This window comes from Winogradskyella psychrotolerans, assembly GCF_018860545.1.
Taxonomy (GTDB): domain Bacteria; phylum Bacteroidota; class Bacteroidia; order Flavobacteriales; family Flavobacteriaceae; genus Winogradskyella; species Winogradskyella psychrotolerans_A.
Genome location: NZ_JAHKPN010000035.1, coordinates 57,672 through 107,970 on the forward strand (window position 1 = coordinate 57,672; position 50,299 = coordinate 107,970).

The 50,299-nt window shown below is 33.9% G+C and carries 26 protein-coding genes (1 of these 26 running past the window's edge); 23 read left to right on the forward strand and 3 right to left on the reverse strand.

The annotated features are described in order from the left end of the window. The 4 genes from KO515_RS12095 to KO515_RS12110 form a co-directional block, all read left to right on the forward strand. On the forward strand, nucleotides 1-149 hold the end of the coding sequence (locus tag KO515_RS12095; protein WP_215936606.1) for a 2,3,4,5-tetrahydropyridine-2,6-dicarboxylate N-succinyltransferase. 667 nt of this gene lie to the left of the window's left edge; only the last 149 of its 816 coding nucleotides appear in the window; the start codon falls outside the window, past its left edge; the stop codon is at nucleotides 147-149. Between the two features lie 213 nt (nucleotides 150-362). Beyond that, a complete protein-coding gene (locus KO515_RS12100; RefSeq protein ID WP_252723859.1) occupies nucleotides 363-1,274 on the forward strand; it encodes an ATP-grasp fold amidoligase family protein in 912 nt (303 codons plus the stop codon). A 46-nt stretch (nucleotides 1,275-1,320) separates the two neighbouring features. Next, nucleotides 1,321-2,262 (forward strand): Stealth CR1 domain-containing protein, encoded by a 942-nt coding sequence (locus tag KO515_RS12105; RefSeq protein WP_215936607.1) that lies wholly within the window; start codon nucleotides 1,321-1,323, stop codon nucleotides 2,260-2,262. 13 nt (nucleotides 2,263-2,275) lie between these two features. Continuing rightward, nucleotides 2,276-3,355 carry a CDP-glycerol glycerophosphotransferase family protein gene (locus KO515_RS12110; RefSeq protein WP_215936608.1) on the forward strand — a complete coding sequence of 360 codons (1,080 nt, stop codon included), beginning with the start codon at nucleotides 2,276-2,278 and terminating at the stop codon, nucleotides 3,353-3,355. Nucleotide 3,356: 1 nt separating this feature from the next. Here the strand turns inward: KO515_RS12110 and KO515_RS12115 are convergent, their stop codons facing one another. Then, complete coding sequence (locus KO515_RS12115; protein ID WP_215936609.1) at nucleotides 3,357-4,181, reverse strand: glycosyltransferase family 2 protein; 825 nt, start codon at nucleotides 4,179-4,181, stop codon at nucleotides 3,357-3,359. A gap of 40 nt (nucleotides 4,182-4,221) precedes the next feature. Between KO515_RS12115 and KO515_RS12120 the strand changes: the two genes are divergently transcribed. Beyond that, nucleotides 4,222-4,986: a glycosyltransferase family 2 protein gene (locus KO515_RS12120; RefSeq protein WP_215936610.1), complete on the forward strand. Its 765-nt coding sequence runs from the start codon at nucleotides 4,222-4,224 to the stop codon at nucleotides 4,984-4,986. Here the strand turns inward: KO515_RS12120 and KO515_RS12125 are convergent, their stop codons facing one another. Continuing rightward, on the reverse strand, nucleotides 4,987-5,748 hold the full coding sequence (locus KO515_RS12125; RefSeq protein WP_215936611.1) for a lipopolysaccharide kinase InaA family protein: 762 nt from the start codon (nucleotides 5,746-5,748) through the stop codon (nucleotides 4,987-4,989). It lies immediately after the preceding gene. 170 nt (nucleotides 5,749-5,918) lie between these two features. On the opposite strand from KO515_RS12125, the gene KO515_RS12130 reads away from it, so the two are divergent. From KO515_RS12130 to KO515_RS12155, 6 genes are all read left to right on the forward strand, one after another. Continuing rightward, nucleotides 5,919-7,133, forward strand: a complete 1,215-nt coding sequence (locus tag KO515_RS12130) for a UDP-N-acetylglucosamine 4,6-dehydratase (RefSeq protein ID WP_215936612.1) — start codon at nucleotides 5,919-5,921, stop codon at nucleotides 7,131-7,133. A 3-nt stretch (nucleotides 7,134-7,136) separates the two neighbouring features. After that, nucleotides 7,137-7,841, forward strand: a complete 705-nt coding sequence (locus KO515_RS12135) for a sugar phosphate nucleotidyltransferase (RefSeq protein WP_215936613.1) — start codon at nucleotides 7,137-7,139, stop codon at nucleotides 7,839-7,841. Between the two features lie 151 nt (nucleotides 7,842-7,992). Beyond that, entirely contained in the window at nucleotides 7,993-9,429 is a 1,437-nt protein-coding gene (locus KO515_RS12140; protein WP_215936614.1) for a CCA tRNA nucleotidyltransferase, read from the forward strand. Nucleotides 9,430-9,434: 5 nt separating this feature from the next. Beyond that, nucleotides 9,435-9,797, forward strand: coding sequence for a four helix bundle protein (locus KO515_RS12145; RefSeq protein WP_215936615.1), 363 nt, complete (start codon nucleotides 9,435-9,437; stop codon nucleotides 9,795-9,797). A 35-nt stretch (nucleotides 9,798-9,832) separates the two neighbouring features. After that, nucleotides 9,833-10,855 (forward strand): COX15/CtaA family protein, encoded by a 1,023-nt coding sequence (locus KO515_RS12150; protein ID WP_215936616.1) that lies wholly within the window; start codon nucleotides 9,833-9,835, stop codon nucleotides 10,853-10,855. A 25-nt stretch (nucleotides 10,856-10,880) separates the two neighbouring features. Beyond that, the gene (locus tag KO515_RS12155; protein ID WP_215936617.1) at nucleotides 10,881-11,399 is read left to right on the forward strand and encodes a plasmid pRiA4b ORF-3 family protein; all 519 of its coding nucleotides are present in this window, start codon (nucleotides 10,881-10,883) and stop codon (nucleotides 11,397-11,399) included. Between the two features lie 89 nt (nucleotides 11,400-11,488). On the opposite strand, the gene KO515_RS12160 is transcribed toward KO515_RS12155, so the two are convergent. Continuing rightward, nucleotides 11,489-12,553: a hypothetical protein gene (locus tag KO515_RS12160; RefSeq protein WP_215936618.1), complete on the reverse strand. Its 1,065-nt coding sequence runs from the start codon at nucleotides 12,551-12,553 to the stop codon at nucleotides 11,489-11,491. A 203-nt stretch (nucleotides 12,554-12,756) separates the two neighbouring features. Here KO515_RS12160 and KO515_RS12165 point away from each other — a divergent pair, with 203 nt between their 5' ends. The 12 genes from KO515_RS12165 to KO515_RS12220 form a co-directional block, all read left to right on the forward strand. After that, complete coding sequence (locus KO515_RS12165) at nucleotides 12,757-13,653, forward strand: ABC transporter ATP-binding protein (protein ID WP_215936619.1); 897 nt, start codon at nucleotides 12,757-12,759, stop codon at nucleotides 13,651-13,653. Nucleotides 13,654-13,708: 55 nt separating this feature from the next. Further along, entirely contained in the window at nucleotides 13,709-14,542 is an 834-nt protein-coding gene (locus KO515_RS12170) for an ABC transporter permease (protein WP_215936620.1), read from the forward strand. A gap of 108 nt (nucleotides 14,543-14,650) precedes the next feature. After that, nucleotides 14,651-18,079, forward strand: a complete 3,429-nt coding sequence (locus tag KO515_RS12175) for a T9SS type B sorting domain-containing protein (RefSeq protein WP_215936621.1) — start codon at nucleotides 14,651-14,653, stop codon at nucleotides 18,077-18,079. Further along, a complete protein-coding gene (locus KO515_RS12180; RefSeq protein WP_215936622.1) occupies nucleotides 18,076-20,538 on the forward strand; it encodes a T9SS type B sorting domain-containing protein in 2,463 nt (820 codons plus the stop codon). The genes KO515_RS12175 and KO515_RS12180 overlap by 4 nt, the downstream gene beginning before the upstream one ends. Nucleotides 20,539-20,576: 38 nt before the next feature. Further along, nucleotides 20,577-22,358, forward strand: coding sequence for a gliding motility-associated C-terminal domain-containing protein (locus KO515_RS12185; RefSeq protein ID WP_252723860.1), 1,782 nt, complete (start codon nucleotides 20,577-20,579; stop codon nucleotides 22,356-22,358). A 454-nt stretch (nucleotides 22,359-22,812) separates the two neighbouring features. Then, complete coding sequence (locus tag KO515_RS12190; protein WP_215936623.1) at nucleotides 22,813-27,654, forward strand: T9SS type B sorting domain-containing protein; 4,842 nt, start codon at nucleotides 22,813-22,815, stop codon at nucleotides 27,652-27,654. A 282-nt stretch (nucleotides 27,655-27,936) separates the two neighbouring features. Beyond that, a complete protein-coding gene (locus tag KO515_RS12195; protein WP_215936624.1) occupies nucleotides 27,937-32,784 on the forward strand; it encodes a T9SS type B sorting domain-containing protein in 4,848 nt (1,615 codons plus the stop codon). A gap of 122 nt (nucleotides 32,785-32,906) precedes the next feature. Continuing rightward, complete coding sequence (locus tag KO515_RS12200; RefSeq protein ID WP_215936625.1) at nucleotides 32,907-37,727, forward strand: T9SS type B sorting domain-containing protein; 4,821 nt, start codon at nucleotides 32,907-32,909, stop codon at nucleotides 37,725-37,727. Between the two features lie 171 nt (nucleotides 37,728-37,898). After that, the gene (locus KO515_RS18935; protein WP_215936626.1) at nucleotides 37,899-43,562 is read left to right on the forward strand and encodes a T9SS type B sorting domain-containing protein; all 5,664 of its coding nucleotides are present in this window, start codon (nucleotides 37,899-37,901) and stop codon (nucleotides 43,560-43,562) included. 83 nt (nucleotides 43,563-43,645) lie between these two features. Continuing rightward, a complete protein-coding gene (locus KO515_RS12210; protein ID WP_215936627.1) occupies nucleotides 43,646-45,997 on the forward strand; it encodes a choice-of-anchor L domain-containing protein in 2,352 nt (783 codons plus the stop codon). A gap of 314 nt (nucleotides 45,998-46,311) precedes the next feature. After that, nucleotides 46,312-48,615: a gliding motility-associated C-terminal domain-containing protein gene (locus tag KO515_RS12215; RefSeq protein ID WP_215936628.1), complete on the forward strand. Its 2,304-nt coding sequence runs from the start codon at nucleotides 46,312-46,314 to the stop codon at nucleotides 48,613-48,615. A 34-nt stretch (nucleotides 48,616-48,649) separates the two neighbouring features. Continuing rightward, on the forward strand, nucleotides 48,650-50,299 hold a 1,650-nt coding region (locus KO515_RS12220; protein ID WP_215936629.1), incomplete at its 3' end, for an IPT/TIG domain-containing protein.

Consider the following 50,299-nt stretch of genomic DNA (forward strand, 5'->3'; position numbering starts at 1 on the left):
CTGTAGTTATTCCTGGTAGCTACACTAAAAAGTTTGCAGCTGGAGAATTTCAAGTACCTTGTGCATTAATCATAGGAAAGCGAAAGGAAAGTACGAACAAAAAAACATCGCTGAATGATGCTTTACGTGAGTATGATGTAGCCGTTTAATATGTAGGAAATATAATTGTTTTATAAACTGTTGGTTGGATTCTACACTTAGAATGATTTCATGCTATAACCGTGAATTAATTCAGTAACCTCCTTTATGTTTTAATAGAGGCAGACCGTTTTGGTTTTCGGTTAGTATATTGAATCTCATTTTAATTTAAATGAGAATTCACAACCTATTTTTATTTTATATTTACATAAACCACTTGAATAATGCCTAACAAAATACGTCGCAGCTTATTAAGACAGTTACGAAAAATGCGTTTTTTACCTTCAAAATTATATGTACAGTATCATTACGAATATTTTTCTGGCAAGAAGTTGAACATAAAAGACCCTAGAGAATTCAACGCAAAAATAGAATGGTATAAAGTATTTTATAGACCAAAGATTTTAAACACTTTAGTCGATAAATATGAAGTTAGGCATATTATAGAAAAGACCATCGGCAAAAAATATCTTAATGAAATTTATGGAGTTTACGACAATGTCGAGGCTATTCCATTTAACGATTTACCCAATCAATTTGTTATAAAAGCAACACACTCTAGTGGACACAATGTAATTGTCAAGGATAAATCTCAACTAGATACTAAAAAAGTTACGCAAAAATTAAAAAAGTGGCTTAAGGTCAATCAATATTACAGAATGGGTCAAGAATGGGCTTATAAAGATGTAAAGCCAAGATTCATCATTGAAAAGTTTTTAAAACAATCTGACAAAAGCACGCTAATTGATTATAAATTTTATTGCTTTAATGGCGAACCTAAATTTATTGATGTTCATATAGACAGAGAAGAAGACCATAAACAAGGCTGCTTTGATTTAGATTTTAACTTATTGCCCTTTGGAAAAAGTAAAACCTATAAAAGTATTTCATCTGAGATTCCGAAACCTACCAACCTAAAGGAAATGGTAGATTTGGCTACTATTTTATCTAAAAAACTACCTTTTGTTAGAGTTGATTTTTATTCTGTTGACGGTAAAACTATATTCGGAGAAATGACTTTTTACCCATCTGATGCCAGAAAAGCATTCTATCCAGAGGAATACAATACAATTATTGGAGATTATTTTAAATTGCCTAAACTTAAAGATGGACAAAAGGTAATTACCGAATTTTAATAAAACGACAACGAAACAATTTTTATTTAATTAAGTATTAGATACTATGACGAAGGACATTATTGAGGACTATCCAATAGACGCCGTAATTCTGTGGGTAGACGGAAATGACGAAAAGCATAAGGCAAAAATGCTACCTTTTATAGAAGATAAAACTAGAGTTAATGCTGAAAAATTTAGAACCCGTTATGACCATGTCAATGAAATTCAATATACTATTGATTCTATTTTAAAATATGCACCTTACGTTAGAAATATTCACATTATAACGGATAATCAAATACCCGATTTTTTAAAAAACAGTAAAGACGGCACGTATAAAAAAGTTTCAATTGTAGATCACAAAGTTGTGTTTAAAGATTATGAAGATTATCTACCTACGTTTAACTGTAGACCTATTGAAACTTGTTTATTCAGAATTCCTGGCTTAGCTGAACATTTCATTTATTTTAACGATGATTTCTTTTTAATAAATGACACCAAACCCAGTGACTTCTTTAAAAATGGCCTTCCGATTTTGAGAGGAAAATGGTTAAAGTTTGATAAAGACATTTTCTATAAAAAATTTAAAAAACCAAGAGTAGGACATAAATCTATTCAGCAAAATGCAGCTCGGCTAGCCGGATTTAATAAATATTACAATTTTAAGCACACACCACATCCGCTTAGAAAATCGACATTTGAAACCTATTTTGAAGCTAACGAAGATGTGCTTATAGAAAATATAAAACATCGCTTCAGAAAAACGAGTCAATTTACACCTCAAGGCTTAGCGAATCATTTAGAAATAAAAAACAAAACATGTTATTTTAAGGACGATCTTCAACTGATGTATTTTAGATCTTATAAAAAACCATTATATTGGTATAAATTCAAATTAAATCTAAAAACTAAAGGAAAATTGTTTTTAGGACTTCAAAGCTTAGATCGCAGTCCTCCACATATTTTAGAGTATATTTTAGAGTGGTTAGAAAAACGAACATCATAAATTAATCACAAGTATGTCTTATAAATTTTTAATATACATTTCTTACAGCTATGCTTTACCCATAGGAAATCCTTTAGAGCAAGAAATTTTAAGCAGAGGTCATACTATAATGTGGTTTAGCGATCTAAAGGATGGAAAAGATGCATTGCAAGGAAAGCGCAATGTTTTAGACACGATACAAGATGTAATCAACTATGAACCGCATATTGTTTTAGCGGCTACAAATGACATTCCTGATTTTATTACGGGACTTAAAGTTCAAATTTTCCATGGTTTTTTAGCACAAAAAAGACCCTCAAAAAAGCATATTTTTAGTGAATTCAGAATACGCGGATTCTTTGATTTATATTGTACACAAGGTCCAAGTACGACTTCTGTTTTCAAAACTTTAGAAAAAAAGCATAATCATTTTAAGGTTATTGAAACAGGATGGAGTAAGGTTGATCCTCTTTTTCCAATTAGGAATCAGCAATCAAATACTAAACCAAATATCTTAATAGCGTCTACGTTTACCGAAAGACTGAGTCTTGCTTTTGACGATACCGTATTCAATGAAATTAAGAAATTATCTGAAACAGGGCAGTATACATTAGATATGGTTTTACACCCCAAAATACCCAATGACATAAAAAATAAATGGAAGACTTTGGAAAATGACCATTTTACATATCACAATACCACCGATCTTATTCCATTATTTCAACATTCTGATATTTTATTTGCCGATACCACATCTGCGATTCAAGAATTTTTACTGCAGAAAAAACCTGTAGTTAGTTTTAAGCACACTTTTAATCATGATTATTTAATTCATGTAGATAAAGCATCTAAACTTGAAGACATATTTAATTATGCACTAAGCTACCCTGACGATATACTCCAAAAAATAGAACCCTTTATTAAGGATTTGCACCCATATCAAGATGGAAAATCGAGTAAACGTGTTATTGATACATGTATATCATTTCTACATGAAGATAAGAGCTACCTAAAACAAAAACCCCTCAATTTAATCCGAAAATACAAAATTAGAAAACGCTTAGGCTACTTTACTCTAAAGAGCTATTCAAAAGCATACACTATGAAAAAATAGCTTACATTTTTTGAATTCCGTGTTTCGTGTACGTCCGCTTTTCACGCTTAGTTGCCTTTCTAATTTGCTTATTTAACCTCGTGGTGTCTTCATTTTCATAAGGTCTATCATGATGTAAATGAACACAGATGGCACTGTAGCGTATCTGTAAAAATCGGATCCCATTATTCATCATACGCTCACCTACTTCCCTATCCTCTCCTCCATATTTCATGCGTTCGTCAAAACCATTCACTGCTAGAATATCACTTTTCCAACACGATACATTCATACCGTCAAAAGTGGCTTTTGTTGGAGTTATAACATTTAAAAACTTCGATTTTATCTTAGATTTTGTCAACTTATTCATTTTAAAAGTGGCAGGCTGCCCTTCAGCTATTAGCCAATCTTTTTCATAACATTTTTGATCGCTAATTACTTGAGTGTTTATTTTTTTAGAAACGTCATCAGTTAGTTTAAAATAACCACCTGAAAGCGCATATTTTAATTTCCTAAGATCTAAATGTGTTTGAACAAAATCTTTACGAGCGATACAGTCACCATCTGTAAAAATCAAATAGTCAGTGTTTGATGCAAGCATGGCTTTATTCAAAATTTTAGTTTTCTGAAAACCATCATCTTCTTGCCAAACGTGGATTACTTTTAAATCACTATGCTCAGAAAATTGATCTATTACAGCTTTTGTTTTCTCATCAGAACCATCATCTGCAACGATAATTTCAAACTTTTTAGTCGTTTGAATATCAAAACTAAACAATACCAGTTTAAGCCATTCTGGTTTATTGAAGGTACTTATAATTATAGTTGCTTGTAGATTAGATTGCATTTAGCAAAAATACTATTTTTACAGCATTGAAATCAACAACATGCTAAAACTGTCTGGAGTCATTATCACTTTTAATGAAGAACTCAACATTGAACACTGTTTGCAATCTTTAGCTAATGTGGTAGATGAAATTGTTGTTGTAGATTCGTTTTCTACAGATCGTACTAAAGCAATTTGCGAACAGTTTAACGTCAAATTTATTGAACAAAAATTCTTAGGTTATATAGAACAAAAGAATTTTGCATTGTCACAAGCTAGCTACGATCATATTGTATCTTTAGATGGTGACGAGGCCTTATCTAAAACACTCCAGAAATCAATTATTGACCTAAAATCGAATTGGAAACTTGACGGCTACTACGCTAATCGTTTCAATAACTTTTGCGGACAATGGATTAAGCATTCCGATTGGTATCCTAATAAAAAGTTACGTGTTTTTGACCGACGTTGTGCCGAATGGAAAGGGATTAATCCACATGACAATGTACAACTACATGATTCCAACTCCAAATCAGGACATTTAAAAGGTGACATTCTACATAAAACCTATCAAACTTATTCGGAGTTTAATCAGAAGACAGAATATTTTTCGACTATTGCAGCACAAGCCTATTTCGATTCTGGGAAAAAAGCTTCTGTACTAAACGTTATATGGAATCCTAGTTGGGCTTTTTTTAAATCCTATGTATTAAAACTCGGATTTTTAGATGGATTTAATGGCTTTGTTATTGGTGTCCAAACGGCCAATATTACCTTTTTAAAATACGCTAAGTTAAGAGAGCTACAGCAAATAAATAGAAAATAATTATTTTCTCCAAAATCTCAATTTCTTCTTTATGCGCTGTTTTTTATGATGTTTTGCCTGAAAAGCTTCAGTAGCATCCCACATTATATTTACAATTTTATCATAATCTTCGCCTGAAACTTTCGCATACTCATCACTCATCACTTCAACCATCGATTTATGAATCGTTAATCGGTCGAAGTTTTTTATACGGTCCTCAAAGTTCATGGGTTTAAATTCCATACGATTTAAATCCACTAAAAAGAACTGATAACCGTCATCTACCTTTTTAATTAAGGTGTTTCCTGGAGAATGATCTAGGAATTTAATACCCTTTTCATGCAATTGATAGGTGAACCGTGTAAATGCTCTTAAAATAGCATCGTAATCTGGGTAATTAAAATCGTGAGTAAGTTCTCTATAAGTTAAATCGCAATCTACTTGTTCAGACAAATAATAGCTTTTTTTAAATAGAAAAAGCGTTTTAAATTCATAGTAAGCAATCGGTTCTGGAGTGCCTACACCTCGTTTTTTGAGCTCTAAGCCATATTCATATGAGCGCTGCGCTTTACTTTTTCTAAAAAACTTATAGGCGATTTGATTAACGATATTAGGAATTTTAAAGGACTTGATATTAACCTGAAAATCTTTTAACTCAAAGAGTCTCAAAGAATTCCGCTTTTGATTACCAAAAGGTATGCCTTCAGTTTCAAAATTTTGAATAAAATGATCCAATTTCTCTTTGGAATCCTTGTATTCAGTTCTTATCCTAATCGTTTTCATTTAGCAATATTACAATTTTTAATAATTTTTGCAGTGCATATTTCTCATAATAAAAGTAAAGAAATAAATAGAACCATTTTAAAACACAATTGGTAAACCCTATATTTACAATACTAAGAATCGCGTTTATTTATTTTGAATTACAGAACAGTAGCAGCGCTAATTACATTATGAATCACAACAACATATCCAAACAACATATTTTAAATCTCATTGATAGAGAAACCGAATTGTTTGAACGTGATTTAGCAACGTACAATTCAGAACTTAACGCTACCGTTGCATCTTCAAAATTTCTAGTTCTCGGTGCGGCAGGAACTATTGGCCAAGCGGTGACTAAAGAAATCTTTAAACGACAACCAAAAAAGCTTCACATTGTAGATATTAGTGAAAATAATTTAGCTGAATTAGTGCGAGATTTACGAAGTTCTTTTGGTTACATCTACGGAGATTTTAAAACGTTTGCTTTAGATATTGGATCCGTAGAATATGATGCCTTTATTGCTTCAGATGGTAATTATGACTATGTTCTAAATCTATCCGCATTAAAACATGTACGCAGTGAAGAAGACGCGTTCACACTAATGCGAATGATTGATGTCAATATTTTTAATACCGAAAAAACCATTCAACAATCTATTGAAAATGGAGTTAAAAAATATTTTTGCGTGTCTACAGATAAAGCCACAAATCCTGTGAGTATGATGGGAGCTTCAAAACGTATCATGGAGCTATTCTTAATGCAAAACAGTAAAGACATTTCTATTTCTACAGCACGCTTTGCTAATGTAGCCTTTTCTGATGGCTCTTTATTATATAGCTTTGAACAACGCATTAAAAAACAGCAACCTATTGTAGCTCCCAACGACATTAAAAGATATTTTATGACGCCAAAAGAATCGGGCGAACTCTGTTTACTTTCTTGTATTTTAGGTGAGAATAATGACATATTTTTTCCGCAATTAAAGGAAAATTTAAACCTTACGAGTTTTGCTGATATCGCTATCAACTATTTATCTGCATTTGGTTACGAACCTTATTTATGTGATACTGAAAATGAAGCAAGACAATTAGTTAAAACCTTACCTCAAACAGGACAATGGCCATATCTAATCACTAAAAGTGATACCACAGGCGAAAAAGAATCTGAATCCTTCTTTACGAAACAAGACACGTTAGATCTTAAACGTTTTGATGGACTTGGTATCATTAAAAACCAATTAGAGATTAATACCGAAAATAAACTCAACCATTTTTCAAATGCCATAAAAGATCTTAAAGCGAACAAATCTTGGACAAAGGAAAATATTATCGACTTATTTCATAAAATATTGCCGAACTTTAACCACCAAGAAACTGGTAAATATTTAGATCATAAAATGTAATTGATGCATAATAAAATAGATGTAGTAATTATGGCTGGTGGAAAAGGTGAACGCTTAATGCCATTAACCAAAAACACTCCAAAACCCCTTTTAAAAATTGGAAACAAGCCAGTGATTGAGCATATTACCAATCATTTGGCATCTTATGGTATTTCAAACATAACTATTACAGTCAATTACCTTAGTGATCAAATTATCGCGTATTTTGAAGACCATAACACACATCAAATTACATTTAATTATATTAAAGAATCAAAATCTTTAGGAACTATTGGTGGATTAAAACTGATAGATAGCTTAAAAAAAGATTACATCTTAGTAATGAATGCCGATTTACTGACTAACGTTAATTTCGAATCTCTTTTTAAAGATTTTGAGGCAACAGAAAGTGATGCTTTAATAACAACTGTGCCTTACAATGTGGTTATCCCACATGATGTGGTCGAAACAAAAAATGGATGCGTTACGGCATTAAAAGAAAAACATACGTCCTTATATAATTTGAATGCAGGCATATATCTATTTAAAAAAGAGTGTTTAACATATATCCCTGAGAACCTCTATTTTGACGCTACAGATTTAATCAATATTTTAATAACAAAAGGTAAAAAAATTACTAATTATCCTATTGTAGATTATTGGTTAGATATCGGAAAACCCGCAGATTTTGAAAAAGCTCAAACTGATATAAAGCACATTAAATTTTAGTCTGTAAATTTGATTTATTAGTAATACTTGTTCATATAAAAAAGGGGCATATTCATTTTAAAAGATTAGCGACGTGTCGTATCTTTGCACAGCTAAAAAATACAGCCATTTTTCTATTAAAATGAAGAACGTCTGTAGTTTCCTTTATAATATGAATCACAAACAAGCGTTAAAACACTCCATTTTTAAATACATCACCCAATCTGCTGAAGAATTACAAGTAGAAAGCTACGTTATCGGAGGCTTTGTACGCGACTATCTTTTAGAACGTGGAGATGCTAAAGATATTGATGTGGTTGCCGTTGGAAGTGGCATTGAATTAGCAAAACAAGTCGCAAAGAACTTACCGACCCAACCCAAAGTTCAAGTGTTTAAAACATACGGAACGGCTATGTTACGTTTTGATGATATTGAAATTGAATTTGTTGGTGCCAGAAAAGAAAGTTATAACGAAGACAGTAGAAATCCAATTGTTGAAAATGGTACTTTAGAAGACGATCAAAACCGACGCGACTTTACCATCAATGCTTTAGCTTTAAGTTTGAATGCCCATAACTTTGGCGAACTATTAGATCCATTTAATGGTCTTAACGATTTAGACAAAGGGATTATTCGTACTCCTTTAGACGCTAATATCACCTATAGTGACGATCCATTACGCATGATGCGAGCCATTCGCTTTGCCACACAACTTAATTTTAAAATTGAAGACGCTTCTCTCAAAGCCATCGCTGACAATAAAGAACGCATTAAAATAATCACTAAAGAACGCATTGTTGTAGAGCTTCATAAAATCTTAGAAAGTAAAACTCCTTCTATTGGTTTTATGCATTTGGAAAAAACAGGACTATTAGATTATATTCTTCCTGAATTAACGGCCTTAAAAGGCATCGATGAAATTGAAGGTCAACGTCATAAAGATAATTTTTACCACACTTTAGAAGTTGTCGATAATATTGCCAGAACCACAGATAATCTATGGTTGCGTTGGGCAGCATTGTTACACGATATTGGTAAAGCACCAACAAAAAAGTTTCACAAAAAAATTGGCTGGACGTTCCATGCGCATGAATTTGTAGGCTCTAAAATGGTTTATAAACTCTTTAAAAGACTGAAAATGCCACTGAATGACAAAATGAAATTTGTTCAGAAAATGGTATTCATGAGTTCGCGTCCAATTGTTTTAGCTTCAGACGTAACTGATTCTGCTGTAAGACGTTTAGTATTTGATGCTGGAGATTATGTAGAAGATTTAATGACCCTTTGTGAAGCAGACATCACCACAAAGAATCCAAAGAAATTTAAGAAATATCACAATAATTTTCAAAAAGTAAGAGATAAAATTGTTGAAGTTGAAGAACGCGATCAAGTTCGTAATTTTCAACCGCCTGTATCTGGTGAAGAGATTATGGAAACCTTCAATTTAAAACCGTCCAGAGAGATTGGACTGATTAAAGAAGCGATAAAAGAAGCTATTTTAGAAGGAGAGATTCCTAATGAACATGAAGCTGCTTTTGAGCTGATGTTGGAAACGGGGAAAAAGTTAGGACTTTCTATTGAGTCTCCAAGTAGCAAAGACTCAAAGTAACAAAGATGGAAAAGGATCACACATATCGTAAACTTTTAGTGTGGCAAAAATCAATGTCATTAGTAACAGAAATTTATAAAGAAGTTCAAGTATTTCCAAAGGATGAATTATATGCTTTGACCTCTCAGATTAAAAGGTCTGCTACTTCAATTCCCAGTAATATAGCAGAAGGTTATGGTAGAGATGGAAAAAAAGATTATTTAAGATTTTTAAATATAGCTTTGAGTTCATTATTTGAATTACAAACGCAATTAGAAATCTCATATAACTTAGAGTTTTTAAACGCGTTAAGTTTTAATAAACTTTATAAAGACACAAGAGAAATTGAAAGAATGTTAACCAGTTTCATTAGAAAAATCAAAGGCTAAACTTTGAAACTTTGAAACATTAAAACTTTGAAGCTTTGAAAGTAAAAAAAGAAAATAAAGCCGTTATCTATTGGCTACTTACAGGTTGTATTTTAATCTTCATCATGGTTGTCGTTGGCGGTATCACAAGGCTAACACATTCAGGTTTATCAATTTCAAACTATAAACTAATTTCGGGTACTATTCCACCAATGAATGAGGTGGAGTGGAATGAAGCCTTTGAACTATACAAACAATACCCAGAATATCAAAAACTACATAATCACATTAATTTAGAAGAGTTTAAAGATATTTATTTCTGGGAATGGATCCACCGTGTTATTGGTCGATTTATTGGTTTGGTGTTTATCCTACCTTTTATTTATTTCTTAATTAAAAAACGCCTTTCAAAATCAACCATTAAAAAAACTGTAGTGCTACTTTTTTTAGGTGGTTTTCAAGGATTTTTAGGTTGGTATATGGTCAAATCTGGATTAGTAGATGAGCCCAATGTGAGTCATTTTAGACTAGCTGCACATTTAACTACAGCTTTTCTAACCTTTGCGTATACGTTTTGGGTCGCATTGGATTTAATGTTTCCTGATAAAAAAGTCATTGATAAAAAATTGCGGAATTTCATACGAATTGGTCTAGCAGTTCTTATTCTTCAAATTATTTATGGTGCCTTTGTTGCAGGACTAGATGCTGGTTGGATCCATAACCATTGGCCATTAATGAGTGAAGGCAAATGGATCCATGAAACTGTATTTATAGAACAAAGTCCTACGTACCTTAACTTTTTAGAAGGTAAAAGTGGCGTTCAGTTTGTACATAGAACATTGGCGTATGTTGTTGTTATTTTTATTCTCGCTATTTGGTACAAAGCCAAACGAACACCATTAACATCATGGCAAACTAAAGGTATCAACTTACTTTTAATAATGGTAGGCGTACAATTTTTATTAGGTGTTTTAACACTAGTTCTTGCTGTTCCGGTTTGGCTAGGAGTTCTTCACCAAGTTGGTGCATTTATTTTATTGAGTGCTATGACATTTACTTTACATCGATTCAGTAAATAATTAAAAAATGATTTAACTTTGCAGCATGATTTACAGATTTAGAGTTATACTAGATAACGACACCGAAGATGATGTGTTTCGCGATATTGAAATCCGTGAAAGCGACACCATGGAAGATTTACACAATACCATTACGCAATCTTTTGGGTTTGATGGTATGGAAATGGCATCATTTTATATAAGTGATGACCAATGGAACCAGGGTGAAGAAATCTCAATGATGGACATGAGTGAAGCTGGTAATGAAGTAAAAATGATGAACGAAACGATTATCAACTCTATCGTTCACGAAGCATCAACACGCTTAATCTACCTTTACGATTTTATGAATATGTGGACGTTCTACGTGGAGTTAGGAGAAATTGTTGAAGAAGCTGAAGGTACAGACTACCCTAATCTTATGTTCGTTCATGGTCAGATTCCTGATGAAGCTCCAGAAAAAACTTTTGAAGCTGAAGAAGACGATGACGACTATAATGAATTTGATGACGATTTAGATCTAGACGACTATGATAATTTGAATTTTGATGAGAATTGGAATTAATAAATAACAGTATTAGAATCTAAATATGGATTCTTTTATTATGCTATTGCATTATCCCTTATTATCATCAATCTAAATACTCAGACCATTTATAATAACCGTTTCAAATTAACATCTTCGTAATTCCGCTTTACAAAGTCGAGTGCATATCGAAGTATTTCACCCATATTTTTACTTTTTCTGAAGTTCAAATCCATTGTATGATTATAGATACCTTCTTTAAGCATTTCAATATGTTTTGGAATAGAAATTTCATCATCTGCCATACAATCTAGTAGTGCATTTAAACGCGTGTGGTAACTCAGCATTCGTTTGGCAACGATAGACCGTTCTTCAATTTTATACTGATCTATAGATTCAGGTTGAATTTTTTCTCGTACCAACTCCACCATCTTATTATTCTCTTTAAAAAATTGCGGTCTATAAATCTTTAGATTACCTTCAAAGGATTGTTGGTCAAAATCAATGGCTCTAATTTTAAAAACTACATGATCAAAATCGTGCGTAGGAACAATGACATAGTTATACGAACGCATATCACCTAAAAGTCGAATTAAACAGCGCTCATTAAATTTTACAAACTCTTTAGCTATCTGTGATTTTTCGGATGGACTGCAATCTGGCAACATGTTTTTTATAAACTCATCACCAGGAATACCAGCAATGTGTTCTTCAATCAATGTATCCTTACAGACCAAAAAGTTGATTTGGTACGGTGATAACATCTGTTCTAATTCTAATCCGTAAACTCTAGATGCATCTGCTGTTTTAACATAAAAATGAGTAAAATTATCATTGAGAACATTTCTCACCTTTATTCTAAAAGGTTTAGAATTCCCAAAGGTGCAAAAATCAATAGCATCTACACTCAGGTATTTTAAAATCCATGTACCTCCATCCGAAATTAAACTAGAATAGACTTGTTTTAGACTACTATCAATTTCTTCGCGTTCATAATCATTATAGTAGACACGTACCCAAAGTGTATCGACATCATCTTTATCATAAACAACAATAGAGCCTTGAAAACGCAGCAAATCAGAATAAAAAATAGGCAAATCTATATTTCGTCTATATTTAGATAAATAACCATCTAATTTTTCAGAAATTGGATATGTCGGTTTTCGCTTTGATATTTTTAAATCCTCACTCATGTGCTAAATTTAAGGGTTTTAAAATGAATTCTAAAAAGTTACTTCTAAATTATTTTTTGAAGATAAAGGCCTTAATTTAATTCCTGATTTTAAGTATTATTTATTATAACTCAAAATTTCTGTAACAAATAAAAGCATCAATCGTCTTACCTTTATAACCAACTTTTGCTGCATATAATTTAGCAATTCAAAAACCAATCATTTTGGAGACAATCCTTACCATCAATAATCTCACAAAGAAATTCGGGTATCTCACAGCCGTAAAAAATTTAAGTTTCACTATTAACAAAGGCAATGTCTATGGCATTTTAGGACCAAATGGTAGTGGTAAATCCACTACTTTAGGTATTGTTTTAAATGTGGTAAATAAAACACAAGGCGATTTCCATTGGTTTGACGGAAACATCTCAACACATAATGCTTTAAAACAAGTTGGAGCCATAATAGAACGTCCTAATTTTTACCCGTACATGACGGCTTATCAAAACTTAAAATTAGTTTGTAAAATTAAAGGTGTTCATCAAAGTAAAATCAATGAGAAACTAGCCGTAGTTGGATTACTAGATAGAAAAGATCATAAATTTAGAACCTATTCTTTAGGGATGAAACAGCGTTTAGCGATTGCCTCTGCCCTACTCAATGATCCGGAAATCTTAATTTTAGATGAGCCCACTAATGGTTTAGACCCTCAAGGCATTCATCAAATACGTCAAATTATAAAAGATATTGCTGCTAATGGTACCACTATTCTTTTAGCCTCTCACCTTTTAGATGAAGTAGAAAAAGTGTGTACACATGTGGTTGTTCTTAGAAAAGGAGAAAAGTTATATGCAGGTCGTGTAGATGAAATGATTAATAGCCATGGTTTTTTTGAGTTAAAGGCTGAAAATCATCAAGCTTTATTAAATGCGTTAGAATCACATTCAAATATTGGAAATTTAAAAGTAGAAGGCGAATTAATTACGGCGTTTCTAAACGACCCTATGTCCGCTTCAGAATTTAATAAGTTTATGTTTGAAAAAGGGATTTGCCTATCGCATCTTGTAAAACGAAAAGAAAGTTTAGAAGAGCAATTTTTACAACTAACAGACAATCAATAAACCAATCAAAATCAGCATAATCCTATTTAATGGATAATGCAAAACCAATCCACATATGTTACGATTATTACAAATAGAATTTGAAAAATTACGATATAGTAAAGCTAGTATTATATTGATATCAACTTATTTTATTCTATTAGCGCTTATTGCACTTTTTGCGATGATAAAATTTGATATTGGTCCCATAAAATTTCATTTTGCTGAGCTTGGCATGTTCAACTTTCCATATATATGGCATTTTAATACGTTTGTTGCCGGCCTATTAAAATTCTTTCTGTTACTCGTTATTGTATCTATGGTTTCAAATGAATACAGTAATAAAACCCTAAAACAAAACCTCATTGATGGATTAAGTAAAAAGGAATTTATATTATCTAAATTCTATATGGTCATCGCTTTTTCTTTAGTTTCTACCTTATTTGTGTTTATTGTATCTTTAATTTTAGGTTATATCTACTCGAGTTATACGGAACCTTCCATTGTATTCTCTGACTTAGAATACCTACTTGCCTTTTTTATTAAGCTCGTCGGATTCTTCTCTTTTGGTTTATTTTTAGGAGTCCTTGTGAAACGTTCTGCATTTGCAGTGGCTACAATGGTCGTTTTGTTTTTTATAGAATTTATCAGCTATGCTATCGTTTCTGGTTACAACAGAGGAACAGAGCTTTCTGATAAAATTTATCAATTTGCACCATTTAAATCCCTATGGAATTTAATTGATGAACCAGGCTCAAGACTATCAGCCGTCCAAGCCATGGCACACCAAGTTGGAGAAGATCTATCTTACGATTACGCTGTACATTGGTACGAGATTGCGATCGTTTTGGCGTGGACTAGCATTTTTATCCTTTTATCGTATCTATTACTAAAAAAGAGGGATTTGTAATAACGTTGTAGAAATTGCTTTACAATCATACAATGTTAAAATTTGGGATTTTTTATGTTCTAGTTGTTATCTTGTGTGCTTAATGTGAATGACGCACATTTTGCTCTTATGAAAAGGATCTTTTTAATTTTAGTCTTAGTATTTACTAGCCCCCATGTTTTCGCTCAAAGTGAAGCCTCTTTTTGGTATTTTGGCAGAAATGCTGGCCTACAATTTAACGCCTCAACGGGTTCAGTAACAGCAATTACCAATGGTCAAATAAATACTTTAGAAGGCTGCACATCTATTTCAGATGCTGATGGAAATTTATTGTTTTATTCCGATGGAAGAACGGTTTGGAACCGTAATCATCAAATTATGTCTAATGGTGATTATTTCGGTGGCACCGGACTTTTAGGCGACCCTTCGAGTACGTCCTCTGGATTAATTGTTCCTAAACCAGAAGATCCTGACAAGTATTATCTCTTTACCGTTGATGAACCTCATCAATTTAATGCCTCAACATCGCCTAACCAATACACCGGAACTTATGAAGGAGGAGGAACGATTCCTTCGGCAGATGATGGTTACAATAATGGGTTTAATTATTCATTAATCGACATGACATTAAATGGCGGATTAGGTGATGTCGATGCTGTTGAAAAGAATAACCATCTCGTAACTTATGACCCTTCCATTCCTATTGAAGTACAATATAAAAGTTCAGAAAAAATTACAGCAGTACGTGCTGAAGATTGTTCGTCGTTTTGGGTAATAACACATTTTGGAAATAAATTTTATGCCTTTAAAATTGATGAAAACGGGGTACAAACGACACCTGTGATTTCAGAATCTGGTCCTTATATTCCTATTGAAGGCTATAGACGGAATTCTTTAGGTTATATTAAAACCTCACCTGATGCCTCAAAACTTGTCGCTGCCAACTTTGGTGAAGCCTCCGTTCCTGGTGGTGATGCTGCTGGTAATGTGTATTTATATGATTTTAATAATGAAACAGGAATCGTTTCTAATCCATTAGAACTTTACGGTTCTCAAAATGGAAATAGTCCATATGGTGTAGAGTTTTCCGCAGAAAGCAAAAAAGTTTATGCCACTCTAAGTGAAGGCCTGTCTGGAAGTGGAACTAGTCATTTATTGCAATGGGATTTAGAAAGTGATGATATTCCTAATTCTCAACAAGTGATTCACTCGTCTAACGATATTACTGCTGGTGCCTTACAATTAGGCATCGATCGTCGTATTTATAGAGCAAATCTGAGTTATACTAACCATCCTACGCTTACTAAATACTTGGGTATTATTAATAATCCTGAAGCTAATGGTTCATCTGTAAATTACGACGAACAAGGTATATTATTAGATAGTAATGGCTCAAACCAAAATACGAGTCAGATTGGTTTGCCTCCATTTATTCAGTCATTATTTAATTCTGAAATTGATATTATTAGAAATGGTATCAGTACTTCCGAATTAAAATTATGTACCAATGACACCTATACTTTACAAGCCGATACCATTGCTGGTGCAGATTATGTTTGGTCTTTTGAAGGTGTTCCTTTAGCTGAAACCTCATCGGAATTGGTAATCGATACACCTGGTTTTTATGAAGTTTATATTGAACCAAATAATGGTGAATGTCCAATTGAAGGCAGTGCTGTAGTTGGTGTTTTTGAAATTCCTGTTGCAAACCCACTTTCAGATGTTGCGGTTTGTGATAGTTTTGATAATGATGGATTTTCACAATTCAATTTTACAAATAAAAATGCTGAAGCCTTATTAACCCAAGACCCTTTGCAATACAACGTCAGTTATTTTGAAACGCTTGAAGATGCAGAATCTAATGAAAATATGATAACGTTTCCGTATATAAATACGGCTAACCCACAAACCATATATGTTCGTGTAGATAATTCAAATAACACCAATTGCTTCGCTGTTAATTCGTTTGAACTAGAGGTTTTTACCACACCTCAAATTCCAGATTTAAACACCATTGAATTTTGTGATAATGTTGGCGATGTCATGGATGGTATTGCGAACGTAGCACTGGGAGATTTAATTCCTAGCATCAGAGGAACACAAACCGATATCAATATTACATTCCATGGCTCGCAAGATGATGCCGATACAAAAACAGATGTACTACCTTTAAATTATACGAATACCACAGCGGTTAACGACACTATTTTCGTTAGAGTTGAAAATGCTTTACATACGGATTGCTTTATTACAGATAGTTTTAATGTGATTATTAATCCTATTCCTGTAGCCAATGACATCAGTATAATTCAGTGTGATGAAGATGGGATCCCCGAAGGTTTTACCATCTTTAATTTGAACGAAAGTATTAGTGAAATCACGGATGAAACACTAAACACCGTTAACTTTTACAGCTCTCAAACCGATGCCGAACATGAAGAAAACCCATTAAACGCAGAGGCTTTTGAAAATTACCTCAACCCACAAACCGTGTATGCCAGAGTCAAAAACATAGATTCTGATTGTGCCAATATTAGTGAGATTACTTTAGAAGTTAGTACAACAGCATCCAACAATGCAAGTTTAGCTTTATGTGATACAGATGGTATAGAAGATGGATTTATGACTTTTAATCTTACCGATGCTAATGCTACAATTTTAGCTAATTCTCCGTCAGATTTAAATATTACTTATTACGCAACCTATAACGATGCCTTATTAGAAAATAATTCGGTTGGGACAACTTTTACCAATACTATACCTAACCAACAAACCCTATTTGCACGTGTAGAAAATGTTAACGCCTGTTATGGTATAAGTGAAATAGAATTAACGGTTTACGATTTACCAAATATAGAGACTGAATTTGAAACGTTTTATTGTTTGAATTTCTTTCCAGAACCTATAATTTTAACTGGTGGAGTCGTTGATGATTCTCCAAGTAACTATTACTACGATTGGTCTACAGGTGAAACCACATCAGAAATTGAAATAGATACGCCAGGAACGTATACTGTTCGTGTCTCCAATACTAATGATTGTTTTAAAGACCGAACCATTACAGTTTCACCTTCCAATATTGCAACTATTACTCAAATTGAAGTCATTGATGCGTCACAAAATAATTCTATTTCAGTTATTGTGGATGGAGAAGGAAATTACGAATATGCTTTAGACAACAGCAATGGTCCATACCAAGATGGTACAACTTTTAATAATGTTCAACCAGGAATTTACACGGTGTATGTCCGTGATAAAAATAATTGTGGTATCACAGAAGACTTAGTGTCTGTTATCGGTTTCCCTAAGTTTTTCACGCCAAACAACGATGAAGTCAATGATTACTGGCAAGTTTATGGTGTTTCAGAACAGTTTCAAGCTAATTCACAAATTTATATTTTCGATAGATACGGAAAACTACTAACGACCCTCAATCCACTAAGTTCTGGTTGGGATGGCACTTTCAATGGCAAAAAAATGCCTACTAGTGATTATTGGTTTAAAGTTACTTTAGAGGATGGTCGCACATACACAAATCACTTTACATTAAAACGATGATAACTTACCCTACTGATAATATTAAATCTCTAGCATTACTATGTTGCCTTATTTTTGGTAGTATAATTTATGCCCAACAACCTAATGACTGTCAATTTGCAGTAACGGTATGTGGTAACTCAGATTTCAGTTTAGATGTTGATGGTATTGGAACGCAAGAATTAAATAACTCTAATACTTGCAGTAGTCAAGAAAACAATAGTATTTGGCTAGAAGTTAATATTGCTACATCTGGTACTTTAGCCTTTACGTTGACTCCGAGTAGCACAAGTATAAGCGAAGATTATGACTTCTTTATTTTTGGACCTAATGTGAATTGCGGACAACTAGGCCAAGCCATCCGCTGTTCTACAACGAATCCTGCAGCCGCTAATCAAGGAAATAATCGCACAGGATTAAATGCGACATCTACTGAAACATCAGAAGGACCTGGTGCTGGAGGAGACAGTTTTGTAAGTGATATCGATGCCTTAGCAGGCGAAAGCTATTTTATTGTCATTGATAGACCTATTGGAAATAGTCCTTTTTCTTTAGAATGGACTGGTACTGCAACGTTTCCTGAAGCACCATCAAACCCAATAACGGCAAATACAATTTCAACAAGTTTACCTAGTATCGATGTTTGTGATTCAACCGCTCCTTATGATGATAATATTACCGAGTTTGACTTCACCGATTTAACAGATGAAATTATTAATGGAGAATCTGATGTCGTGGTCACTTATCATACCTCTGAAAGTGATGCTAACATTAGTATAAATGCTTTGGGGAATATTTTCAACAACACCGCGAGTAATGAAACCATTTATATTAGAATTGAAAACTTAACTACAGAATGTTATATTATAAATGATGTAGATATTAATGTTTCGGCACTCACCGATTTTAATACACCTACAGATTATAACGTATGTGATGATGATTTAGACGGAGATGATCAAAATGGTATTTCAACATTTGATTTTAATATTAAATCACAAGAAATTATCGATGGTTTTGTTGGTGCTAATTATGATATCAGCTATTATTTAAGTCCAGCAAACGCCGAATCATCTACGACTCCTCTAGCCTTAAATTATAGAAATGCGGCACCTACACCAACTGAAATATTTGTTAGAATTCAAGATGTGGATTCGGGCTGTATTGGTTTCACATCTTTTATTATTACCGTTGACCCTAAACCCATAGCCAATGATGTTACACTTTTACAATGTGACGAAGACGGCATTCCTGAGGGATTCACAACATTTAACCTCACCGAAATATCCGATGATATCACAGGAGGTAATCCAGATGCAACAATTCAATACTACCTTTCTCAAAATGATGCTGAAGATGAAACAAATGCAATAGATGGTGATGCTTTTGATAATTTCTTCAATCCACAAATCGTATATACTAGAGTTACAAACACTACCACCAGTTGTGTTAATTTTAGTGAGATAACATTAGCAGTGAGTACAACAGCATCCAACGATGCTAGTCTAGAATTATGTGATACAGATGGGACTGAAGATGGTTTTATGGAGTTTACCCTCACTGATGCTGATGATGCTATATTAACTGGTTCTCCTGCTGGATTAGATTTAATTTATTACGAATCGTATGAAGATGCTTTAATAGAAAGCAACCCATTAGGCACTACATTTACAAACACAATTCCGTACAACCAAACGATTTATGCTCGCGTTGAAAATGCTAACGCGTGTTATGGTATAAGTGCTGTTGAACTTTCTATATTTCAATTGCCAAATATAGAGACCACATTTGAGACGATGTATTGTCTCAACTTTTTCCCAGAAACCATAACCCTAGATGGAGGTGTTGTTGATGATCTACCTAACAATTACTATTATGAATGGTCTACAGGAGAAGACACTTCAACTATAGAGATTGATGCACCAGGAACGTACACGGTAAGAGTCACTAACACTAATGGATGTTTTAAAGATAGAACTATAACTGTTTTGCCTTCTAATATTGCTACTGTAACAAATATTGAAGTCGTAGATGCTTCACAAAATAACAGCATTACTGTTTTTGTTAGTGGTGAAGGCGATTACGAATATGCTTTAGATGATATAAATGGGCCGTATCAAGATGCTACAACTTTTGAAAATGTAGAACCAGGGCTTTACACGATTTACATTAGAGATAAGAATGACTGTGGAGTTACTGACGCTTTAGTTTCCGTTATCGGTTTTCCTAAATTTTTCACTCCAAATGACGATGACAACAATGATTATTGGCAAGTGAAAGGTATTTCTTCTCTTTTTCAAGAGGATTCTTCCATCTTAATTTTTGATCGTTATGGCAAATTATTAATTGAACTCGACCCATTAAGTTCAGGTTGGGACGGTACATTTAATGGAGAATTAATGCCAACAAGCGACTATTGGTTTAAAGTAAAGCTTCAAGATGGCCGAACTTTTACCAATCATTTTACACTGAAGCGGTAAATTAAAAATTGTATTTTAGCTTGACCAATCCCATAAAATTGAAAAAAGCATCCTACATACTATCAATTCTACTTATTGGCATATCATTACCGGTGTTAGCCCAAGACGTTTCCTTATTTCAACAATATAACGGCAGGTATGATTATACAGCGATAGGCAACACAATGAATACGGTTGAAAATGGAACTTTAGGTCCTTGTACCATTTTAACTTCTTCATCAGCAAATTTATCACTCAATAGCGACCAAACTATAGTAGCCGCTTATTTATATTGGGCAGGAACCCATACAGGGGATTTCAATATATCATTAAATAATATAGATATTACCGCAGAGCGCACCTTCAGTGATGCTATAGATAGTAGTCGTGTATTTTTTGCTGCTTTTGCAGATGTGACTTCAATAGTTTTAGATCAAGGTAGTACGGATTACACTATATCTAATTTTGATCTTAATGCTGTTATTGCTCCTTATTGTCCCTCAGGAACCAATTTTGGAGGTTGGGCAATTACGGTGATCTACGAAGACAGCAATCTTCCTTTAAATCAACTTAATGTGTACGATGGGTTACAAAGTGTTCCGGATAACTTAAGTATTTCATTAGATAATTTAAACGTATTAGACAATGAAAATGCTAAAATTGGGTTCGTTGCTTGGGAAGGAGATCGCTCTATTGCTGTTAACGAGCAACTGACTATAAACGGTAACGTTATTAGTAATTACCCATTGAATCCAGCAAACAACGCTTTTAATGGTACAAATTCATTTACTGGAGCTACCGATTTATACAACATGGATATTGATGTGTATAATATTCAAGATAATATTGCCATTGGAGATACTTCTGCCACCATAGCTTTGACTTCCGGACAAGATTTTGTTATGATTAATAATATCATTACGGTATTAAACAGTCAGCTTCCAGATGCCACAATTACCATTGACGATGCCACCATTAATTGTGGAGACACTGCTGTTGAAATATTTTACACGGTATACAATAATAATAGTACCGATGTTTTACCAGCACAAACTCCTATTGCATTTTATGCTAATGGTGAATTTTTAGGAACTAGTGAAACAGCAACTGATATCGCTATTAATGGCAGTGAGATTAACTCTATTTACCTTAATCTACCCGAAAGTTCAGAACCAAATGTGACGATCGTTGTTATCGTAGATGATGATGGTACAATGAATGGCATCGTTACAGAAACTAACGAAAATAACAATAGTGCTTTTTCGGAAATTGAATTGCTAGTCATTCCTGAAATAACAATACTTCCAAATCTTATTGGTTGTAATGAGGGCTTTGAAATTTCTAGTTATGATTTGTTTGAAGCACTGAGTACTTTAGATTATAGTGAAGATGAAGTTGCATTCTATGGGTCATTAGAGGATTTAGAAATCGCCTCTAATGCTATATTAATACCATCGGATTATAATAATATTTCAAATCCTGAAACCATATTTGTTCGTATAGAGCGTGCTCTATGCTACGAGATATTTCAATTCGACTTGACCATTGAAAACTGTCCTCCATATATTCCGCAAGGATTCTCACCTAATAACGATACTAAAAACGATTGGTTTAACATTCAAGGTTTATACGACATTTTCACAGCGCACGAGTTACAGATTTATAATCGATACGGAGACTTAATCTTTGTTGGTGACAATGAAAAACCTTGGGATGGCACCATTAATAGAGGCCTCAATAACGTAGGAAGCGTTTCACCAGTGGGCACCTATTATTATATATTGAATTTAAACGATCCAAATTATAAGCCATTTGTAGGTTGGGTATATGTTAATTATTAGAATTGTTAAAATTTTAGTCCGTTCGTCTTATTTTTTTGCATTTGTACTTTTGTTCTAGTAATTTTATAAGCGTTAACACAATTTCATTGTTAATTCCCTCCTTATATTTTTTTTGAATTCCCTCTAAATTTATAATAGTTCGTTTTTAGAACCTCTAATTTTATTTAAGGTCTACTATGGCTAAAAACTCAAATTACTGACACTTTAATTAAGACATTTCCTACAAAATTATAGGAAGTGTACTGAATAACAAGTGTGTGAATATGCTCTTTTTGCTGACTCTTTCAGCTAAAAAGCCCATTTTTAGGCTCTAAATGTTAACATTTAGTGTATTTCAACGTATTTTTTTGTATTTCGTCTTATTTTAATCTACTTTTCGGCCATAATTAAATAATGTGTGTGCGTCGACTCCAAATCTACCCTACACTAACATAGTAACCCTTAACCGAAACTAATGACTTATTTAAACCGCTCCCTCTGCTTATTTATAGGCCTAATTTGTACTATTTCTTTTGCCCAACAAGTTACCGTAGATAATTCAGTTTCACCACAAGACTTAATTCAAAACACATTAATACAAGGTTGTGTAGAAGTCTCAAATATTAGCTCACCCTCAAATGGCTCTTCTATCGGTATTGGTAGTTATGGTTACTTTGAACGCGCCTCGTCTGATTTCCCATTTGAAAATGGTATTGTATTAACAACAGGAAACGCTACCTCTGCAGGTAATGGTCAAAATAATGACATACTAAACGATGGAGATGGCACGTGGTTAACCGATAGTGATCTCGAAGCCACGTTAGGCATTTCAGGAACCGTAAATGCAACTTCCATAGAATTCGAATTTATTTCGATATCAAACCAAATACAATTTAACTATATACTAGCTTCCGAAGAATATTTCGGGAATTTCCCTTGTGATTATTCTGATGGTTTTGCTTTCTTAATTAAAGAAGCTGGTACCTCTGATCCTTATACAAACATTGCTTTAATACCAGGAACATCAACACCAGTAAATACGCAAACGGTTCATGATGAAATCGTTGGATTTTGTCCTGCTTCAAACGGAGAGTATTTTGAAGGTTACAATTTAGGAGATACTAATTATAATGGTAGAACTACAGTGCTTTCCGCTACAGCTTCTATACAACCTAACGTACAATATCAAATTAAATTGGTTATTGCAGATCAAGATGATCAAAATTACGATTCTGCAGTATTTATAGAAGGTAATAGTTTTGATGCTTCTGTAGATTTAGGAGAAGATTTCTCTACATGTGCTAGTAGTGTTGAATTAGACGGAAACATCGATAATCCTAATGCTGTGTATTCTTGGTATTTCAATAACTCACAAATTCCTACGGCAAATGGATCGACCTTAACGGCGTTAGAGTCTGGTAACTATCGTGTAGAAATTCAATTACCACTTGCAGGAAGCTCTTGTGTTATTCAAGATGATATTGAAGTATCTTTAAGTTCTACACAAACATCTGATCCTATTTCCGATTATCTGCTTTGTGATGATTTAAGTGGTGACGGCATAGAGACATTTGATTTATCGACTAAAGACGCAGAAGTTATAGCCTCAGTGCCATCATCTTCATATACAATTTCATATCATTATAATGATACAGATGCTATAAATAATAGTAATGCTATTACAAATCCGATTCAAAACACCACGAATCCACAAGTCATTCATGTAAGAATAGAAGATACTGTTAATGGTTGTTTAGCATATTCAACATTTAACTTGGTTGTAAATTCATTACCAATCATTTCTAACCCAACAGAACTAGTAGTTTGTAATGAAGGGTCTGCAGACGGTAGAGTAGCTATGGATTTAAATGCCTACAAGGATACTGAAATCACCTTATCGCAACCTAATCTGATAGTTAGCTATCACAGTTCTGCTGCCGATGCCACTGCTGGAATTAATGCTTATGCTATGCCTTATACGAATACTAACGCATCAGAACAAGTATTTGTAAGTGTTAAGAATACAGAAACAGGTTGTATCAGTACGACCACATTAGATATTAGCGTTATTGAAAGTCCTGTAATTAATACAGAAGTACATTATATAGATGCTTGTGATACCGATTTAGATGGATATGCTAATTTTGATTTAACATCAATTATCCCAGAAGTATTAGAAGGTTTAACTGGTGTGACCGTTACGTTCCATACCACTCCAGAAGATGCACTCTCTGGCTTAAATCCTATTGCGGATGATACTAACTACGCTAATATCAATATTGAAGAACAACTTATTTATATTAGAGTAGAAAATACAACTTCTGGTTGTGGGTCTATGACACCAATTGAATTACATACCAACCTTTTGTTAACCGCAACAAATATTAGAGATATTTCTGTATGTGATGAAGGTGATGATAATACAGAAGATTTCAATTTTGACAATATTGCTGTCGGCATCATTAATGAATTACCTGATGTGGAGATTGTATTTTATGAAACTGAAGCAGATAGAGATAATGGAACAAATCCTATTGATCCCTCATCTCCTTATAGCTCTACGAGTAATCCACAAACCATTTATATCACTTTAGAAAACCCTACATGTAATGAAGTTGCTGAATTCGATTTGAAACTAAATCCTATAATTCAGTTTGAATCCATTGTAAGTTTAACGGTTTGTGACGAAGATCAAGATGGATTTACAACCACCACTTTATCTTCTTTAAACGGTGATGTCACTAATGGAGAAGAAGGATTCGCTGTCAAATATTTCTTAACCGAACAAGATGCTATTGACAATACCAATCCGCTCCCAAACTCGTATACAAATACAACAAATCCATTTACATTATTTCCAAGAATTACATTTTCTGAAACGGGTTGTTACGACTATAATTCATTTGAAGTTACCGTTTTACCAGCACCAGAAAGTGAAAAACCAGAAGATATTATAATATGTGATGCCGATAGAGACGGTTTCTCACCTATTAATTTAAATAATAGTATTCCTAACTCTATTTTGGCAACACCAAACAGAAGTGTTAGTTTTCATAATAGTTTAGCTGATGCGCGCTCTGATGAAAACGAAATTACCAACATATCTAATTATGCCGCTCAAACAGAAATTGTTTACATGCGTGTTGAGAACAGTACAACCGGTTGTTATGCTATTGAAGAATTATATATTATTGTAAATACCTTACCTTACGTTGGCGATCTCTCTAACTATGTTCAGCAATATACGTTTTGTGAAGATGTGACAGATGGCATTGGTCAATTTGTTTTTGAAAACAAGGATAGTGAAGCTTTAGACGGCCAAACAGGTAAAGAAGTTAGTTACTACCTTAACGCAACTGATGCTGAAAATAAGATTAACCCTATCGACAAAACAAGTGTTTATGAGAATATTTCTAACCCACAACAAATCCATGTTAGAATAGAAAACCTTACAGACGAATCTTGTTATACCACGTCATCTTTTGCTGTTGAAGTCGGTACAAATCCAACATACAATGAGCCTACAAATTGGTTTGTTTGTGATGATATTTCAAACGACGGTTCAGAGCTTTTTGATTTTTCTAGGGTAGTTGATGAAGTCACTGCAGGCATTCCAGATATACAAACGGTAAAATTCTATACTTCAGAAAGTGATGCTATCAATAGCACAAATGAAATACCTCTAGAATTTAGTAACACCGTAAATCCACAACAAATTTTTGTACAGATAGATAATGGTACCATTTGCCAATCTATTACATCATTTGTTGTTAACGTAATTGCAGTACCAGATGTCACACTTCCGGAACCAATTATAGCATGTGATGATGACACCGATGGTACGCTTCAATTTGATTTAACAGTTAAAGAGGCCAACATTACAGATGTTAGACAACAGAATATCATCATTGAATATTTTGCTAATTATGAAGATTCTGAAGCTGGTATAAACTCAATTTCAAATCCTGAAAATTATACGAACACTTCAAATCCTCAGACGGTTTATATGAAAGTGACAAATACCGTTTCTAATTGTTACGCGGCACTTCCAATAGAATTAATAGTGAACCAACCTCCTATTATTACTGATTTTCAAGAGTTTGAAATTTGTGCTAATGAATTAAACACAGTGGATTTAACTGAAATCAATGAAATAGCAACAGATAACACTTATAATGTTTTATTTAGTTATTTCTCTACTGAAGCAGATGCCATAGCTAATTCAAATGCCTTAGACACGAATTACACATACCAAAGCAATTATGATACGTTATTTGTAAGAACAGAATATAGTACAACGCATTGTTCAACGTACTACGAGTTTCATTTAAAAGTTAATCCGCAACCTGTCGCCAATCAACCTAACGACTTAGAAGCTTGTGACGATGATTTTGATGGTCTTTTAAATTTTGATTTAGCGCAACAAGACTCCAGCATTTTAGGTGCTCAAAGTCCTGATTTATATTCTGTATCATATCACAACACAGAATTACAAGCTAATGAAAACAATGCTGCATTAGAAACGGATTATATGGCTTATGATAGCGAAGTAATCTATGTTCGTGTAGAAAATAATAATACAGGGTGTTATGCCGTCACTTCGTTTAACGTTATAATAAACCCAATTCCAGTCGTTGATGTTGGAGACCAAGTTATTTGTATCGATAATATGCCACTACTCGTTTCGGCTAATACTAATTATGCAACAGATTCTTATTTATGGTCAACTGGCGAAACTACTCCAGAAATTGATATTACAGAAGTAGGGAATTATTGGGTAACCGTTACTACTGCATCAGGCTGTGAAAACACGAGTTATTTTGGTGTTACGGAATCTGAAACAGCAACTATTGAAACTACGGAAATTGTAGATTTCTCAGACCCAAACAATATTACAGTAACCATTAGTGGTATTGGTAATTACCTTTACCAATTAGATGATTTTGATCCTCAGGATTCCAATGTGTTTCAGAACGTGGCTATGGGCTACCATACGGTTACAATCATAGATTTAAATGGTTGTGCTAATGTAACGAAAGAAGTTTTAGTCGTTGATATCCCTAAATTCTTTACCCCTAACAACGATGGTGATTTTGATACGTGGCATATTGTAGGAATTGAAACATTACCAGGAACTGTTATTCATATTTTTGATCGCTACGGAAAACTTATAAAACAATTAACATCTAGTTCTCCTGGATGGGATGGTTATTACAATGGTAAGATACTTCCAACAAGTGACTTTTGGTTTATTGCTGATGTCAAACGTGGTTCAATAGCGTTTGAAGTTAAAGGTCATTTTACATTAAAACATTAAACTCAATAACCTTAACACATTATAATAATCCCCTTACTTCGCGGTAAGGGGATTTTTGCTATTTAATAATTTCCGATTGCGTGTGTCTTTTACCATATTTAATTAGAACGGCATAGCTCTCATTCATACGAACATCTACTTTTAGATACGCAGTTAAGTTTATGAAGGTAACTTTCAAACGGTTAAATGACGTCTTTTGTACAGATTTACTTGCACTTATATAATTTTCTTTATATTTATCAAAAAAAATTACACAATTTGCCATTGCTTTGATCCTAACCAATGAAAAAGAAAAGTATAATCTTATTTCTATTACTTTTCGTGTATGTGAATTATTCATTTGCGCAACAGATTACAACGGACAATACGCAACTTCCTAATGAACTTATTCAAAATTTAGTTAGCAGTGACTGTGTTACCATAGACAACGTATCATCTCCAATAAATGGTAGTATAAATAATATCATTAGTTATGGTACCTTTGAGAGAAACACCTCAAACTTCCCGTTTCAAAATGGCATACTATTATCAACGGGTCGTGTAAATTCTGCCGGAAACTCCATAAACGCTCAAGATCTAAATGAAGGAAATATAGATTGGGTAACAGATCCTGATATTCTTAATGTACTTGGTATAGACCAAACTTTAAACGCCACCGCTATTGAATTCGATTTTTCATCTGCAAATAGTTTTGTGTCCTTTAATTATTTATTTGCTTCAGATGAGTATCAACAAGAATTCCCTTGTAACTTTGAAGATGTCTTCGCTATTTTAATAAAACAAGTAGGCACCACAGATCCTTATGTTAATATTGCGGTAGTTCCAGATACAACAACCGAAATTAGTACCAATACCATTCACCCAACCATCACCGGATTTTGTGAGTCTCAAAATGAAACCTACTTTAATGGCTATAATAATGGTGATACTAATTTTAATGGCCGTACAGAAGTATTAACTGCTAGGACTGATATTATTCCTAATACAACCTACCATATAAAATTAATTATTGCAGATCATATTGATCAACGATTTGATTCTGCCGTATTTATAGAAGCTGAAGGCTTTGGAAACTCCATAAACCTTGGTCCAGACCAAAGTATCTGTGGTAGCGATCTAACCTTAGATGCTAATATTAATAATCCGGCTGCAACATATGCTTGGTTTTTAAACGGTAATCCAATTAGTGGAGCTACCAATTCAACATTAGAGGTCACATTATCTGGAACTTATTCCGTTGAAATTTCGATGCCTTCGGCTAGTGGCAATTGCATCTTAACTGATGCTATAGATATCGAAATTACTCCATACCTAGATGCTGCACCAATTGAAGCAATTGAAATATGTGATCCAGTACCAAGTGATGGCCTACATGAATTTGATTTTACAGAAAAAGATGATGAAATCTACGAGTCTTTACCTTCTACAAATTATGTTATAAGTTATCACCTTAATGAAGACGACGCTCAAAATAACAGCGATCCTATATTAGGTATTTATGAAAACACAGAACCAGCCGAGACTATTTATGTTCGTATAGAAAGTTTGACTGGAGATTGTCTTCAAATCGGAAGTTTTGAGATTATAGTCAAAGACTCGCCTAGTGCATTAGAATACAATATAGAGGTCTGCAATGGTTTAACATTTGCACAGTCCGACTTAGGTTTACACGCACTTGATTTAGCAGTAGCTGATTACGAGTTTGACACTACAGTGACTTATCACTTAACAGAAGAAGATGCATTAAATGCTGAAAATGAAATTAATGATTTTCCGGATGTAACCACAGGTATACCTGGATTTTTTGCACGAATAGAAAGCATTTTTTACGATTGTGCCTCAGTTGCTCCTATTAATTACAATTATGTAGTTTCTCCAGAAGTCGATAGAATCATTATTGACAATTGCCTAGACCCAATGTACAATGAAGTTAGTGGCGGTGAAACCTTTGATTATGACAGTTTAGTATATTCTTATGATATATATGACCTCATAGCTTTAATGGAAGCTGAATACCCAGAAGCTGAATTCACTATTAGACTAGATATACGAGACCAACCAGATTTCCCAATTCTTCGTTTTTCTAGCCCCGAATTTTGGGTTCCACTTGGCGCAAAATTTCCTGATGAATATTGTTTTAGTTATACAACTGTAATAGTTCATAAAAACCTAGTATACAACCTTTTTCGCAGAGACAAAATTGAATCTGCTTGTGATGACCCTTCAAATGATGGCATAATAGATGTAGATTTAGCTGCTTTGGCAGAAGATTATAAAAGTGGTTATGACGAAGTTAATATTGATTTTTATCTATCTGAAGAAGATCGTGACAATCAACTCACTCCGTTAGATCCAACCGCAATAATATCTATGGCTAACGACGAAAGTCTTTATCTACATTCCTCCTATAATAGTTGTAGCTACGATTCTAAGGTAACTTTTAAAGTGTATCCAATTTATGAAGTAGAGCCTATTTCTATAGAACACTGTGGAAACTTAGATCCTATTACTAATGAAACCCATATTGCCTTAGCTCCTTTAAAAGATATCTATACCATAGATATGTCAATAATTGGCGATGTGAATTTTTATTTAAGTTATGAGGATGCTGAAAATCAAGTCAATGAAATTACAGAAAGTTATAATGTAGCAGGCAATGAACAACTCTTCTACGTTAGAATCTCTAGTTTACTATGGAACAACAATTTATGCCCAACAATAACAACATTGCAAGTTAGTCTAGGGAATGCCATTGAAGCCAGTGATCCCAATCCTTTAATTATATGCGACGATGACCAAGATGGAATAGCAACGGTAAACTTAGACCATGTGATTTCAGAGTTGTCCGATGGAACTGATGATTTAAGCTTTTCATTTTTTGAAACCTACTCCGATGCTACAGCAAATACTAATAGTATTGAAAACTCAAATTCTTATACCACAGAAAGTAAGGATGTATTTATAAGAGCTGAAATAGCATCCTTAAATTGTTTCACTGTATTTACATATAACATACAAATCTACTCTAATCCCCAGCTCACTGAGATTGAAGACTATATATATTGCACATCTGACATACATACTCCTACCGAATTTATTTTTGAGGATAAAGACTTAGAAATTATAAATGGACAACAAGGTATGCAAGTCCTTTATTATGAAACAGAAAATGACGCTATAAACAATACCAATGCGATAGATAAAACAGTGGCCTATTTGCTAAGTTCTAACCCACAGACCATTTTTGTTCGACTTGAAAATGAAGCTCAAAACACTTGTTTTAAAGTCGCACCAATGTACGTTGAAGTTAGGCAAGCTCCACTATTTAATTATCCTTCTGATGTTTTTGAATGCGACGTGGACAGGACCGGACTTGCAACCACCAATTTACTCGATAAAATCACAGAGATAAACGAAGGAAGTTCAACAGAATTAAGTATTTCATTTCACCTCACCCCTTTAAATGCTGAAATAGGAACTAACCCTATCCCTTTAATTTATACGGCCACTAATAATCCACAACTCATATACACACGCATTGAAAACACTAATACAGAATGTGTAGAAATAGCAACATTTAATATAAATACCTTATCGCTTCCCGAGGTACAATATAACCAACAACTTGTAGCTTGTGGCAATAATGAGAATTACACTCAAGAATGGAACTTAACACAGATTGAGTTAGAGATACTACAAGGACGACAATATAATATTGATTTCACCTATTTTGAAACTGAAGACGATTTAAATATGGATCTTAATCCTATTGTAAATCCAGAATCTTATACCAACACATCAAACCCACAAACCTTATATGCTAAAATAACAAATGCATCAACAGGATGTTTTGACTCAGTCCCTTTTGAATTAATAACTAATAGTCCTCCAGACATTAATAGGTTTGAAACATTTAATAGCTGTGAAAATGAAGACCACAGCATTAACCTCTTAGATGTGAATGACGTTTTAATTGACAATACCTATAACGTTATTATCAATTATTTCTCAAATGAAGCCGATGCAGAAGCTAATGAAAACGCCTTAGATTCAAATTACAGTTATACCAGTACTTCAGAAACACTATATACTAGAGTTGAGTACAGTACAACACATTGCTATATTGTTTATCCATTTCAATTGATAATTAATCCGCTTCCTATTGCACATCAGCCAAATGATTTCAGCGTTTGTGATGATGATTTTGATGGCTATGTAGCAATTGATTTAACACAACATGATTCTTTTATTTTAGAAGATCAGAGTCCAAGCGAATTCATTGTGTCTTATTACACCTCAGAAATAAATGCGATTGATAAAACGTTACCACTAACTTCAGACTACGTTGCTTATGATAATGAGACTATTTTTGTAAGACTAGAAAATAACATAACAGGCTGTTACGATATTACCGAATTTTCTATTGTGATTCATTCATTACCATATACAGATATTGAGGATCAAGTTATTTGTGCAAATGACTTACCATTAGTGGTATCTGCAGACACTAATAATCCTTCCGATAGTTACTTATGGTCAACAGGTTCAACGTCGGCTTATATTGAAATTAGTACTATTGGATCCTATTCCGTAAGTATAACCAATGAATTTGGATGTGAAAATACCTCAACATTTAGTGTTACTGAATCAGAATCTGCGACTATTGACGTTGTGGAAACTATAGATTTTTCAGATCCTAACAATATTATTATCACGGTATCTGGAATTGGCAATTATTTGTATCAACTAAATGATGGTCCTTTTCAATCCTCAAATGTGTTTAATAATGTGCCTATAGGTTATAATAAGCTGAATATTATAGACCAAAATGGTTGTGCAAATCTGACGCGAGATATTTTAGTGATTGATACACCAAAACATATGACTCCCAATAACGATGGAGACTTTGACACATGGCACATTACAGGTGTAGAAACTCTACCTGGAACAACGGTTCAAATTTTTGATAAATATGGTAAACTACTAACCGTATTAGACCACAATACGCTGGGTTGGGATGGCACATATAACCAAAAGAACATGCCAGCTGGTGATTATTGGTTTGTGGCAGATGTTATTCAAAATGGAGAACAGTTTCAAATAAAAGGCCATTTTGCTTTAAGGCGCTAGTTCATATTACCCATACGAAATAGCCCGTTAGTAGCGGCATTTATTCGCTTTACTTTTTTTTTACTACATTTAGGAAAAAAAAGAAAACTTTGTTTTCTGCTATTGCTTGATACTATAATGTAATGAAAAAGAAAAATATCCTATTATTTCTCTTCCTTTTCGCGTATATATATAATTCATATGCGCAGCAAATAACGACAGACAATTCGCAACAGCCCAATGAACTTATTCAGAATTTGGTTGGTAGTGATTGTATTACGGTTAACAATATTTCGTCTCCCATTAATGGAAGTATAAATAATATTGTCAGTTTTGGATCTTTCGACAGTAATGGCACAAACTTTCCTCTTCAAAATGGTATAATTTTATCAACGGGTCGCGTAAGTTCGGCAGGAGATCCCCAAAACCCTCAAGACCTAAATGAAGGTAATATAGAATGGGCAACAGATTCGGATATTCAAGATGTATTAAATATCGATCAAACGCTGAATGCTACAGCTATTCAATTCGATTTTTCATCTCCTAATAATTTTATTTCCTTTAATTATCTGTTTGCTTCAGATGAATATCAACAAGAGTATCCTTGTAATTTCCAGGATGTTTTTGCCATATTAATTAGGCGTGCAGGCACATCTGATCCTTACGTAAATATGGCGTTAGTTCCAGAAACTTCAACTGAAATAAGTACTAATACTATTCATCCGAACATCACTGGGTTTTGTGACGCCCAAAACGAAGCGTATTTTCGAGGATACAACTCAGGTGATACCAATTTTAATGGCAGTACAGAAGTGCTAACAGCTAGAGCTGATATCCTTCCAAATGAAACCTACCAAATCAAAATGATTATTGCAGATCATATCGATCAACGCTTTGATTCTGCCGTATTTATTGCAGCCGATGGTTTTGGTAATTCTATTAATTTGGGACCAGATCAAAGTGTTTGTGGTACTGATCATACCTTAAATGCAGATATTAATAATCCCGCTGCAATTTACACTTGGTTCTTAAATGGTAATCCAATTTCGGGACAAACCAATTCAAGTATCGATATTACGGATTCAGGGACTTATGATGTAGAAATCGAAATACCAGCAAACAGTGGTGATTGTATTATAACGGATAGTATTACTATCGAAATAATCCCATTTCAAGATGCAGCTCCTATTGAAACTTGGCTGGTCTGCAATCCTTTTGGAAGCGACGGTACTTATGATTTTGATTTTACAGAAAAAAATGACGAGATATATGCAAACCTCCCGTCTACTAATTATGTAATAAGTTATCATTTAACGATAGATGATGCACAAAACAACAGTAATGCTATCAACCATTTATATCAAAACACAGATCAAATTGAAACCATTTTTGTCAGAATTGAAAGTTTAAGTGGTGATTGTCTACAAATCGGTTTATTTGACATTGTTGTCAGTGACTCTCCTGACATGTTAGAATATACTATTGATGTATGTAACGGAGAGCTCGTAGAAATTGTTTTTAATGACCTTAATTATTTAGGTACAGTGGTTTCTAATTTTGACTTAAATACTACGGTTTACTTTTATCTTACAGAAGATGATGCCATAAATATAGAAAATGAAATAACTGAATTTCCATCATTAATTGATGAACCAGATTTATTTTATGCCAGAATATTAAGCGATTCTAGCACGTGTCCGACAATAGTTCCTATTCACATCGATTATATACCAGAAACAGATTTAGGAATAGAAAATTACATATATAATCTTTGTATGAGTCCTGATTATAGTGAAAATTCTTATAACTATACTAACGTACCTATTGATTATAATATACCAGAAATATTTGACGAAATTGAAACGAAATATCCTGGTACAATAGTGCAACTTCAAGTTTTTCTTGGCACAAGTCCGATATTCACAACATCTAGCACCCAATACTTTATTCCTATTAGCATAAGGTATGTTGATGAAAACTGCCCTCAATATATGAATTTAGAACTTCATAAAAATTTATTATACTCTAGGTTTAAGGATGATTATAATATAGCAAGATGTGATGACGAAACCGATGACGGTATTTTAGATTTTGACCTAGCGGAAATAATTACGGAACTTAAAGGTAATTACGATATAGATTTAAAATTGTATGAATCGGAAAACGATCGGACTAATGGATCTAACGAATTAGATCAAAATACCATAGTAACTGTTACCAATTCTAAAACACTTTATGCCAGCTCAACGTTTGATGGATGTTCTCATGACTCAAAAATAATCTTAAATGTCACTCCAGGTTTTTACGTTGCACCAATAGCCATCGATTATTGTGGAAATACAGACCCGGTAACAAACACTACCAATATTGTTTTAGCTCCATTAGTTCAAACGGTTCTTCCTGGTCTCAGTCTCGGAACTCCTGTTAAATTTTACCTTACGGCAGATGATGCTGAAAACCAAGAGAACGAAATTACTGAGAGTTATGATATTGCTGGAAATCAACAATTATTTTATGTTAGGGTGGTAGATTCGTCCACTGAATGTTATGATGTCACAACCCTTGAAGTTAATATTACTAATGCTATTGAAGCTAGTAATCCAGAACCTTTAGTTGTTTGTGATGATGACCAAGATGGTAGTGCCACTGTTAATTTAGAGAACATACTTCTAGAATTATCTGATGGATCTACTGATTTAAGTTTTACGTTTTACGAAACCTACCAAGATGCGGTGAATACAGATACTCCAATTTCTAACCCTAGTAGCTATACTACGGAAAGTACTACTGTATTTATTCGAGGTGAAATAGAAGCCTTAGACTGTTTTACTATTTTTTATTACGATATTGAGATATACGCTAATCCACAACTTAATTCCATTGACGATTACATTTATTGTGGAATAGACTTGAATGCTGATCCGGAGTTTCTCTTTGAAACTAAAGATTCAGAAATTATTAATAGCCAAGTGGGTATGCAAGTGCTGTATTTTGAAACTGAAAATGATGCTATAGACAGACTCAACCCTATTGATAAAACTGTAAATTATCTTCCATTATCAAATCCACAAACAATTTTTGCACGTCTGGAAAACGAAATTGGAAATAGTTGTTTTAAAATTGCTCCCATGCAGATCGAAGCACGCCAAGCTCCTATTTATAATAATCCAATAGACGTCTTTGAATGTGATTTTGATAAAACAGGTTTAGTGACCACCGACTTAAGTAACATTATTAATGATATAACTGCTGGGAGTCCAACAGAATTAAGTGTTTCTTTTCACCTTACACCACTGAATGCAGAACTTGGATCTAATGCTATTCCATTAATCTATACCGCAACAAGTAATCCTCAAATAATCTATGCAAGAGTAGAAAATATAAATTCGGGCTGTTTTGAAACCCCTACTTTTAGTCTTAACGCGCTTTCCCTTCCAGATGTGCAATTGGGCAAATCTATTTCTGCCTGCGCTAATAATAACAATTTTATATTAGAATGGGACTTAACTCAAATTGAATTAGAGCTTTTAGAAGGTAGACAATATAATATTAGATTTACTTATTTTGAATCTGAAGAAGATGCATTGACAGATAGTAACCCTATTGCAAATCCTGAAACGTATACAAACACTTCTAGCCCTCAAACTATGTATGCGAAAATCACAAATGCAACAACGAGCTGTTTTGATACTGTTCCTTTTGAACTCATAATTAATAGCCCTCCAGAGATCAATGAATTTGAAACTTACAATGTTTGTGAAAACCCGGAAAACACGGTAAACCTATTAAATATTAACGAAGTACTTATTGATAATACCTTTAACGTTATTATTAACTATTTCTTAAATGAAACGGATGCCGAAGCTAATGAAAATGCCTTAGACTCAGATTATATTTATACCAACACAACAGAAACATTATATACCAGAGTAGAATTTAGTACCACGCATTGCTATACTGTTTATCCTTTTCAATTGACCATAAATCCGTTACCTGTGGTCAATACTCCTGATAATCTCGTAGTTTGTGATGATGATTTTGACGGTTATGTTTTCGTAGATTTATTACAGCAAAACTCAGCTGTTTTAGGTAACCAAAATACAAACGATTTTACGGTAAGCTATTACAATTCAAGTACGAATGCGATTGAAAACACAAACCCATTAAATTCTAATTACAATACCACAAATGGTGATATTATTTTTGTACGCATAGAAAACAATAATACTGGTTGTTATGATATAACACAGTTTTCAACGGTTGTTAATTCAATACCTAATATTTCTATTCCAGATCAAGTTATATGTTTAGATGATTTACCATTGTTAGTTTCTGTAAGCACCAACATACCTTCAGACACCTACCAATGGTCCACAGGAGCAACCTCTTCAGAAATTGAAATTCTTGAAACCGGTTCCTATTCTGTTACTGTAACCAACCAATTTGGTTGTGCGTATACCGAAACATTTAGCGTTATTGAATCCGAGTCTGCAATGATTGATGTTATTGAAACTATAGATTTTTCGGATCCAAACAATATTACGGTTACCGTGACTGGAATTGGAAATTATTTATACCAACTTAACACGAATCCTTTACAATTATCTAATATATTTCAGAATGTCCCAATAGGACAAAACACCATTACAATTATAGACCAAAATGGTTGTGCAAGCATCACCAAAGACGTTTTTGTAATAGACACACCAAAACATTTAACTCCAAATGGTGATGGAGATTTTGATACATGGCACATAGCAGGAGTTGAAACACTACCAGGAACTGTTATCCATATTTTTGATCATTATGGAAAATTAATGACACAATTGAATCACAACTCACTAGGTTGGAATGGGACATATAACGGTAAAAAAATGCCTGCAGGAGATTATTGGTTTGTGGCCGATGTTGTTCAAAATGGAAAACAGTTTCAAATAAAAGGTCATTTTGCACTGCGACGTTAGATGCTTTTATAAAAGTTGGCTATTTTAATTCAATTGTCATTCATCCAATTAAAAACGTAACTTATCCTTAAAAATCCCCTTTATTGGGGATTTTTAGGTACATTTTTATCTCCTAAATTGCTGAATACAAAATGACACGCGTTTTACCTAGGCGTTTTTTAAACTTAAACTGTGAGACTAAACTTATTATTTTCCCTTGCTATTACTTTTATTGGTATTCATTATAGCTTTTCCCAACAAATAACCACAGATGATGCTTTAGGTTTAGAACAACTTATCCAGCAAAACCTTGGGCAGAATTGCGTGGAGATTTCTGACATATCTTCAAGCGTTAATGGTTCTATAAACGGTATCAGTAGTTATGGTTATTTTGAACGTGGGGATTCTGATTTTCCTTTTGAAAATGGTATTTTACTCACTACAGGTGATGTTAATTCCGCAGGAAATATACTTAATAGCAACCCCTTAAACGAGGGGGATGATACCTGGGGAACGGATATAGATTTAGAAAACGCCTTAGGCATCTCTAATACACAAAATGCCACCTCAATACAATTCAATTTTATTTCAGTAGCTAACCAAATTCAATTTAATTATTTATTAGCTTCAGAAGAATACCAACAAGAATATCCTTGTTTTTATTCCGATGGCTTTGCCTTTTTAATCAAAGAAGCAGGCTCCTCTGCTCCATTTACAAATATTGCTGTGATTCCGGGAACCTCAATACCCGTTAACACCAATACCATACACGACTTAATTCCAGGATCTTGTGTCGCTGAAAACGAAGCTTTTTTTGAAGGCTATAATGTTGGTGACACTAATTATAACGGTCGTACGGTTGTACTTTCTGCCACTGCTACAATTCTACCAAACGTAGAATATGAAATAAAACTTATTATTGCAGATCAAGATGATCAAAATTTTGATTCCGCAGTTTTTATAGAAGGCAATAGTTTTAATGCTAATGTTGATCTTGGACCAGATATTACCACCTGTGGAGATTCTGTTACTTTAAATGGAGATATTCAAAATCCACAAGCCTCTTATAATTGGTATCAAAATGATGTTCTTATATCGGGTGAAAATAATCCAACATTAAACGCATTATCATCTGGCACCTATACAGTTGAGATCACCATACAACTTAACGCGACATCTTGTATTATTGAAGACACGATTGAAATCACACTTGATACAGAGCAATCGTCCACTCAAATTTCAGATTTTGTGTATTGTGATGATGATTCTAATGATGGTGTTGAAAATTTTGATCTTTCAACAAAAGACAATGAAGTATTAGCATCTGTACCGCCTTCTAGTTACAATATCAGCTATCATTACTCTAGTGAAGATGCGGAGAACAATGACAATCCTATTCTTGGTACTATTCAAAACACAAGTTCTCCACAACCTATATATGTTAGAATTGAAGATACTATAAATGGCTGTTTAGCATTTTCTACATTCAATTTAATAGTCAATGAAAAACCTGAATATGAAGATCCAGATCCAATTATTGCTTGTGAAGACCCGACCTTAAATGGCTATACATTTGTGGATTTAAATGTTGCTAACGATCAAATTACAAATGGTAATCCAAATTTATACGTCTCCTATCATTTTTCAGAGCCCGAAGCAGATTTAGGTCAAAACCCTATTTTTTCACCATATGAAAATCCTAATTTGTCGCAAACCTTATATGTTAGAATTTATGATGCGACAACCGGTTGCTTTTCTACAACGACTATTGATGTTCAATTTCAAGATCTTCCTGCTATAAATTTAGATGATCAAACTATTAATGCATGTGAAGTCGATGAGGATGGTTTTGAATCTTTTGATTTAACAAGTGTGATAGATGATGTTTTACAAGGCATTATAGGCTTAGATCTTAGTTTTCATGAAACGGAATATGATGCACACAATAACCTCAATCCTATTGGGGATGCAGAAAATTATCAAAATACAATTGAAGGTTTTCAGCAACTCTACATACGTGTACAAGACCCAACAACAGGCTGTTATACCGTTATTAAACTATCATTATACACTAATATTATCAGAACAGCGTTATCCGGTAATGTCTTTATAGTTTGTGATGATATTTCTAATGATGGCATCGCTGATTTTGATTTAAATGAAGTGCAATCCGAACTCTTAGATGGCTACGACGATTTTGAAGTTACATTTTTTCTTACCGAAGACGATAGAACCAATGCTATTAATGAAATAGACAAAACAGTACCATTTAACGTCATAAATAATGGCACAATTATTTACGCTGCCCTAGTTGATGATGAATGTACTGGCGATGTTGATATTGCATTACAAATTGCTCCAGCTGTGAGCTTAACACCTCAAGTTACAGATTATTGTGACGAAGATGCTGATGGGTATACCACCTTAGTCATGGATACATTTAATAGTGTTGCACTACAAGGTGTACAAGCTGGAAATGTAAAATATTACCTCACCGAAGACGATGCTATAAATAATGAAAACATCCTACCTGATTATCACTATAACACTACTAACCCACAACTATTTTATATAAGAGTGACCAATGCGCAAACAGAATGCTACGATATTTCCACACTTTTGGTAAACATCGTAAGCGCTCCAAGTATTATGTATCCAGAATCTATAATTATTTGTGATGATAATAATGATGGTATCTCAACTGTAAATTTGGAATCAAAAATTCCAGAAATAGTACCATCAACAACAGGTTTGGATATACGCTTTTACACGGACTACAATGACGCTATTGAAAGTGAAAATGAAATTACCGATCCTGATAACTACTCAACCGCAACCCAATACATTTATGCCCGTGTAGAAAATGAAAGCACAGGTTGTTATAGTCTCTCTGGGTTTTATATTTATGTGAATACCTTACCAGAATTTATTCCAATTACAAATTTTGAAAACTGCGAAGCAGATATTACTGGAGTGGCTGATTTTTATTTCTATTTAAAAGATGATGAAATTCTGAACGGACAATCAGATAAACAGGTACTTTATTATGAAACAGAAGCTGATGCGCTTTCAGGCCTCAATGTTATAGACAAATATGCTGTTTATAATAACACATCGAGTCCTCAAACTATATATGTTAGAGTAGAAAGTTTTACGGATTCTGATTGTTTTGGGGTGTCTTCATTTGAGATTGAGGTAGGCTCTATTCCTATTTTCAATGCTGCGGAAAGCATTTTTGTCTGTGATGATATCAGTAATGATGGTTTTATAACAATAAATTTAAATGATAAAATTGCCGAAATGGTAGCTGGCAGTCCGGAAACTTTAGATATTACATTTCATGAGTCGGCAGATGATGCACTAAACAACACTAATTCTGTACCTTTAATATACACCAATACTACCAACCCGCAAGAGCTTTATGCCAGAGTTGATAATGGTAATTACTGCAAAGGTATTTCTGCGTTTGATATTAACGTCGTTTCAGCTCCTGTTGTTAATTCATCCACACCTATCGCGCAATGTGATGATGATTATGATGGTATTGTAAGTTGGGATTTAACAGTTTCTGAAGTTGAAATACTTGGTGTAAGGCAAGATAATATTGAAGTCACCTACTTTGAAAGTATTGAAGATTTGGAAGCGAACATCAACCCTATTCCAAATCCAGAAAATTATAACAACATAACTAATCCGCAAACGGCATATCTAAAAGTAAATAACACTTTGAGTAATTGTTATGTTAACGTACCGTTAGAACTTATTGTGAATCTCCCTCCTCTTTTCAACGATTTTGAAGTTTATGAGATTTGCGACAATCCCACAAGTAGTTTTGATCTAGCTGAAATTGAAACCGTTTTAATCAATACTGGAACAGACGCAACGCTTTCCTATTACGACACATTTAATAATGCTCAAAATAGTACAAACACATTAAATGTAACTTACAATTACCAATCTATAAACGATGTTATTTTTGTTCGAATTGAACATCCTGTAACGGGATGTTTCTTTGTGTATGATTTTGTACTTCAAATTAATCCATTGCCCATTGCAAATACACCAAATAATATTGAAACTTGTGATGACGACTCTAATGATGGCATCGCATCTTTTAATCTCGAAGCTCAAACTAACACCGTTTTAGGCACACAGAACCCTGATGATTTTACGGTAACCTATCATTTAAATCTTTCAGATGCTGAAGCCGGAGACAATTTAATTTCATCTCCTTTTGTAACAGTAAATCAACAAATCACAGTCCGAATTGAAAACAATGACACAGGATGTTACAGTTTAACCGATTTCAACGTAATCGTAAACCCACATCCAAATGTCCCAGAACCACTTCTAGAATGTGATACGAATTATGATGCTAGTACACCCTTCGATTTAACAACGGCTGAAAGTGATTTATTTACGACACCTAATCCTGATAATATCATCACGTATTATACATCAGAGGACGATTTACAATTAGATAATAACCCTATTTTAAATCCCAGCAACTATTACAATATTAGCAATCCACAAACTATATTTATAAAAGTATATAATACGGTTGCAGATTGTTTCACATTTGTGCCGCTAGAATTGAATGTCAACCTACCGCCTGCTACAAATACTTTTGAAATATTTGCGACCTGTGCAAACGATACTAATAGTTTTGATTTAACGACTATAAATGAGGTTATTGTTGACACCAATTACAATGTGCTTTTTAGTTATTTTACAACGGAAGCTGATGCTATCGCTAACCAAAATGCTTTAGACACAAATTACACCTACACAAGCAACAGTGATATGATTTATGCGCGCGTAGAATTTAGCACAACGCATTGTTATTATATTCATCCTTTTCAACTACGTGTTAATCCGTTACCAATAGCTAATCAACCACCCAACTTAGAGACGTGTGATGATGATTATGATGAGTATTATGATTTTAATTTAAATCAACAAACAGCACCTATTTTAGGGTTTCAAAATCCATCAAATTACAGTGTCACATACTTTAACAGCATACTTGAAGCTGATGAAGGATTCACTCCTTTAGATGCTGATTCTTACAATGGTCATCATAACGAAATTATAACGGCTCGGATAGAAAATAATATCACAGGCTGTTATAGTCTTGTAGATTTTTCACTAATAGTCAATCGAAAACCATATGTAAACATTCCAGATCAAGTGGTTTGTATCGATAATTTGCCTTTGGTGGTTTCTGCCAATACATTTTATCCTACAGACAGGTTTTTGTGGTCAACAAATCAGGTAGGTTCTGAAATAGAAATTACAGAAATTGGAACGTATTCGGTCACTGCAACTACAGAAAATGGCTGTGTAACGACAAGTACATTTAATGTTACAGCATCAGAATCTGCAACTATAGATTTAGCGGAAACAGTAGATTTCTCTGACCCGAATAATATTACAATTACTATTAGTGGTATCGGAAATTACCAATACATTTTAGACGATGGTGACCCACAAGACTCTAATGTTTTTGAGAATGTTGCTTTAGGATATCACACTGTTACCATTATTGATTTAAATGGTTGCGCAGAAGTGACTAAAGAAGTTCTCGTTGTTGATGCACCACCGTTTTTCACTCCCAATGGTGATACCCAAAACGACACTTGGCATATTATAGGAATAGAAACCTTACCTGGCAGTATTGTTTACATTTTTAATCGTTACGGTAAACTCATAAAACAATTAGATTCCAATACACAAGGCTGGGACGGAACATATAATGGTTACAATATGCCAGCCAACGATTATTGGTTTTTAGCAGAAATTAAACAAGGTAATATTGCTTTTGAAGTACGAGGTCATTTTGCACTTCGTCGCTAATAAAAACACATCATCTTTTTTAACATCCTATAACATTTCTAATACTAGTTAGAAGTGTATCTTTGCAGTCCCTTAAGACGAAAATGAAGCAAACATTACTAGTAGCAATTACCCTTATATTTTCCCTATTGAATTATGCCCAAAATATTTCAGTAGATAGTCAAACGTATACTCCACAACAACTCGTAGAAAATATTTTAATTGATAGTGATTGTATTAACAATGTTATAGTCACTAATGTGGTTGGTGGTGATTTTGGAGGAACCGATCAAAGCTACGGCTATTTTGAAGCGAATGGTTCTAGTTTCCCGTTTGAAAGTGGCATTGTACTTAGTACAGGAAGATTAGCAAATGTCCCTGGACCAAATGATAATTTAAGTGATGATAATGCTTCAAGTTGGACCGGAGATTTCGACTTAGAAAGTGCACTAAACGAATCTGGCACCATCAATGCCACCATCTTAGAGTTTGATTTTGTGTCTGTAGCTTCACAAGTTAGTTTCAGATATATTTTTGCATCAGAAGAATATCAGGAGAATAATTCTAATACTTGTAATTATTCTGATGTATTTGGATTCTTAATTAAACCTGTAGCTGGACAAGTGCAGTATGAAAACATCGCCATTGTACCGAACACTGACACTCCTGTTAAAGTAACTACGGTTACACCCGGAGTTCCCAATAGTTGTCCGCCTCAAAACGAAACGTATTTTGGTCAGTTTAATGATGAAAATTCACCTATAAATTTTAATGGCCAAACCGGCATTTTAACGGCCACGGCAAATGTTGTTCCCAATGTGACTTACCACGTAAAGTTAGTCATTGCAGACGAAGCCAATTACAGATACGATTCGGCTGTCTTTTTAGAAGCTGGTAGTTTTGAGCTATCTTCAGATTTAGGTCCTAATTTGCTTGTTGCAACTAGTAATGCTCTATGCGAGGGAGAAACTATAGAACTAAATGCAAGACAAGATGGGCAAAATGCCTACGATTGGTACAAAGATGGTAGCTTAATTGATTCTCAACCTAGCAATTGCGTGAATTGTGGTACATATACCGTTACTGAAGAAGGAACTTATAATGTTGAAGTCACCTTGGCTAATGGCTGTATTGCTTATGGAGAAGTCATAATAGAATATGCGTCATTACCAACCGGTGCAGATTCTGTTTTAATAGAATGTGATGCAAATCAAGATGGTTTAACCATTTACGATTTATATAATGCTACCTTTGATTTAATTAATGGGGATCAAAGTTTAACTGTCGATGATTTTTTCTTGTCAGAAGCAGATGCTATAGCGAATATAAATCCGATTGCAAATCCTGATGCGTTTCAAAACACTTCACCTTTTCAAATTGTTTTTGCACGAATTGTGAATCAAGCCAATTGCCCTACTGTTGCAGAATTAGAATTACAAATCTCAAATAATGTTTTAAACATCCCAGATTTGGAAGCTTGCGATGGAGATGTTGTTGATGGATTTGCGACATTTAACTTAAACGACACCTTTGATTACATTCAAAATCAAATTACTGAAGATACCTATGTCAGTTATTATGAAACTGAAATGGATGCATTTAATGGCAGCAACGCATTAAATCCAACATTCAATAATACTATTGCATATTCCCAAAGCTTATATATAAAGGTCGACACCGATAATGGCTGTTACAGTATTTCTACTGTAAACCTAAATGTACTTTATACGCCTTTACTAGAAGCAGATGACACCTTTTTGTACTGCTTAAATACCTATCCTGAACCACTTATCATTTTTGGTGGAGTACGTAATGATTTACCAAACAATTACTATTACGAATGGCAATTTAATGGCACAACAACTGAAGTCACTACGTTATTTTATGAGGTTACAGAACCCGGTGTATATACGGTTATTGTAACAGATCCTAATGGTTGTTCTGCTAGTAGAACAATTACAGTTTTAGCTTCTGAAACTGCAACTATAGAAAGTGTCAACGTTATAGGTGTAGCTCCTAATAATACGGTCACCATTTCGATATCTGGTGAAGGTGATTACGAGATGGCTTTAGACGATATTGACGGCATATATCAAGATAATTTTGTATTTACCAATGTTTCAAAAGGATTTCATACGGTGTATATCAGGGATAAAAATGGTTGTGGCACTACGGAAGCAACCATTTCAGTTTTGGGCTTTCCTAAATTCTTTACCCCAAATGGTGATGATGATAATCCCACGTGGCAAGTTACTGGAGACGAAGACCAATTTAATCAGATAGCATCTATTCAAATTTTTAACCGTTATGGTAAATTAATGACGGTATTAACGACTGCAAATCGTAGTTGGGATGGTACACTAAAAGGCAAAACACAGCCGAGTGATGATTATTGGTTTATTGCAGACTTTACAGATGGCAAGACCTATACTGGTCATTTTGCATTGAGAAGATAATTCCGGTTTTTCGCATTCACAGAAAAGAAACTAGGCTACAAGTTCTATCTATTATAATATTGCTTGTTATTTCTGAGTAAAAACAATCCACATTTAGCATTTTTAAAAAGGTGAAACACAAAACCATAAGCAGCTAAACCCTTGATTGACTATACCGTACAACAAATAGATTTCACATTTTCTTATCTCACTTAATCTTCTATTTTTGTAATACCTAACCCAACCTTTATTTGAGCGAGAATTAACGTAACTATTACTTAACAAATGAAAGTATTATATTACATATTTTTGCCCACTATTTTTATAAAAACTACATGAAAAACTACGCTGTTTTACTTTTCACCCTGCTATCAATTTTAAAGGGTTATTATTCAATTAATGAAATAAATTACACGACATATAACTCAGAGCACATGGCTTGTCCTGCTCCAATCATAAACACCTTTAGTCCCGATAGTGGACCTGTAAACACAGAAATTATAGTTAATGGAAGTAACTTTGATACCATAACAACAGTAGATTTTAACGGTATCAGTGCTACTTTTACTCTAATAAATGATACCGAAATTGCGATTGTAGTGCCTTCAGGAATTACTGCGACTTCTAGCATAACACTTACAACTTCGGGAGGCTGTGATGCAACAACTGCTTCAAGTTTCACCCTCTTAAATTCTGATTGTAATGCTGCAGATGAGATTTATATCTCAGAGGTTTATGATTCCGACGGAGGAAGTTATGGTGTTATAGAGCTTTATAATCCAACAAACACCACAATAAACTTGGATGCCATTTATGAAATACAACGTTTTGGAGATATCGGTAATGCGACTCCGAGTGCAACGATTCCTTTAGAAGGTTCTATCGCTCCACTTAGTACCTATATTATTGAAATGGGTAGTACTGGTAATTCGTGTAACGGCTTAACTGCTGGTATTTCAATAAATGCTGGTATTAATGAAGATGACGAAATTCAATTACTAAAAAATGCGACTGTCATTGATGTAATGTATACAGATGATGAAATTGGCTACACTTTTATTAGAAATGCAGATGCTACAGCACCAAGCGCAACCTATAACCTTAACGAGTGGTTACTACTAGAAGTTGAAGATTGCTCTAATTTAGGTTCTCATACTGCTGATGCGAATTCTTTTCCAACGATTACACATCCTAACAATCAAGCAATTTGCGAAAATGGATCAGCATCTTTCTCCGTAACTATAGATTCAGGATCCTATACCTACCAATGGCTTGTTCTAAATACTACTGGAAATTGGGTAAATGTAAATAATGATAGTAATTATTCTGGTGCAACAACCAGTACTTTGACAATAACAAATACTCCGAATAGTTTTGATGGATTACAATATTACTGTATGATGTCCTCTGTAGGTTGCGATCTTGTTTCAAATGCAGCTCAATTGGAGGTTTCAAACCCTGAAGTTGATACACTTCCCAACCAAACCGTATGTTCTAACTATATTCTACCTGAATTAACGAATGGTAATTATTATACAGGAATGAACGGCACAGGAACGCAGCTTAATGCTGGAGATATTATAACAACTTTTCAAACGATTTATATTTTCAATACCTCTGGTACTCCTTCTAATACTTGTAGTAATGAATCTAGCTTTACCGTTTCAATTAGTGGGAATCCACTAGTAAGTGTATTAAATGACCAAACGGTTTGTTCAGAATTTGTACTACCAAGTATAACGAATGGAAATTATTTTACGGCTACTAATGGAAATGGTACTCCTTTAAATGCAGGTGATATTATTTCAGAATCACAAACCATTTATATTTATAACGAGAATGGAGTTGCTCCTAATATCTGTACTAACGAAAGTAGTTTTGAGGTGAGCGTAATTGGCACTCCAGATGTTAATATACTTCCTAATGTTTCGATTTGTTCGGAATTCATTTTACCAACACTTACCGATGGAAACTATTTCACAGGAACCAATGGAACAGGAACACCACTGACTTCGGGAGCTAGTATTACAACATCACAAACCATTTATATTTATAATGAGCTTGGTACAACACCAGATACTTGCACTAACGAAAGCAGCTTTGAGATTACTATTTATCCTGCTACAGATTTTACGTTAACGGATTCAAATATTGAAATCGACGGAAGTACAATAACCATAACAATGCCTGATACTAGCATAGATTATGAATACGCTATTGATGGTACTAGTTTTCAAAGTGAAAATGTATTTAACGATATTTCTGAAGGAGCAAACACCTTATATGTTCAAGATAGCAATGGCTGTATTGTTAGATTTATATCATTTGAAATCCAACCAATGGCAGATGAATTATTTATACCAAATGGCTTTTCTCCTAATAATGATACTAAGAATGACTGGTTTAATATTCAAGGCTTATATGATGTGTATACCAATCATAAATTACAAATATATAACCGCTACGGAATACTAGTTTTTGAAGGAAACAATAATAACAAATGGTTTGGAATAGCAAATAAAGGACTAATGAAAACTGATAATGTGTTACCTGTAGGCACTTATTTCTATGTCTTGGATTTAAATGACCCAAGCACCAATTCTAAGCCGTTTACAGGTTGGGTTTATCTTAATAAATAAATCGTCTATTTTATTCAACCTTTAATTTCAAGCAATGAAACGTATTCATTTATTAATTCACTTTACCTACCTCTTAAGTTTATCTTTTATAACGAATACTTATGCCACAGTTGGTAGTGATATTGAAGAAGTCAACAGCTTTTGTCCTGCACCAATAATTAATACGTTTACACCTGCTAGTGGACCGGAAAACACATTGATTACAATTAATGGTAGTAACTTTGACGATGCAACTTCGGTGACTATAGATGGCATTAACACCAATTTTACGATTATAAGTAATTCCCAAATCACAGCGCTTGTTCCTGATGGTGCAATGGATGCATCGAGTATTTCTATTTCAAGTAATGGAGGATGCATAGGAAGTTCGTCCACTGATTTTACCGTGTTAGAATCGTCATGTAGTGTTAGTGAAATTTATTTTTCTGAACTATATGATGCACAGAGTGGTGCATTTGGAATTATTGAACTTTACAATCCAACAAATACAACTGTAAATTTAGATGGAGTTTATGAAATTTTCAGATATGGAAATATTGGTGAACCTGACGCGGATGCTACCGTTATACCTTTAACGGGATCAATCCCTTCTCTAAGCACCTTTATAATTCAAAGTAATGGTTCAGATGCTTGTACTGGATTCTCTGTAGATTTTACTCTAGGAGCTGGATTTAATGATAATGATGAATTTAAACTTAAAAAAAATGGCATTGTCATAGACAATGTTCAAGCCATTGATGAGAGAGGTTATACTATAATTAGAAATGCAGATGCTATTGCACCTTCAAGTACTTTTGACTCCAACGATTGGTATAGTGATGGTAATGAAGACTGCAGCGATATTGGGTCTCATAACGTAAATACATCAAGCACCTCACCTAACATCATCCATCCGCTTTCCCAAGACATATGTGAAAATGGAAATACTTCTTTTTCAGTTTCAGTAGATATGGGCTCATACACTTACCAGTGGATGGTCCTTAATAGTTCTGGAAACTGGATTAATGTCACTAACAACAGTAATTACGCTGGTGCATCATCTAATACTTTAACGATTTCTAACGCACCCTCTAGTTTCAATGGGTATCAATACCACTGTATTATGACCTCTACCGATTGTGATTTAGTATCAAATGCAGTACAACTTCAAGTTTCTAACCCAACTGTAGATGTTTTTTCCAATCAAAGCGTATGCTCAGACTACACCTTACCAGCCTTAACTAACGGAGACTATTATACCGCAACTAATGGCGGTGGCACTCAACTTAATGCTGGTGATACTATTTCAACAACACAGATCATTTACATTTATAATGAAATCGGAACGGCTCCCGATACTTGTTCCAACGAAAGTAGCTTTCAAGTAACAGTAAGCGGTACACCAAATGTCGATACACTTGCTGACCAAACGGTCTGTTCAGATTATACGTTACCCGCCTTAACTGATGGTAATTATTTTACCGCTACAGATGGTGGTGGCACTCAACTTAATGCTGGTGATACCATTTCAACAACACAGACCATTTACATTTATAATGAAGTAGGAACAGCTCCTGATACTTGTTCCAACGAAAGTAGTTTTGAAGTAACCGTTAGTGGTACACCAAATGTAGATACACTTGCAGACCAAACCGTCTGTTCAGATTATACATTACCTGCCTTAACTGATGGTAATTATTATACC

Coding starts and splice junctions, on each gene's coding strand:
- KO515_RS12100 (WP_252723859.1), top strand. CDS start 363: ATGCCTAACAAAATACGTCGCAGCTTATTAAGACAGTTACGAAAAATG.
- KO515_RS12105 (WP_215936607.1), top strand. CDS start 1,321: ATGACGAAGGACATTATTGAGGACTATCCAATAGACGCCGTAATTCTG.
- KO515_RS12110 (WP_215936608.1), top strand. CDS start 2,276: ATGTCTTATAAATTTTTAATATACATTTCTTACAGCTATGCTTTACCC.
- KO515_RS12115 (WP_215936609.1), bottom strand. CDS start 4,181: ATGCAATCTAATCTACAAGCAACTATAATTATAAGTACCTTCAATAAA.
- KO515_RS12120 (WP_215936610.1), top strand. CDS start 4,222: ATGCTAAAACTGTCTGGAGTCATTATCACTTTTAATGAAGAACTCAAC.
- KO515_RS12125 (WP_215936611.1), bottom strand. CDS start 5,748: ATGAAAACGATTAGGATAAGAACTGAATACAAGGATTCCAAAGAGAAA.
- KO515_RS12130 (WP_215936612.1), top strand. CDS start 5,919: ATGAATCACAACAACATATCCAAACAACATATTTTAAATCTCATTGAT.
- KO515_RS12135 (WP_215936613.1), top strand. CDS start 7,137: ATGCATAATAAAATAGATGTAGTAATTATGGCTGGTGGAAAAGGTGAA.
- KO515_RS12140 (WP_215936614.1), top strand. CDS start 7,993: ATGAATCACAAACAAGCGTTAAAACACTCCATTTTTAAATACATCACC.
- KO515_RS12145 (WP_215936615.1), top strand. CDS start 9,435: ATGGAAAAGGATCACACATATCGTAAACTTTTAGTGTGGCAAAAATCA.
- KO515_RS12155 (WP_215936617.1), top strand. CDS start 10,881: ATGATTTACAGATTTAGAGTTATACTAGATAACGACACCGAAGATGAT.
- KO515_RS12160 (WP_215936618.1), bottom strand. CDS start 12,553: ATGAGTGAGGATTTAAAAATATCAAAGCGAAAACCGACATATCCAATT.
- KO515_RS12170 (WP_215936620.1), top strand. CDS start 13,709: ATGTTACGATTATTACAAATAGAATTTGAAAAATTACGATATAGTAAA.
- KO515_RS12175 (WP_215936621.1), top strand. CDS start 14,651: ATGAAAAGGATCTTTTTAATTTTAGTCTTAGTATTTACTAGCCCCCAT.
- KO515_RS12180 (WP_215936622.1), top strand. CDS start 18,076: ATGATAACTTACCCTACTGATAATATTAAATCTCTAGCATTACTATGT.
- KO515_RS12190 (WP_215936623.1), top strand. CDS start 22,813: ATGACTTATTTAAACCGCTCCCTCTGCTTATTTATAGGCCTAATTTGT.
- KO515_RS12195 (WP_215936624.1), top strand. CDS start 27,937: ATGAAAAAGAAAAGTATAATCTTATTTCTATTACTTTTCGTGTATGTG.
- KO515_RS12200 (WP_215936625.1), top strand. CDS start 32,907: ATGAAAAAGAAAAATATCCTATTATTTCTCTTCCTTTTCGCGTATATA.
- KO515_RS12210 (WP_215936627.1), top strand. CDS start 43,646: ATGAAGCAAACATTACTAGTAGCAATTACCCTTATATTTTCCCTATTG.
- KO515_RS12215 (WP_215936628.1), top strand. CDS start 46,312: ATGAAAAACTACGCTGTTTTACTTTTCACCCTGCTATCAATTTTAAAG.